This window comes from Janthinobacterium sp. BJB426 (assembly GCF_002735705.1).
In the GTDB taxonomy this organism is placed as follows: domain Bacteria; phylum Pseudomonadota; class Gammaproteobacteria; order Burkholderiales; family Burkholderiaceae_D; genus Janthinobacterium.
Genome location: NZ_PDZL01000008.1, coordinates 1 through 56,971 on the forward strand (window position 1 = coordinate 1; position 56,971 = coordinate 56,971).

At 64.1% G+C, this 56,971-nt stretch carries 50 protein-coding genes (1 of these 50 cut by a window edge); 33 read left to right on the forward strand and 17 right to left on the reverse strand.

Features of this window, described 5'->3' with window-relative positions; all coding sequences use genetic code 11:
* Window positions 1-168 precede the first annotated feature (168 nt).
* Entirely contained in the window at window positions 169-798 is a 630-nt protein-coding gene (locus tag CSQ93_RS14475) for a LysE family translocator (RefSeq protein WP_034754929.1), read from the forward strand.
* Here CSQ93_RS14475 and CSQ93_RS14480 read toward each other — a convergent pair.
* Both CSQ93_RS14480 and CSQ93_RS14485 read right to left on the reverse strand, forming a co-directional pair.
* Window positions 761-1,483, reverse strand: a complete 723-nt coding sequence (locus tag CSQ93_RS14480) for a YceI family protein (RefSeq protein WP_233516186.1) — start codon at window positions 1,481-1,483, stop codon at window positions 761-763. The two genes, CSQ93_RS14475 and CSQ93_RS14480, sit on opposite strands and share 38 nt — an antisense overlap.
* Window positions 1,484-2,033: 550 nt before the next feature.
* A complete protein-coding gene (locus CSQ93_RS14485; protein WP_099378645.1) occupies window positions 2,034-4,727 on the reverse strand; it encodes a M1 family metallopeptidase in 2,694 nt (897 codons plus the stop codon).
* 261 nt (window positions 4,728-4,988) lie between these two features.
* On the opposite strand from CSQ93_RS14485, the gene CSQ93_RS14490 reads away from it, so the two are divergent.
* Window positions 4,989-5,612, forward strand: a complete 624-nt coding sequence (locus CSQ93_RS14490) for a glutathione S-transferase family protein (RefSeq protein ID WP_099378646.1) — start codon at window positions 4,989-4,991, stop codon at window positions 5,610-5,612.
* Window positions 5,613-5,674: 62 nt separating this feature from the next.
* Here CSQ93_RS14490 and CSQ93_RS14495 read toward each other — a convergent pair whose 3' ends face one another.
* The 4 genes from CSQ93_RS14495 to CSQ93_RS14510 form a co-directional block, all read right to left on the reverse strand.
* On the reverse strand, window positions 5,675-7,780 hold the full coding sequence (locus CSQ93_RS14495) for a prolyl oligopeptidase family serine peptidase (protein WP_099378647.1): 2,106 nt from the start codon (window positions 7,778-7,780) through the stop codon (window positions 5,675-5,677).
* Window positions 7,781-7,959: 179 nt separating this feature from the next.
* Window positions 7,960-8,610 carry a hypothetical protein gene (locus tag CSQ93_RS14500; RefSeq protein ID WP_099378648.1) on the reverse strand — a complete coding sequence of 217 codons (651 nt, stop codon included), beginning with the start codon at window positions 8,608-8,610 and terminating at the stop codon, window positions 7,960-7,962.
* A gap of 3 nt (window positions 8,611-8,613) precedes the next feature.
* On the reverse strand, window positions 8,614-9,258 hold the full coding sequence (locus CSQ93_RS14505) for a DUF4304 domain-containing protein (protein WP_099378649.1): 645 nt from the start codon (window positions 9,256-9,258) through the stop codon (window positions 8,614-8,616).
* A gap of 142 nt (window positions 9,259-9,400) precedes the next feature.
* Window positions 9,401-11,104, reverse strand: coding sequence for a CehA/McbA family metallohydrolase (locus CSQ93_RS14510; RefSeq protein ID WP_099378822.1), 1,704 nt, complete (start codon window positions 11,102-11,104; stop codon window positions 9,401-9,403).
* 324 nt (window positions 11,105-11,428) lie between these two features.
* On the opposite strand from CSQ93_RS14510, the gene CSQ93_RS14515 reads away from it, so the two are divergent.
* From CSQ93_RS14515 to CSQ93_RS14545, 7 genes are all read left to right on the forward strand, one after another.
* On the forward strand, window positions 11,429-12,724 hold the full coding sequence (locus CSQ93_RS14515; RefSeq protein ID WP_099378650.1) for an MFS transporter: 1,296 nt from the start codon (window positions 11,429-11,431) through the stop codon (window positions 12,722-12,724).
* A 10-nt stretch (window positions 12,725-12,734) separates the two neighbouring features.
* A complete protein-coding gene (gene nirB, locus CSQ93_RS14520) occupies window positions 12,735-15,287 on the forward strand; it encodes a nitrite reductase large subunit NirB (protein ID WP_099378651.1) in 2,553 nt (850 codons plus the stop codon).
* Between the two features lie 12 nt (window positions 15,288-15,299).
* Window positions 15,300-15,653: a nitrite reductase small subunit NirD gene (nirD, locus tag CSQ93_RS14525; protein ID WP_099378652.1), complete on the forward strand. Its 354-nt coding sequence runs from the start codon at window positions 15,300-15,302 to the stop codon at window positions 15,651-15,653.
* Entirely contained in the window at window positions 15,650-16,876 is a 1,227-nt protein-coding gene (locus tag CSQ93_RS14530) for an NAD(P)/FAD-dependent oxidoreductase (RefSeq protein WP_099378653.1), read from the forward strand. The genes nirD and CSQ93_RS14530 overlap by 4 nt, the downstream gene beginning before the upstream one ends.
* A 22-nt stretch (window positions 16,877-16,898) precedes the next feature.
* Window positions 16,899-19,568: a nitrate reductase gene (locus tag CSQ93_RS14535; protein ID WP_099378654.1), complete on the forward strand. Its 2,670-nt coding sequence runs from the start codon at window positions 16,899-16,901 to the stop codon at window positions 19,566-19,568.
* Between the two features lie 62 nt (window positions 19,569-19,630).
* Window positions 19,631-20,161 carry an adenylyl-sulfate kinase gene (gene cysC / locus CSQ93_RS14540; protein WP_099378655.1) on the forward strand — a complete coding sequence of 177 codons (531 nt, stop codon included), beginning with the start codon at window positions 19,631-19,633 and terminating at the stop codon, window positions 20,159-20,161.
* The gene (locus CSQ93_RS14545; protein WP_158301232.1) at window positions 20,158-22,161 is read left to right on the forward strand and encodes a diguanylate cyclase domain-containing protein; all 2,004 of its coding nucleotides are present in this window, start codon (window positions 20,158-20,160) and stop codon (window positions 22,159-22,161) included. The genes cysC and CSQ93_RS14545 overlap by 4 nt, the downstream gene beginning before the upstream one ends.
* Here CSQ93_RS14545 and CSQ93_RS14550 read toward each other — a convergent pair whose 3' ends face one another.
* The 4 genes from CSQ93_RS14550 to CSQ93_RS14565 all read right to left on the reverse strand — a co-directional run bounded on the left by CSQ93_RS14550 (window position 22,162) and on the right by CSQ93_RS14565 (window position 26,508).
* A complete protein-coding gene (locus CSQ93_RS14550; protein WP_099378657.1) occupies window positions 22,162-23,082 on the reverse strand; it encodes a pyridoxal-phosphate dependent enzyme in 921 nt (306 codons plus the stop codon).
* Between the two features lie 79 nt (window positions 23,083-23,161).
* Window positions 23,162-24,682: a SulP family inorganic anion transporter gene (locus CSQ93_RS14555; RefSeq protein ID WP_099378658.1), complete on the reverse strand. Its 1,521-nt coding sequence runs from the start codon at window positions 24,680-24,682 to the stop codon at window positions 23,162-23,164.
* Between the two features lie 207 nt (window positions 24,683-24,889).
* The gene (locus CSQ93_RS14560) at window positions 24,890-25,393 is read right to left on the reverse strand and encodes a MarR family winged helix-turn-helix transcriptional regulator (RefSeq protein ID WP_099378659.1); all 504 of its coding nucleotides are present in this window, start codon (window positions 25,391-25,393) and stop codon (window positions 24,890-24,892) included.
* 356 nt (window positions 25,394-25,749) lie between these two features.
* Window positions 25,750-26,508 carry a DeoR/GlpR family DNA-binding transcription regulator gene (locus CSQ93_RS14565; protein WP_185982124.1) on the reverse strand — a complete coding sequence of 253 codons (759 nt, stop codon included), beginning with the start codon at window positions 26,506-26,508 and terminating at the stop codon, window positions 25,750-25,752.
* A gap of 194 nt (window positions 26,509-26,702) precedes the next feature.
* On the opposite strand from CSQ93_RS14565, the gene glpD reads away from it, so the two are divergent.
* The 8 genes from glpD (at window position 26,703) to glpK (ending at window position 35,879) form a co-directional block, all read left to right on the forward strand.
* Window positions 26,703-28,247 (forward strand): glycerol-3-phosphate dehydrogenase, encoded by a 1,545-nt coding sequence (gene glpD, locus CSQ93_RS14570; RefSeq protein WP_233516187.1) that lies wholly within the window; start codon window positions 26,703-26,705, stop codon window positions 28,245-28,247.
* 74 nt (window positions 28,248-28,321) lie between these two features.
* A complete protein-coding gene (locus CSQ93_RS14575; protein WP_099378661.1) occupies window positions 28,322-29,416 on the forward strand; it encodes an ABC transporter ATP-binding protein in 1,095 nt (364 codons plus the stop codon).
* Between the two features lies 1 nt (window position 29,417).
* On the forward strand, window positions 29,418-30,527 hold the full coding sequence (locus CSQ93_RS14580) for an ABC transporter ATP-binding protein (RefSeq protein WP_099378662.1): 1,110 nt from the start codon (window positions 29,418-29,420) through the stop codon (window positions 30,525-30,527).
* Entirely contained in the window at window positions 30,527-31,411 is an 885-nt protein-coding gene (locus CSQ93_RS14585; RefSeq protein ID WP_034754965.1) for a carbohydrate ABC transporter permease, read from the forward strand. The genes CSQ93_RS14580 and CSQ93_RS14585 overlap by 1 nt, the downstream gene beginning before the upstream one ends.
* Window positions 31,408-32,214, forward strand: a complete 807-nt coding sequence (locus CSQ93_RS14590; RefSeq protein WP_099378663.1) for a carbohydrate ABC transporter permease — start codon at window positions 31,408-31,410, stop codon at window positions 32,212-32,214. Before CSQ93_RS14585 ends, CSQ93_RS14590 begins: the two co-directional genes overlap by 4 nt.
* Before the next feature lies 1 nt (window position 32,215).
* The gene (locus CSQ93_RS14595; RefSeq protein ID WP_369811512.1) at window positions 32,216-32,518 is read left to right on the forward strand and encodes a DUF2160 domain-containing protein; all 303 of its coding nucleotides are present in this window, start codon (window positions 32,216-32,218) and stop codon (window positions 32,516-32,518) included.
* 63 nt (window positions 32,519-32,581) lie between these two features.
* Window positions 32,582-34,309, forward strand: coding sequence for an ABC transporter substrate-binding protein (locus CSQ93_RS14600; protein ID WP_034779106.1), 1,728 nt, complete (start codon window positions 32,582-32,584; stop codon window positions 34,307-34,309).
* A gap of 76 nt (window positions 34,310-34,385) precedes the next feature.
* On the forward strand, window positions 34,386-35,879 hold the full coding sequence (gene glpK / locus CSQ93_RS14605) for a glycerol kinase GlpK (protein ID WP_099378664.1): 1,494 nt from the start codon (window positions 34,386-34,388) through the stop codon (window positions 35,877-35,879).
* A 7-nt stretch (window positions 35,880-35,886) separates the two neighbouring features.
* Here the strand turns inward: glpK and CSQ93_RS14610 are convergent, their stop codons facing one another.
* The gene (locus tag CSQ93_RS14610; RefSeq protein ID WP_099378665.1) at window positions 35,887-36,447 is read right to left on the reverse strand and encodes a YdcF family protein; all 561 of its coding nucleotides are present in this window, start codon (window positions 36,445-36,447) and stop codon (window positions 35,887-35,889) included.
* Between the two features lie 54 nt (window positions 36,448-36,501).
* Window positions 36,502-37,140, reverse strand: coding sequence for a cysteine hydrolase family protein (locus CSQ93_RS14615; protein WP_099378666.1), 639 nt, complete (start codon window positions 37,138-37,140; stop codon window positions 36,502-36,504).
* 145 nt (window positions 37,141-37,285) lie between these two features.
* Between CSQ93_RS14615 and CSQ93_RS14620 the strand changes: the two genes are divergently transcribed.
* A complete protein-coding gene (locus CSQ93_RS14620; protein WP_099378824.1) occupies window positions 37,286-38,251 on the forward strand; it encodes a GlxA family transcriptional regulator in 966 nt (321 codons plus the stop codon).
* Here the strand turns inward: CSQ93_RS14620 and CSQ93_RS14625 are convergent.
* Window positions 38,228-39,088 carry a tetratricopeptide repeat protein gene (locus tag CSQ93_RS14625; RefSeq protein WP_099378667.1) on the reverse strand — a complete coding sequence of 287 codons (861 nt, stop codon included), beginning with the start codon at window positions 39,086-39,088 and terminating at the stop codon, window positions 38,228-38,230. The genes CSQ93_RS14620 and CSQ93_RS14625 overlap by 24 nt on opposite strands.
* Window positions 39,089-39,213: 125 nt before the next feature.
* Here CSQ93_RS14625 and CSQ93_RS14630 point away from each other — a divergent pair, with 125 nt between their 5' ends.
* The gene (locus CSQ93_RS14630; protein WP_099378668.1) at window positions 39,214-39,987 is read left to right on the forward strand and encodes an AraC family transcriptional regulator; all 774 of its coding nucleotides are present in this window, start codon (window positions 39,214-39,216) and stop codon (window positions 39,985-39,987) included.
* 58 nt (window positions 39,988-40,045) lie between these two features.
* Entirely contained in the window at window positions 40,046-40,984 is a 939-nt protein-coding gene (locus CSQ93_RS14635) for a DMT family transporter (protein WP_099378669.1), read from the forward strand.
* A 19-nt stretch (window positions 40,985-41,003) separates the two neighbouring features.
* On the opposite strand, the gene CSQ93_RS14640 is transcribed toward CSQ93_RS14635, so the two are convergent.
* The 3 genes from CSQ93_RS14640 to CSQ93_RS14650 all read right to left on the reverse strand — a co-directional run bounded on the left by CSQ93_RS14640 (window position 41,004) and on the right by CSQ93_RS14650 (window position 42,635).
* On the reverse strand, window positions 41,004-41,570 hold the full coding sequence (locus tag CSQ93_RS14640; protein ID WP_099378670.1) for a carboxymuconolactone decarboxylase family protein: 567 nt from the start codon (window positions 41,568-41,570) through the stop codon (window positions 41,004-41,006).
* A 68-nt stretch (window positions 41,571-41,638) separates the two neighbouring features.
* Window positions 41,639-41,986: a hypothetical protein gene (locus CSQ93_RS14645; protein WP_099378671.1), complete on the reverse strand. Its 348-nt coding sequence runs from the start codon at window positions 41,984-41,986 to the stop codon at window positions 41,639-41,641.
* A 148-nt stretch (window positions 41,987-42,134) separates the two neighbouring features.
* A complete protein-coding gene (locus CSQ93_RS14650; protein WP_034754979.1) occupies window positions 42,135-42,635 on the reverse strand; it encodes an Lrp/AsnC ligand binding domain-containing protein in 501 nt (166 codons plus the stop codon).
* A 106-nt stretch (window positions 42,636-42,741) separates the two neighbouring features.
* Between CSQ93_RS14650 and CSQ93_RS14655 the strand changes: the two genes are divergently transcribed.
* From CSQ93_RS14655 to CSQ93_RS14715, 13 genes are all read left to right on the forward strand, one after another.
* Window positions 42,742-44,031: a D-amino acid dehydrogenase gene (locus tag CSQ93_RS14655; RefSeq protein ID WP_099378672.1), complete on the forward strand. Its 1,290-nt coding sequence runs from the start codon at window positions 42,742-42,744 to the stop codon at window positions 44,029-44,031.
* A 13-nt stretch (window positions 44,032-44,044) separates the two neighbouring features.
* On the forward strand, window positions 44,045-45,163 hold the full coding sequence (gene alr / locus CSQ93_RS14660) for an alanine racemase (RefSeq protein WP_233516188.1): 1,119 nt from the start codon (window positions 44,045-44,047) through the stop codon (window positions 45,161-45,163).
* Window positions 45,164-45,251: 88 nt separating this feature from the next.
* Entirely contained in the window at window positions 45,252-45,809 is a 558-nt protein-coding gene (locus CSQ93_RS14665) for an NADPH-dependent FMN reductase (protein ID WP_099378674.1), read from the forward strand.
* 161 nt (window positions 45,810-45,970) lie between these two features.
* Window positions 45,971-47,530: a sensor domain-containing diguanylate cyclase gene (locus CSQ93_RS14670; RefSeq protein WP_233516189.1), complete on the forward strand. Its 1,560-nt coding sequence runs from the start codon at window positions 45,971-45,973 to the stop codon at window positions 47,528-47,530.
* A gap of 116 nt (window positions 47,531-47,646) precedes the next feature.
* Window positions 47,647-48,183 (forward strand): hypothetical protein, encoded by a 537-nt coding sequence (locus CSQ93_RS14675; RefSeq protein ID WP_099378676.1) that lies wholly within the window; start codon window positions 47,647-47,649, stop codon window positions 48,181-48,183.
* Window positions 48,184-48,224: 41 nt separating this feature from the next.
* Entirely contained in the window at window positions 48,225-48,644 is a 420-nt protein-coding gene (locus CSQ93_RS14680) for a hypothetical protein (RefSeq protein ID WP_099378677.1), read from the forward strand.
* A 113-nt stretch (window positions 48,645-48,757) separates the two neighbouring features.
* Window positions 48,758-49,099 (forward strand): hypothetical protein, encoded by a 342-nt coding sequence (locus CSQ93_RS14685; protein ID WP_099378678.1) that lies wholly within the window; start codon window positions 48,758-48,760, stop codon window positions 49,097-49,099.
* 1 nt (window position 49,100) lies between these two features.
* Entirely contained in the window at window positions 49,101-50,459 is a 1,359-nt protein-coding gene (locus CSQ93_RS14690) for a TolC family protein (protein ID WP_233516190.1), read from the forward strand.
* A 2-nt stretch (window positions 50,460-50,461) separates the two neighbouring features.
* A complete protein-coding gene (locus CSQ93_RS14695; protein WP_099378680.1) occupies window positions 50,462-51,844 on the forward strand; it encodes a multicopper oxidase family protein in 1,383 nt (460 codons plus the stop codon).
* Between the two features lie 183 nt (window positions 51,845-52,027).
* Window positions 52,028-53,683 carry a methyl-accepting chemotaxis protein gene (locus CSQ93_RS29760; protein WP_099378825.1) on the forward strand — a complete coding sequence of 552 codons (1,656 nt, stop codon included), beginning with the start codon at window positions 52,028-52,030 and terminating at the stop codon, window positions 53,681-53,683.
* Window positions 53,684-53,761: 78 nt separating this feature from the next.
* The gene (locus CSQ93_RS14705) at window positions 53,762-54,526 is read left to right on the forward strand and encodes a hypothetical protein (protein ID WP_099378681.1); all 765 of its coding nucleotides are present in this window, start codon (window positions 53,762-53,764) and stop codon (window positions 54,524-54,526) included.
* A gap of 93 nt (window positions 54,527-54,619) precedes the next feature.
* Window positions 54,620-55,111: a hypothetical protein gene (locus CSQ93_RS14710; protein WP_070280290.1), complete on the forward strand. Its 492-nt coding sequence runs from the start codon at window positions 54,620-54,622 to the stop codon at window positions 55,109-55,111.
* A 20-nt stretch (window positions 55,112-55,131) separates the two neighbouring features.
* Complete coding sequence (locus CSQ93_RS14715) at window positions 55,132-56,430, forward strand: NAD(P)/FAD-dependent oxidoreductase (RefSeq protein WP_035820065.1); 1,299 nt, start codon at window positions 55,132-55,134, stop codon at window positions 56,428-56,430.
* A gap of 41 nt (window positions 56,431-56,471) precedes the next feature.
* On the opposite strand, the gene CSQ93_RS14720 is transcribed toward CSQ93_RS14715, so the two are convergent.
* Window positions 56,472-56,971, reverse strand: partial view of a DUF6265 family protein gene (locus CSQ93_RS14720; protein ID WP_099378682.1) — the 3' portion only. Its footprint extends 16 nt past the window's final position; only the last 500 of its 516 coding nucleotides appear in the window; its start codon lies off the right edge, out of view; the stop codon is at window positions 56,472-56,474.

Sequence of the window (56,971 nt, forward strand, 5' to 3'; positions counted from 1 at the left end):
AGAGACAGGGCATCGATGGGTTGGGTGATGGTCGCGCGGGAACCGGCGGCAACGCCGTTTGCTGTGGAGTGCCCATTTTAATCGACTCTCGGTGACATACGGCAATTTCATGTCCTGCAGGCATGGCGCCCGCTCCGGTATCATGGCGCCTTTGCCCGCGAGATCTTCATGCTCAGTCCCGACCAGTTCCTGGCCTTCCTGGCCGCCGCCGTCCTCATTACCGCCAGTCCCGGCCCCGACAACCTGATGGTGCTGGGCGTGGGCATGTCGCGCGGGCGCCGCCAGGGCATGGCGTTCGGCCTTGGCTGCGCCCTTGGCTGCCTCACGCACACCGTGCTGGCGACCATCGGCGTGTCCGCCCTGCTGGCCGCCTCGCCCACCGCATTTACCGCGCTGAAAGTGGCTGGCGGGCTATATCTGGTGTGGCTGGGCATCGGCGCCTTGCGCAGCCGTGGCGGCGCCAGAGTCGATGGCGCGGCCGCTTTGCCGGACGAGTCCTTGCTGCGCCTGTTCGGCAAGGGCTTGTTTGCCAACAGTATCAATCCGAAAGTCGTGCTGTTTTTTCTCTCGTTCCTGCCGCAGTTCATCGTCGCGGGCCAGGGCAATGCCAGCTGGCAGACGGCGCAACTGGGCCTGGTCTTCACGGCGCAGGCTTGCGTGCTGTTCGGCCTGCTCGGCTATTTTTCCGGCGCCGTCGGCCTGTGGCTCAACCGCCGCCCGCGCGCCGGCCTGTGGCTGGACCGGGTGGCCGGCACCATTTTCATCGGCCTGGGCTTGCGTCTGATCCTGGCGCGCTGACCTCCTGCCGGGCGGTGATGCGAAATGCCAGTTCCATCTGATCCTGCACGGCCATGGCGCCGCCCAAGACGGCAAACGGCACGATGCCGAAGTCGCTCTGTTTCAGCAGCAGGCTGCCGCTGGCCTGCAGGCGGCGTCCATCGGCCGCTTGCTCGATCCGCACCGGCAGCTGCACCGTGCGCGTCACGCCATGCAGGGTGATGTCGGCGTCAAACACCTCCTTGTCGCCCGTGCGGCGCGCGTCGATGCTCACCCACGGATAGCGTTCCGCCTCGAGCACGCGCACCAGCATGTTGTGGCGCGTGCCAGCGATGGCGTCGGCCGACGGCGTCGTCGTCAGGCCGGCGGCCTGGCGCAGGCTTGCTTCATCCACACGCAGCTCGTCGAGCCGGAAGCGGAACTGCGCACGTCCCAGCGCGGGCGCCACCACGCCTTGCAGGCTGCGGCTGGCCACCACGTGGTCATGCCCGAGCCGCGCCAGCGCGCCGCCGCGGCGCACGGTGATGGTCAGCAGGGATTCTTCGGGCGCGATGTGCAGCAGGTGCACGCCTTGCCGCTGCCACGCTGGCGCGGGGATGGTGGCAGGAGCGGCCGGTGCAGGAGTTGGTGTGTGCGGCAAGGGCGTGCAAGCGGCCAGCACGGCGCAGGCAAGCAGAAAAACGGTGCGAAGGTTCTGGCTGAACATGGGGCAGACGGGGCAAGGGCGATGGGGGAATAGTACGCGATCCGCACGGCGGCGCGCGTGCAATGTTAGAGCTGCGTCATAAGGCGGTCATATGGCGCTGTTATGATGCTTTTGTTGGCACACAGCATGCGGTGCGCAAATCACTACGTTCCGGGAGCGATAGGATGCAGGCATGACTCAACAGCTTAGCCGGTGAGCTCAACCATCGGCACCAGACAGGCTGGCGCGGCAGGAAATATTGCCACGCGGGCAAGCAAAGCGGGGAAAAACAGGAAACGGCCAGCGATTTAATGAAGTCCTAAGCCTGCCCGAGGGAAGGACTGGCATAGTGGATACATGGCGCACGGAAACCCCGGGCGCAAGGTTGCCGGACACCTCAATGACCGGCACGATTTCCACTTTTTCATGTGTTTTCCGTTTTATCCCTGCGCTCTGAAACAGCGTTTCAACCGGCTACCGCACTTTGCGAAGCCGGTTTTTTTTGCCCGGATTTTCGTACTGGGCTGGAAAATGCCCGGCGGCGCCGTCCTGCGGCGCCGGGCGCGGGCGCTTAGCCCGTTTGCTTGGCCAGCCACGCATCGACGGCCGGCAGGCGCTCGGCGCGCACCTTGATGCGGTACTTGATGCCGGCCACGGAACTGTCGGCGTCGCCGCGCGCGCTGGCCGGCAGGTTGGCCTGCGCATATGCTTCCAGCTTGGCGATCATGTCCGGCTGCGCCGAACCGGCCGCCAGGCGCGGGAAGTAGCGGCTGCGCGAACTGGCGTCGACGCGCGCATTGACTTGCTCCAGGTGCGCCAGCGCGAAGTCGAAGGCCAGTTCCGGATGCCTGCGCGACACGCGCGAGATCATGGCCGGGCTGTTGGTCACGCCTGGTTCATCCGTCAGCGCCAGCGCCAGCGCGCGCTGCGCCAGGGCGGCATCGTCGGTCGACGCCAGCAGGTCGTACAGCTGGTTCTTGACCAGCGGCGTCTTTTCCTGCTGCGCCTTGGCGTGCAGCTGCTCCCAGGTGGCGGCATCCGCATGCTGGGCCACGACGCCCAGGATGGTGCGGCGCAGCGGTGCGGGCATGGCGGAGGGATCCTGTTCGCTGGCCGCGTAGCGGCGGCGCGCTTCCGCGATCACGCCCGGTTCGCCCATGTCGCCAAGGATGGCAATCAGGCGCCCGCGCAGGGTCGCCACGCTGGACGCTTCGCCGGCACGCGCTTCCCAGCCCGTCTGCGCCATCATCGGTGCCAGGCGGGCCATGGCGAAGCGGCCAAAAGCCTGCTGGCGCGCAGGGTCGCCCGCGTACTGCTCATACAGGCCGTTCAGCGATGCGGCCACCCGGCCCAGCACTTGCGGGTCGGCCGACAGCGGCGTGGCCTTCACCAGTTCCAGGAAGCCGGCCGGGTCCTGCAAGCCCGCCATGCCCAGCGACTGGCTGTCCGCCAGCAAGCCCAGTTGGTCGATCGGCGCCAGGCGCGCGAAGCTGCCCGCCAGCGCGCGCGTGCCGGTGGGCGCATACAGGGTGCGGTAGTAGCCGCTCTGGCCCGCGTTCACCAGCAAGGCGCCGCAACCGGGCACGTTCAGGGTCGCCTTGCCATTCTTGAGCACCACCTTGGCCAGCTTGCCGTTGCCGACCGTCGAAGCGATGACGGGCACGCGCCACGACAGTGGTTTCTTGTCCGGCTGGTCCTTGGAAAATTCTGTCTGCGTCAGGGTCACGCGCGTATTGCCCTTCCTGCACACGGCCTCGCCCACGGTGATCATCGGCACGCCCGGCTGGAGGGTGAAATCATGGGCGATGGCGCTGACGGGCTTGCCCGCGGCCGCATCGACTTCGCGCCACAGGTCGTCCGATACCGTATTGCCATACGCATGCTTGCGCATGTAGCTGCGCACGGCCGTGCGCCACGTGTCGGCGCCCACGTACGCTTCGAGCATGCGGATCACCGCTTCGCCCTTCTGATAGGTGATGCCGTCGAAGGCCTGGCTGGCCTGTTCCACGGTGGCGATGCGCTGCACCACCGGGTGCGTGGTGCGCAGCGCATCCTGGCTCATGGCCGATTCGCGCCCGCCCACGTTGGACAGGGCCGTATTCCACTCGGGGTGCAGACGCTCCGTCGTGCGGCTTTCCATCCACGACGCAAAGCCTTCGTTGAGCCACAGGTCGTCCCACCAGCGCATGGTGACCAGGTCGCCGAACCACTGGTGCGCCATTTCATGCGACAGGGTGGTGTAGATGTTTTCCTTGTCGGTCTGCGTCGAGATGGTCGGGTCGAGCAGCAGGCCGTATTCGAAGGTGAACACGGCGCCCCAGTTTTCCATGGCACCGAAGAACTGGCTGCGGCCCGGTGCGGCGATGTTGTCAAGCTTGGGCAGCGGATAGCGCACGCCGAAGTAATCGTTGTACTCGCGCAGCAGGGCTGCCGATTCGTCGAGCGCGAAGCGGCTTTGCGCCAGCGCACCCTTCTTCGTGATGACGCCCACTTCCGTGCCGTCGCTCATGGCCGTGGCGCGCTCGAAGTCGCCCAGGCCGAAGAACAGCAGATACGTCGACATGCGCGGCGTGGTGGCGAAGTACACGTGCTTCATGCCATTGCCCAGCTCTTCGCTGCTGGCGATCGGCATGTTACCGACGGCCATCTGGTTGCTCGGGACGATCACGTCCAGCGCGAAGGTCGCCTTGTAGTCCGGCTCATCCCACGACGGCAGCATGCTGCGCGCGTCCGAATTCTCGAACTGCGTGTACAGCGCGCGCTGGCGCCCTTGCGGCGTGTCATAGTCGAGCGAAAACAGGCCCGTGGCCTGCGTGCCGATCTTGCCGGTGTAGTCGATGCGCAACAGGTATTCGCCCTTGGCCAGGGGCTCGGCAAAATGCACGGTGGCCGTCTGCTTGTCCGCATCGATATCGATCTTGCGCGTCACCTGCTTGCTGCCGCCTGCGCCTTCGATGGCGGCGGCGGCAAACGCCAGGTTCAAGGCATTGAAAGTGATGCTGCTGGTCGGTGTGTCGACGGCCACCTTGATGGCGGCTGCGCCCTTGAAGGTCGAGGCGGCAGCGTCCGGCGTGATCGACAGGATATAGTGCAAGGGCGTGACGCCGCGCGGCAACTGCGTGGTGGTGGCAAGGGCGTGGCTGGCCGACGCGTATTTGGCGGCGGGGGCGGCGTGGCCCGGGATGACGGCGGTGATGGCGGTCAGTGCCAGGACGGCGGCGGCCAGTTGGCTGCGGCGGAAACGCGGAGTCGGTGTGCGATGCATGGTATGCCCTTCGTTCATGGGTAAAACGCCCGCCAGCCGGATAGGCTGCGGGCGTTGATGGCGGTAGCGGGACATCGCTGGAACTGAAAGCCAGCGTTCCCGTACAGCAATCTAAGTGGAAACGGGGGCAAAGTCAACGCGCCAGGAGGGCGTAGCATGACGGTGCGCTGGTATGATGGGCGCCTGACCGCCTTGCCACGGGCCGGTGCCGTACCTGACTGTCGACCACCATCCACCACTACAACGAGACGAGACCTGCACATGAAACTGACTATCAGCCCCCGCACGCCCAATCCGCGCCGCGTTACCATGTTCATTGCCGAAAAAGGCATCACCGGCATCGAGGAAGTGGCGCTCGACCTGATGGCGGGCCAGCACCGCGATCCCGCCTTCCTGGCGAAAAACCCGCTGGGTCGCGTGCCCGTGCTGGAATTGGCGGACGGTCGCGTGCTGACCGAAACGCGCGCCATCTGTACTTACCTGGAAGGCTTGCAGCCGCAGCCGAACCTGATGGGCGAAGGATTCGAGGAACGCGCGTTCATTGAAATGGCAGACCGCCGCGTGGAACTGCATTTGTTCAGCGCCGCCGCCAACTGGGTGCGCCACGGCCATCCGGCCCTGGTGGCGCTGGAAAACCCGCAGTTTCCCGATTTCGCCACGGCGCAGGCGGGCAAGCTGCGCGAGACGGCGCAGTGGCTGGACCAGGTGCTGGCCCAGCAGCCGTACATCGCCGGCGAGCGTTTCACGATTGCCGACATCACGGCCTTCTGTGCGCTGGAATTCGCGCGTGGCCTGATGAAGTACCGTCCCGGCGCGGAAGGCTTGCTCAACCTGCAGGCTTACCGCGACCGCATTGCCGAACGCCCCAGCGCGCAGGCGAAGTAACCGGGTAGGTCGGATTAGCGGGGCCGCCGAGGCGCGCGAGCACGTAATCCGACACCACCCCATTACTTCAGCTGCTCCAGCAGGAAGGTGTAGGTCAGCGCCCACATCAGCGCCTGCTGGTCGTTGTTGGCCGCGCCCGCGTGGCCGCCTTCCGTGTTTTCCCAGTACAGCACGTCGTGGCCTTGCTCTTCCATCTTGGCTACCATCTTGCGCGCATGGCCAGGGTGGACCCGGTCGTCGCGCGTCGAAGTGGTAAACAGCACGCGCGGATATTTCTTGTCCCTGAAGACGTTCTGGTACGGCGAGTACTTGCTGATGTACGCCCATTGTTCCGGCACGTCCGGGTCGCCGTATTCTCCCATCCACGAGGCGCCCGCCAGCATCTTGTTATAGCGGCGCATGTCGAGCAGCGGCACCTGGCTGACGACGGCGTTGAACAGGTCGGGACGCTGCACCAGCACGGCGCCCGTCAGCAGGCCGCCATTGCTGCCGCCCATGATGCCCAGGTGGCGCGGACTGGTGACCTTGCGCTTGATCAAATCCTGTGCCACGGAGATGAAATCGTCATACGCACGCTGGCGGTTTTCCTTCAATGCCGCCTGGTGCCAGCGGGGGCCGAATTCGCCGCCGCCGCGGATATTTGCCAGCACGTACACGCCGCCCTTTTCCAGCCACGCCACGCCCGTGGTGCCGCTGTAGCTCGGTTTCAGCGACACTTCGAAGCCGCCGTAGCCATACAGCACGGTGGGATTGCTGCCGTCGAACTTGGTCTTCTTGCCCATGATGGCGAAATACGGCACCTTGGTGCCATCCTTCGACGTCGATTCGAACTGCTCCACCTTGTATGGCGCCGCGTCATAGTAGGCCGGCAGCGACTTGATTTTCGTGCGCTTGTCGCTCTGCGTCGTGGCCAGGTACAGGGCGGTCGGGTTGAGGAAGTCGGTCACCTTCAGAAAGTACTGGTCCGAGTCGACGGGATCGAGCGCGCTGACGACCAGGGTGCCCAGCTTCGGCGCATCGACGGCGCGGCGCTGCCACTTGCCGTTCACGTGGCGCAGCTCCGTCAGGCGGTTCTTGACCTTGTCCAGGGTCGTCACGAGGATGGCCGATTTCGTCGCCGTGACATTGTCCAGCGAAGACGTGGCCGTGGGTGCGTACAGCACTTCCAGTTCCTGCTTGCCCTGCATGAAGGCCTTGAAATCCGTGGCCAGCAAGGAGCCTTGCGCATAGGTCTTGCCGTTGACTTTCCAGTCCGAGCGCAGGGTGATGACCAGCTGGTCGCGCACGGTGAAGGCCGTGGAGTCGTCCGGTTTCGGCACTTTTTTCAACTCGGCGCCGTCGCGCAGGAACATTTCGCCGCTGTAGAAATCGATTTGCCGCTCGATGAACTGGTGTTCCTGGCCGGGCGTGAAGTCCTTGTAGGCGCCGGCGCTCAGGTCGTCGGGTTTGGCTTCGTACAAGGTTTGCGCCTGTGCCAGCGGCGTGCCGCGCTGCCACTGCTTGATGATGCGCGGGTAGCCGGAGCTGGTCATCGAGCCAGGGCCGAAATCGGTGGAAACGAACAGGGTATCCTGGTCGATCCAGCTGGCGCTGCCCTTCGCTTCGGGCAGGGTGAAGCCGCCTTCGACAAAGGCGCGCTTGGCCACGTCGTATTCGCGCACCACCTTGGCGTCGCCGCCGCCGCGCGACAGGGAAATGAGGCAGCGTTCGCCCTTCGGATACAGGCAGGAGGCGCCGCCCCAGACCCAGTTTTCACTCTCGCCGGCGGCCAGTTGGTCGAGGTCGATCACGGTTTCCCAAGTTGGCTCGGCCAGCTGGTATTGCGCCAGCGTGGTGCGTCGCCAGATGCCGCGCACGTGCTGGGCATCGCGCCAGAAGTTGTAGTAATACTCGCCTTCCTTGCTGACGTCGGGAATGCGTTCCTTGGAATTGAGGATGGTTTTCAGGCGCGCCTGCAGGGCGGGGAAGCCGGGCTGGCCTTCCAGTTCCTTGGTGGCGACAGCATTATGCTGCTTGACCCAGGCCAGCGGCTTGTCGCCGAGGACGTCTTCCAGCCACAGGTGGGGATCGGTGTTGGCGGCGGCGGGCGCGGGTGCTTGTGCATGGGCGATGCCCGCTGCGGCCAGGCCGAGCAGCATGCTGCCGGCGAGAGTGCGATATGACGACATAGTGGGTTCCTGGTTGGTCCGAGGGAGGCCGCGTTGCAGGCAAAACGGCGCAGCCATGGTGCCATGGATTGCTGTGAGGAACCAGTGTCTACGGATGACTATTTAAAAAATAACATGTTTTTCCAATATTGTTTGCTGGAAAAGAGCGAGACCGCAGAATCTGCGGCGTGTGGCGCGCTTCAGGATGCGTCAGGTCCGCTCAGGGCGCTCAAGGTAAGCCGCGTTTTTTCGACATCGCCGCCGTCGCAGTGATAAATCCACAATGCCTCGTTGTCGCGGCTGTCGATGAACAGGATGCGCGTATTTTCCTCGCCGATGGACAGGCAATCCGCCAGCTCGGCAAGACTGAACGGTGCTGCCTGCTTCGAACCTGTTCCCGCCGCTTGCGCCAGGGTCTGCGCAAAGCCTGCCAGTTGCCGGACTGCCAGATACCGTGTGCCATCGACCTCGACGTCATGACACAGCGCGTCCAGGCTGTACAGCGTGAAGGGGTCTTCATCCATGAAAATCGCCACGTCGGGACGCGACTTTCCGCTGCGGAGGTGAGCGAGATAGGCCTGGGGCAGGGCTACTTCTTTACTTGCCAGCAATTTCTCCAGCTGCTTGCCGCTTTTCTTCGCGACCTTGGGGGTGACGGCTTCGCAAGCCTGCGCTGTCCAGGCGACTGGATTGAACTGGAATATCCTTGAGCATGCGGGGCAGTGCAGGAACATGAAGGTAATGTTCTTGCCGATGGCCGATTTCAGAAAATCGCCATCGGCCGCATCGAGTGCGCTGCTGTCAAAATGATGGCCGCAGGCGTCGTGGTAGGGGCAAGTGATCTCTGTCATGGTTCAGATTGGTGTGGCATTGAAGTAGCGTTCCATACGCAAAGCGATCTCCTCTTTTTCTTGCGGATAAGATGCCTTGGGGTTTCTTTCCCAGTAGGCAATGCCTTCGTTCAAGGCCCACAAGGCTTTTTCCTGCTTGCCGGCCATCAGATAAAAATCGCAGGCCCTGGCATGCGAGTCGTGCGCTTCAACCATGGCCAGGGCCGCATTTTCCCAGTTGGACAGGTGGTCGAGCCAGGGAATGGCCAACTCCAGCAGATTGTCCCGCAGGCAGACCATGACTGTTGCCCGATGGAGCGGATCGACCAGCTGGTGTTCTTTGTCCTCCTTGACATCGATGACAGGGAATTGCCAATTCGGGATATTCCAGTCCGCCACGCCGCCAACGATATTGTTGACAGGTTCACGGCCGTAGCGTGCCTTGTGCCATGTTGTATAGGATCTGGACGAGACCTGATAGTGGCTCCAGAATGCCACGCAGACATCCTCTTCATTATGGCGGTTGGCCTGGAAATGGATGGCCTGGACGAATTCGTCCTTTGCTCGCTTGAAGGTCAGCTGGCTTGGCGAGAACTTGAAGCCCGCTGCGGTCAGCGGCTGCAGCAAGAACGCTTCAATATTGGTGATGATCAGCTCTTTTGGTTTCATGCTATTCCCTGGCATGGGTCGGTTGCGCCGCCTTGCTGTCAAAACGGCGCTGCCATGTTGCCATAGATCAGTGCGAACGCATCTTGCGGCGGGCAATCGTGCGAGGGAAAGCCGGCTTTTTTGCTATTGGCGGGGTGGCCGATCACGGCAACTGATTGACCCACACGGGTGCCGACCAGACGATGTTGCCATCGTCCTGCGTCAGCCGCGCGTAATAGAAATGGGGGCCGGGCGCGGGCGTGACGGTGAACTCGGCCTGGTCCGACACTGGCGTAACGGAACCATTGCTGCCCGGCACGCCGTGGAAAATGGCGACGGCGGCCGCTTGCCGCCCCGCGCTGTTGCTGAAATGGGTGGCCAGGTGCAAGGGGCCGTGGTTGTCGAAACGCTCGCCCATCAGCTTGCCATTGGCCGTAAACAGCAGTTGCGCGTGCTTGTCCATGGTGGCAAACACGCGGCGCGCGCGCAGCGCTTCGAGGAAGCCGTCGCGTGAAACGGGCGTGCCGGCGGCAGGGCTGGTTACCAGCACGGCCGTGCGGTTGCCATACGACGCCCCCCAGTTGGCGCAGTGATTGTCCTGGTTGCTGCTGAACGCGACGTGGTAGCCGGCCGCCAGCGCCCGGTTGCAAGCCGCTTCGTAATTGCTGCGCCGCGTCTCCGTTTCCTGGTCGTTGATGGAAAACGCGGACGTGTTCATGACTTCGCACAGCACCATGGCCGCGTCGCCGTCCGGCGTGTAGCCGAGCGCCTGGTCGCCGACGAGGAACTGGCCCGTTTGGGCCGGGTGGTTGAACTGGCCGACCCAGCCCCGCTCGCGCATCAGCGTGTACAGGCCCGCGTAATCGCCCTTCGGCGTTTCCACGTCGGCCAGCAACTCGCCCAGGGCATTCCTTTCCCAGCCCAGCAACTGTTCGCTATTGAAAATGTTCAGGTGGCCGCCCTTGTTGATGACGCCCCATTCCATGCCGTACAGGGCCAGGAAACCGGGGTGGGCGGCGGTATACGCGGCCGCTTCGGCCAGGCCCGTCTGGTACAGGGTTGTCGCTTCGGCAGCGGTGGCAGCTGAGTTGGTGCCGTCGGAACCGTCATACATATGGTTGTGCTCGGACGTCAGCAGGGCGTCGAGGCCGTGTTCTTGCGCATATTTATAGGCATCGATGGGGCCGAAGGGCGCCGTTTGCGGGTCTTGCGCGCCATGGCAGGCATCGAGTGCCGCGCCGCCGTCGCTGTGGCGCGTCTGGCTGTGCAGGTTGGCGTAGACGAGGTGATAGGCGGGCTGGCCTTCCAGGCTGGGCAGTTGTTGCAGGCCGGTCTGGAAGGCGGGCACCCTGGGCGCCATGCTTGCGCCCCGTTGCACCTGGACGTGCCATTGCTGTTCCACCTGCATCTCTTGAGGCGTGCCAGGATCGGCCTCGGCAAGCAGGCGCAACTGGTACAAGCCTTCCGGCGCCAGCACCCTCCGTTCGCGCGCATCGGCGTCGGCGCGGCCATCCCAGGGCAAGTTCACGCTCTTGCCGCCAGCCCCCACCTGCTCCGTGCCCGACCAGCGCCGCAGTACAGCGCCTTGCGGGCCGGGTCCGGACAAGGTCAAGCTCCAGCGCACCGCATGGGTGCGGCCTGCGTCGGGATAGGCGAGGCGAACAATAAATGTGCGTGACTGCGAGGTACGCGCCTGCGTCGTCCGTGCACCGGCCGTGGCGCGGAAGGGAGCGACGACGGTGGCATCGAGTTCGCTGTGTTCCTTCGGCTCTTGGGTGGCGGCAGTGTTGCTCCATGTAATGAGCAGCAGCCCGGCGCACGCGCAAGCCAGCCACGGCGGCCGCCAGCGGCGCAATGTCTTGACCATCGTGGTCTCCCGCGTCTGCTTCGAATGGTATTTAGACAAGGGTTGCCACTTGCTGGTTCCCGCATGCACCAGCAAGTGGCGTGTTTGCACCGTCATTGGCCATGATCTGGCGCAAAGCGAGTGCGAATGCTGCTGCGTGCCCGTCAGGCAAGCTGGCACGGCGCTTGCTAGACAAGAGATACGGATCAACGGCGATCCCCTGAATAAACGCACAACGGTCCAACGACGGACCACATGGACAACGGCGTCCGCCCAGGCTGATTTTTTCATCGGCGGGGGCGGGCGCCGTTTTGTTTTATCAACGGGATACTTCCGGGAACCTATATGGCCAGCCAAAAAGCAACGCGCATCGCGCTCTTCTCCCTCGCCACGCCGCCCATGCGCGCATTCCATCTGACGTGGATGGCATTTTTCGTGTGTTTCTTCGCCTGGTTCGCCTGCGCTCCCCTGATGCCTGTCATCAAGGGCGAGTTCGGCCTTTCCTTGGCGCAAGTGGCGAACATCAATATTGCGGCCGTCGCCATCACCATCCTCGTGCGCCTGATCGTGGGACCCTTGTGCGACCGCTACGGCCCGCGCAAGACGTACACGGGCTTGCTCTTGCTGGGCGCCATCCCCGTGCTGGGCGTGGCCGCTTCGCAAAGCTATGAAAGCTTTCTGTTCTTCCGCCTGGGTATCGGCGCCGTCGGCGCCAGCTTTGTCATCACGCAATATCACACCTCCGTGATGTTCGCCCCGCGTGTTGTCGGCACGGCCAACGCGGCGGCCGCCGGCTGGGGCAATGCGGGCGGCGGCGCGGCACAGGCGCTGATGCCGCTGCTGCTCGGTGCCGTAGTGATGCTGGGCGTGTCCGAATCGCTGGGCTGGCGCGTGGCCTTGCTGGTGCCGGGCGTGCTGATGCTGGTGATGGCGGCCCTGTACTGGCGCTATACGCAGGATTGCCCTGAAGGTAATTACTCGGACTTGCGCGCCGCCGGTACGGCCATCGAAGGAGGAAAAAAGGGCGGCTGGGACAGCTTCAAGGCGGCCAGCGCCAACTACCGCGTCTGGCTGCTGTTCGTTACCTACGGCGCCTGCTTCGGCATCGAAATCTTCATCCACAACATCGCCGCCGTGTATTACGTCGACCATTTCGGCCTGTCCTTGAAATCGGCCGGCCTGGCCGCCGGCAGCTTCGGCTTGCTGGCCCTGTTTGCCCGCGCCTTGGGCGGCTGGATGTCGGACAAGCTGGCCCTGCGCGGCAACCTGAACAGCCGCGTCACCCTGCTGTTCATGCTGATGATCGGCGAAGGCGTGGGCCTGCTGTGGTTTGCCAAGGTCGACAGCGTCACCTATGCCGTCATCGCCATGCTGGTCTTCGGCCTGTTCACCCATATGGCGTGCGGCGCGACCTATGCACTGGTGCCCTTCATCGACAGCAAGGCGCTGGGCGGCGTGGCCGGCATCATCGGCGCCGGCGGCAACGTGGGCGCCGTGGCGGCCGGTTTCCTGATGAAGGGCACGGGCGACATCCGCCAGACCCTGATCATCCTCAGCGCGCTGGTGGTGATCTCGGCCCTGTGCGCCATCGCCGTGCGCTTTACCCGCGAAGCGGCAGAACCAAACATGGCCGCGGCCTGAGGAGATAGCGATGAACCACCCCCTGAACATCGTCGTCCTTGGCCATGGCATGGTCGGACACAAATTCCTCGAACGCCTGGCGCTGGAGAACAACACGCGCCTGTCCGTGACGGTCTTGTGCGAAGAGCCGCGCCCCGCCTATGACAGGGTGCACCTGTCCGAATTTTTCAGCGGCAAATCGGCCGAGGACCTGTCCCTGGTGGCGCCCGGCTTTTTCGACAAGGACAACGTCGTGTTGAAACTCAATGCGCGCGCCGTGTCCATCGACCGCGTGGCGAAAACCGTCACCGTCAGCACGGGCGAAGTCTTGAGCTACGACAAACTGGTGTTCGCCACAGGCTCGACGCCGTTCGTGCCGCCGCTGCCGGGCAAGGAGAGGGATGGCTGCTTCGTCTACCGCACCATCGAAGACCTGGAAGCCATGCTGGCCTGGGGCGGAAAGTCAACAACGGGCGTGGTGATCGGCGGGGGATTGCTGGGCCTTGAATGCGCGAAAGCCTTGCGCGATTTGAAGCTGGACACTCACGTGGTGGAATTCGCGCCGCGCCTGATGGCCGTGCAGGTGGACGAGGGCGGCGCGCGCGTCCTGCGCCGCAAGATCGAGGAACTGGGCGTGACCGTGCACACGCAAAAGAACACGCTGGCCATCGTCGATGGCGAGGCGGCCACGCACCGCATGCAGTTTGCCGATGGCAGCCACCTGGAAGCGGACATGATCGTCTTTTCGGCCGGCATCCGTCCGCGCGACGAACTGGCGCGCGCCTGTGGCCTGGAGGTGGGGCCACGGGGCGGCATCGCCATCGACGACAGCTGCGTCACGTCCGATCCCGATATCTATGCGATCGGCGAATGCGCGCTGTGGGGCGGCCTGGTCTTCGGCCTGGTGGCGCCCGGCTACGAAATGGCCCGCATCGCGGCGCGCCATGTGTTGCAGGAAGAGGGCGAAGCCTCGTTCAAGGGCGCCGACATGAGTACCAAGCTCAAACTGATGGGCGTGGACGTGGCCAGCCTGGGCGACCCGCACGGCAATGCGCCCGGCAGCCGCTCCTACCAGTTCATGGACGAGCGCAAGCAGATCTACAAGAAGATCGTCGTTTCCGATTGCGGCAAATACCTGCTGGGCGGCGTGATGGTGGGCGACGCCAGCGAATACGGCACCTTGCTGCAAATGATGCTCAATAAAATCGAGCTGCCGGAATTCCCCGAATTCCTGATCCTGCCGCAGGCGGATGGCCAGCAAAAGGTGGGACTGGGCGTGGACGCCTTGCCCGAGTCGGCGCAAATCTGTTCGTGCAACGACGTGTCGAAAGGCGCGCTGTGCGCGGCCGTCGCCGAGGGCGCCACGACCATCGGCTCCCTGAAAAGCTGTACGAAGGCGGGCACCGCGTGCGGCGGCTGCGTGCCGCTGGTGACGCAGATCATGAAGGCGGAAATGCAGAAGCAGGGCCTGGCCGTCAACAACCACGTCTGCGAACACTTTGCGTACTCGCGCCAGGAATTGCACCACCTGGTCCGCGTGGGCAAAATCCGCAGCTTCGGCGAACTCCTGGGCGCGCACGGCCAGGGTCTCGGTTGCGACGTGTGCAAGCCCGTGGCGGCGAATATCCTCGCCTCGTGCTGGAACGATTTCGTGCTGTCGCCCGTACACGCCAGCCTGCAGGACAGTAACGATTACTTCCTCGGCAATATCCAGAAGGATGGCACGTATTCCGTCGTGCCCCGCATGCCGGGCGGCGAAGTGACGGCCGACGGCTTGATCGCCGTGGGCATGGTGGCGAAAAAATACGGTCTGTACACAAAAATCACGGGCGGCCAGCGGGTCGACCTGTTCGGCGCAAGAGTCGACCAGTTGCCGGCCATCTGGGAAGAACTGATCGCGGCCGGTTTCGAGTCGGGCCACGCTTACGGCAAGTCGCTGCGCACGGTGAAATCGTGCGTCGGCTCCACCTGGTGCCGCTATGGCGTGGCCGACAGCGTGGGCTTTGCGATCCAGCTGGAAAACCGCTACAAGGGCTTGCGCACGCCGCACAAGATCAAGTTCGGCGTCTCCGGCTGCACGCGCGAATGCGCCGAGGCGCAGGGCAAGGACATCGGCCTGATCGCCACGGAAAAGGGCTGGAACTTGTACGTGTGCGGCAATGGCGGCATGAAGCCGCGCCATGCGGAGCTGCTGGCGTCGGACCTCGATGAAGCCACCCTGGTGCGCTATGTCGACCGCTTCCTGATGTTTTACGTGCGCACGGCCGACCGCCTGCAGCGCACCAGCGTGTGGCGCGACAACCTGGAAGGAGGCCTCGATTACCTCAAGCGCGTCATCATCGACGACAGCCTGGGCATGGCGGCGGAACTGGAAGCGGACATGCAGCACGTGGTCGACACCTACGCCTGCGAGTGGAAGGAAGCCGTGTCCAACCCCGCCGTGCGCCAGCGCTTCCGCCACTTCGTCAACAGCGAGAAGAACGATGAAAATGTGGTGTTCGTCGAAGAGCGGGGCCAGATCCGGCCCGCCACCGAGATGGAACGCCGCAGCACCGTGATCCCCATCCTTGCCGTGGAGGCTTGAGCCATGAATGCGATGAATGAACTTTCCGGCGCCACTGCCGACAACTGGGTCGCCATCTGCCCCTTGGCCGACATCGTGCCCGACACGGGCGTGTGTGCGCTGCTGAATGGCCGCCACGTGGCCGTCTTCCGCGTCGGTGATGCCGCGCCGCGCGTGTACGCCATCGATAATGTCGACCCGAACGCGGGCGCTTCCGTGCTCTCGCGCGGCCTCGTGGGCAGCATCGGCGAGCGCGTCGTGGTGGCGTCGCCCATCTACAAGCAGCACTTCGACCTGGCCAGCGGCGAGTGCATCGAAGCGCCTGAACACTCGGTTGCCGCCTGGCCCGCGCGCGTGTTTGCCGACATGGTGTGGGTGGCCATATGAACACCGCCGCGCGGCCGTCTTTAGTCGTGGTTGGCAACGGCATGGCCGGCATGCGCACGGTCGAGGAACTGTTGAAACTCGCGCCGGACCTGTACGACATCACCGTATTCGGCGCCGAACCGCACGGCAATTACAACCGCATCCTGCTGTCGCCCGTGCTGGCCGGCGAAAAGTCGGTGGACGACATCATGCTGCACACGCGCGACTGGTATGCGCACAACGGCATCACCCTGCACGCGGGCGACCCCGTGGTGCGCATCGACCGCCAGGCGCGCACGGTACAAGCGCTGTCGGGCATCGAGGTGCGCTACGACCGTCTGCTGCTGGCCACCGGTTCCACGCCCTTCATCGTGCCCGTGCCGGGCCACGAACTGCCCGGCGTGATCGGTTTTCGCGACATCAGCGACGTCGACACCATGCTGCAGGCGGCGCGCACGCACCGCCACGCGGTGGTCATCGGCGGCGGCTTGCTGGGACTGGAAGCGGCCAACGGCTTGCAGCGCCAGGGCATGGACGTCACCGTCGTGCACATGAGCGGCGCACTGATGAACCAGCAACTGGACGCACCCGCTTCGATGCTGCTGAAAACGGCGCTGGAAGCGCGCGGCCTGCGATTTTTGATGCAGGCGCAAACGGCGGAAATCCTCGGTACCGACCGCGTACAAGGAGTTCGCTTTGCCGATGCTACGTCGATCCCCGCCGACCTGGTGGTGATGACGGCAGGCGTGCGCCCCAACATCGCGCTGGCGCAAGCGGCCGGCCTGCACTGCGAACGCGCCATCGTCGTTGACGACTGCCTGCAAAGCTATGACCCGCGCGTGTACGCCGTGGGCGAATGCGTGCAGCACCGGCGCGCCACTTTCGGTCTGGTGGCACCCATCTGGGAGCAGGCGCGCGTGTGCGGCGCGCACCTGGCCGGCGCGGGGCACCGCCGCTACGTGCAGCAAGCCAGCGCCACCAAATTGAAAGTGACGGGCATCGACCTGTATTCGGCCGGCGACATCATCGGCGGCGAGGGCAGCGAAGACCTGGTGCTGCGCGATCCACGCCGCGGCGTCTACAAGCGCCTGGTGGTGCAGGGCAACCGCCTGGCCGGCGCCGTGTTGTATGGCGACGTGCAGGACGGTCCCTGGTATTTCGACCTGATCCAGCAGCGCCGCGACATCAGCAAGCTGCGCGCCCATTTATTGTTTGGCCAGGCGCTGTGCGCCCAGGCCGCCTGACAGCGACCAACAGGATACTTTCATGACTAGCTGCACGCCCGTGAAAACCACTTGCCCGTATTGCGGCGTCGGCTGCGGCGTGGAAGCAACGCGCCTGCCCGACGGCGCCATCCGCATCGCCGGCGACGCCGCGCACCCGGCCAACCAGGGCCGCCTGTGCGTGAAAGGCTCGGCCCTGGGTGACACCCTGGACTTGGACAAGCGCCTGCTGCAGCCGCAGGTGCGCGTCGATGGCGTCCTGCGGCGCGCTTCCTGGGATGTCGCGCTGGACCAGGTGGCCGGCGGCTTGCGCGCCATCATCGCCGAACACGGCCCCGACGCCGTGGCCCTGTATGTCTCGGGCCAGTTGCTGACGGAAGATTATTACGTCGCCAACAAATTCATGAAGGGCTATGTGGGCAGCGCGAATATCGACACCAATTCGCGCCTGTGCATGTCGTCGGCCGTGGCGGGCCACAAGCGCGCGTTTGGCGAGGATATCGTGCCGGGCTGCTATGACGACCTGGAACTGGCCGACATGGTGGTGCTGGTGGGCTCGAACACGGCCTGGTGCCACCCGATCCTGTTCCAGCGCATCACGCGTATCAAGGAAAGCCGGCCGCACATGAAACTGGTGGTGATCGACCCGCGCCGCACGGCCACCTGCGAGCTGGCCGACCTGCACCTGCCCGTGAAACCGGGCACCGACGTGTGGCTGTTCAACGGTTTGCTGTGCTATCTGGCGAAGGAGGGCGTGATCGCCGACGATTTCGTCACGCAGCACAGTTCGGGTCTCGACGAGACATTGGCAGCCGCCCACGTGGACTGCGGCGATCCCTTGCAGGTGGCGGCCATCTGCAAGGTCGACCCGCTTGCCTTGCTGGCGTTTTACCAGGCATTTGCTGCCACGCGCAAGGTGGTCACGGCCTTTTCGCAGGGTGTCAACCAGTCGTCCTCCGGCACGGACAAGGTCAACAGCATCATCAACTGCCATCTGGCGACGGGACGCATCGGCCAGCCCGGCATGGGGCCGTTTTCCCTCACGGGCCAGCCGAACGCCATGGGCGGGCGCGAAGTGGGCGGCCTGGCCAATATGCTGGCGGCGCACCTCGATCTCGACAAGCCGGCGCATCGCGAGGCCGTGCAAACCTTCTGGGACTCTCCGCGCATCGCCGACAAGCCTGGCCTGAAGGCGGTGGACCTGTTCCAGGCCATCGAGGCGGGTAAAGTCAAGGCCGTGTGGATCATTGCCACCAATCCGCTGGTCAGCATGCCGGACGCCGACCAGGTGCGCCGCGCGCTCGATAAATGCGAGCTGGTGGTGGTGTCGGACATCAGCGCCGGGTCGGACACGAACGCGCATGCCGATGTGCTGCTGCCGGCCCTGGGCTGGGGCGAAAAGGATGGCACGGTGACCAATTCCGAGCGGCGCATCTCGCGCCAGCGGGCGTTTCTGCCGGCACCCGGCGCAGCGCGCGCCGACTGGGACGTGCTGTGCGATGTGGCGCGGCGCATGGGCTTTGGCGGTTTTGACTTCACGTCGCCGCAGGCCATCTTCGATGAACATGCGCGCCTGTCCGCTTTCCGCAACGAGGCGGAAACGGCGCGCCTGTTCAACCTGTCGCACCTGGCGGCGCTGAGCGCTGCGCAATACGACGCCTTGCAACCGCAGCAGTGGCCGCAGGGCCAGGCGCGCCTGTTTGGCGATGGCCGCTTCGCGCATGCGGACGGCCGTGCGCGTTTCGTGCCGACGGCGCCGCGCGCGCCGCGCAACATGCCCGACGAAGACTATCCACTCATCCTGAATACGGGCCGGGTGCGCGACCAGTGGCATACGATGACGCGCACGGGCAAGGCGGCCAGGCTGTCGGGCCATATCGCCGAAGCCTTCATCGATCTCCACCCGCAGGATGCGCTGCTGTACAGCGTGCGCGAAGGCGAGCTGGCGCGCATTTCCAGCGCCTGGGGCGCGATGGTGGCGCGCGTCGTGCATGGCGGCGGCATCGCGCGCGGCCAGGTCTTCGTGCCGATCCACTGGAGCGACGCGAATGCGTCCGATGCGCGCGTGGGCGCCGTCGTCAACCCGGTCGTCGACCCTGTCTCGGGCGAACCGGAATTCAAGCATACCCCCGTGCGCATCGAGCAGTTCCGCGTGCACTGGCATGCGTTTGTCCTGAGCCGCACGCCCTTGGACCTGGACGGCGTGGCGCACTGGACGCGCATTCAGGGCGAGCAATTCCTGCGCTACGAACTGGCCGGCCGCCAGCGCATCGAAGACCTGGGCGCCTGGGCGCGCGCGCTGCTCGGCGTCACGGACGACAACGCCGACTGGCTCGATTATGCGGACGCCAGCGCCGGCGTGTACCGCGCCGTGCACCTGGACGAGGGGCGCATCGCGCAATGCGTGTATGTTTCGCCCCGTCCCGACCTGCCGTCGCGCAGCTGGCTGGCGGGCCTGTTCGCGCACGAGCAGCTCGATGCTGCCGACCGCGCAGGCGTGCTGCTGGGCCAGCCCATCGGCAAGGGCATGGATGCCGGCCCCACCGTGTGTTCGTGCTTTGGCGTGGGGCGCAACACCATTTGCGCGGCCATCGTGGAACAAAAGCTGACGACGACGGCGCAGGTGACGGCCTGCGTCAAGGCCGGCGGCAATTGCGGCTCCTGCGTGCCCGAGATACGACAATTGCTGCTGGAGGCGCGCAGCGCAGCCTGATAATCTGTCCTTTCCCGCGCGGCTTTGTTATATTGCCAGCTCTACAAGAGAGAGGCAGTGTAATGACAGCAGGACAACACGACACGGTCTGGCTGACGGGCTTGAGCGGCGCCGGCAAGACCAGTATCGCCCTGTCGCTGGCGCAGGCGCTCAAGGCGCAGGGCCGCGCCGTGACGGTGCTCGACGGCGACCAGCTGCGCCATGGCTTGAACCGCGACCTGGGTTTTACGCCCGAAGACCGGCATGAAAATATCCGCCGCACAGCCGAAGTGGCGCGCCTGATGAACGGGGCAGGCCTGACCGTCATCGCCGCCTTCATCTCCCCCTCCCGCGCTGACCGGGCCATGGCCGCCGCCATCATCGGTACGGCGCATTTCATCGAAGTCCACGTCAGCACGCCGCTGGCCGTGTGCGAGGAACGCGATGTCAAGGGCCTGTACGCGAAGGCGCGCGCGGGGCAGATCGCCGAATTCACGGGCGTGTCGGCCCCCTACGAAGCGCCGCTGGCGGCCGCGCTGACCCTGGATACGGGCACCCTGGCGCTGGAAGAGTCGGTCGAGCGTCTGTGCCGCCATTTGCAGCTGCGGCCGTGACGACCTGGCGCAAATGGCTGCGCCGGCACTTGCCCGCCAGTCTGAAGGCGCGCATGAGCGTCGTCGTCTTCCTGCTCGTGCTGGGCGCGGTCGCGTCGCTGGCGCTGGCCACCCTGGCCGTGGCCGAGCGCGGCATGCGCGACGTGACGGGGCGCCAGCAGTACGTCTCGCTGTCCAGCGCCGCCGTCTTCATCGATGAAGAACTTGACGCGAAGCGCAATGTGCTGCGCGCGATGGCAGACAGCCTGGCGGCCGGCGGCGCGCACGACGGCGCCAGCCTGCAGCGTTTCCTGGCCGCGCAAACGGTGCTGGGCAAGGAGTTTTATTCGGCCGGCGTGGTGGGCATCGACGGCGTTGTCCTGGCCAGCGTGAGTCCCTTCAAGCCGCAGGCGGGGCTGAACGTGAAGGGTCGTCCTTACTTTGAACAGACGCTGGCGACGCGGCGCTCGGTGATTTCCGCGCCGCTCAACGGCAGCATTTCCGGCATGCCCATCGTCGTGGTGACGCAGCCCGTGTTCGACGCGCAGGGCGGCGTGCGCTATGTGCTGGCGGCCAGCGTGAACCTGCGCCAGCCCGATTTCCTGGGCCGTCTCGGCGCGCTCAAGCCGGGTCCGGGCGGCTATCTGTACATCATGACCAGCACAGGCGTGATCGTCGAGCATCCCGACAAGTCGCGCATCATGCAGCATATCGAAGCGCATGGCCCCATCAGCGTACCCACGCGGCGCGCCATGCAGGGCTTCGAGGGCTGGCTGACGGGCACCACCACGCAAGGCGTCGATGCGCTGTTTGCCTACCACCGCATCGCCTCGACGGGCTGGATACTGGCGTCCGTCTATCCCATGAGCGACGCGTTCGCGCCGCTGCATGCCATCCGCAGCAAGATCCTGCTGGCCGCCGTGCTGCTGGCGGCGCTGGCGGGCCTGGCCGGCTGGCGCGTGGTGCTGCGCCTGTTGCAGCCTTTGGCGCGCTTGCGCCACCAGGTGCATGAGATTCGCCGTCATCGCCTGGGTATCGATGTGCTGCAAATCGAGCGGCGCGACGAGATCGGCGACTTGAGCCGCGACTTTTATTCGCTGGTGGCCGAGCGCGAAATCGCCGAGGCGCAGACGCGCGACAGCGAGCGGCGTTTGAAACTGCTGACGGACCATGTGCCCGTGGTGATCGTCTATATCGACCGCGAGCACCGCTACCAGTTCATCAACGCCACGTTCGAGAAATGGTTCGGCCGGTCGCAGCAGGAAAGCCTGATGCAGTCGATCCGCGAGGTGCTGGGCGAGGAAGCGTATCAAATGCGCGAAGCCTACCTGCGGCGCGCCTTTGCGGGCGAGGAGGTCGAATATGAATTCACCCTCGGCGGCGAGGGAGACACTGGCATGCGCGCCTTCCAGACCAGCTACGTGCCCGACGTGGGCGAGAGCGGCGCGGTGGAAGGCGTGTATGGCCTGATCCACGAAATCACCAAGACCAGGGCGGTGCACACGGCGCTGCAGTTTGCCGCCGCCACCGATACCCTGACGGGCATCGCCAACCGGCGCCGCTTCGACGAGCAGCTGGCGCAAAGCATGCAGCGCACGCGGATCGCGCGCGCGCCGATGGCGCTGGCCTATCTCGATATCGACCGTTTCAAGGCCATCAACGACAGCCTGGGACACAAGGCGGGCGACGAGGTGCTGAAGGAATTCGCCGCACGCCTGGTGCGCAGCGTGCGCGCCAGCGATCTGGTGGCGCGCCTGGCCGGCGATGAATTCGTGATTATTCTGGAAGGCGTGAACAGCGCGGCCGAAGTGCGCCAGATCGGCGCCAAGATCATCGACGCCATCCGCCAGCCCTTCGACCTGGCCAGCGGCCCGCTGCCGGTGACGACCAGCATCGGCATCGCCATCTTCCGTGAAGGCGCGCTGACGCCGGCGCAGTTGCTGGACCTGGCCGACCAGGCCCTGTATGCCGCCAAGGGGCAGGGCCGCGACGGCGTGGCGCTGCTCGAGGCGGCGCCTTAGCTACGACAGGGTGGTGCTCCAGTGGTCGAGCTGCTGCGTGGTGGCGGTCACGCCGCCGCAGACGATGACGAGCACCTTGCGGTAGGGCGCCAGGTCCGGCACCTTGCCGTAGACGGCCGCCAGCGCCGCGCCGCAGGCCGGCTCCACCACCAGGCGCTGGTCGGTGATAAAGCGCTGGCAGGCGTCGACGGCGGCACGGTCCGACACTACCACGCTGTGCAGCAGGCGCGTCTGGCTGATGGCAAACGCCTGCGCGCAGACCTGGCGCGCGGCCAGCGAGGTGGCGATGCTGCTCACGGCCGGCAGGGCCACGTGCTCGCGCGCGGCCACTGCGGCCGCCAGCGAGGCCGCGCCTTGCGTTTCCACGGCCACCAGCGCCACGTCATCCCAGCCATTGCGTTGCAAGCCTTCGGCCACGCCGGCCAGCAGGCCGCCGCCACCCACCGACAGCACCACGGCGTCCGGTTTCAGGCCCGCGCGCGCCACTTCATCGATCATGCCGGCGTGGCCCTGCCACAGCAGCGGGTCGTCGAACGGGTGCAAAAAGGCGTCTTGCGGCGTGAGCATGGACTGCGCCAGCGCGTTCGCTTCCTGCCACGCTGCGCCGTGCACGATGACTTCGGCGCCTTCCTGCGCGATCAGGGCCTTGGCCCGTTCGCTGGTGGTTTCCGGCACGACGACGATGACGGGAATGCCCAGCTGGCGGCCCGCATAGGCGACGGCGATGCCGGCATTGCCGCCGGAAGACGAGATGAAGCGGCTGGCGCCGCGCCGCGCGTATTCTTCGCAGGCGAGGCCGATGCCGCGGATCTTGAAGGAGCCGGGCGGCTGCAAGGCTTCGAGCTTGAGCCAGATGGCGCGTTCGCTGTGCAGGCTCAGGGCGCGCGAGTTGAGCAAGGGAGTTTCGATGTGCAGTGCCATGCATGTTCCTGGTAAACAGTCAGGCCAACATCATAGCCGAAGCGCCCGTGGCTAGGCCCCACGCTTGCCGGCGTGGCGCTTAATCGAGGCGGTTGTCGGCTACGCGGTAGTGTGGGTCTTCCCGGTCGTTGACTTCCACCATGGGGCGTGCCTTGCCCAGGATCGCCAGGCAGTCGGGGCTCAGGTGGCGCAGGTGCAGCGTCTTGCCCGCCTGCTGGTAGCGCTGCGCCAGCGCGTCGATCGCCTCGATGGCGGAATGGTCGACCACGCGCGCTCCCGCGAAATCGATCACCACGTGCTGCGGATCTTCTCTTGGCGTGAACAGGGCCGTGAAACTGGCCGTCGAGGCGAAGAACAGCGAGCCTTCCAGCAGATACACCTTCCAGCCACGTTCATCGGTGCCGGTGCGCACGGCGATCTGCCTGGCATGCTGCCACGCGAAGACGAGGGCGGCAAACACCACGCCGGCCAGCACTGCCACCGCCAGGTCCGTCAGCACGGTGATGACGGTCACGCCGACCACGGTGATGGCGTCGGCGCGGGGGATCTTGCGCAGGGTTTGCAGGCTGCCCCAGGCGAAGGTCTTGGCGCAGACGACAAACATCAGGCCCACCAGCGCGGCCAGCGGAATTTTCTCTATCCATGGCGACAGGAACAGGATAAAGCCCAGCAGCAGTACGCCGGCCACGATGCCCGACAGGCGCGAACGGGCGCCGTTGCCGATGTTGATCATGCTCTGGCCTATCATGGCGCAGCCGCCCATCGAGGCGAAGAAGCCGCTGACGATGTTGGCGAGTCCTTGCGCCAGGCTTTCGCGGTTCGGCTTGCCGCGCGTGTCGGTGATGCTGTCGATCAGGTTGAGGGTCAGCAGTGTCTCCAGCAAACCGATGGTGGCGAGGATCAGCGCATACGGGCCGATGATGGTCAGCGTCTCCAGCGTCAGCGGCACTTGTGGGAGGTGAAAGCGCGGCAGGCCGCCCGCGATCGATCCCATGTCGCCCACTGTCTTCGTTTCCAATCCACAGGCCCAGACCAGGCCGGCCACCAGCAGGATGGCTGCCAGCGAGGACGGGATGACGGTGGTCAGGCGCGGCAGCAGATAGATGACCAGCATGGTCACGGCCACCAGGCCCAGCATCAGGTAGAGGGGGGCGCCGCTGAGCCAGCTGAGCGCGCCGCTGGCGTCCAGCGTCTTGAAGTGGCCGAACTGTGCCATGAAGACGACGATGGCCAGGCCGTTGACGAAGCCCAGCATGACGGGGTGGGGCACCATGCGTATCAGCTTGCCAAGGCGGCAGGCCGCAAACAGTATTTGTAGCAGCCCCATCAGCACGACGGTGGCAAAAAGGTATTCGGCGCCATGGCTGACGACGAGACTGACCATCACCACGGCCAGCGCGCCGGTGGCGCCGGAAATCATGCCGGGTCTGCCGCCCAGCGCGGCCGTGATCAGGCACATGAAAAAGGCCGCATACAGGCCGGTGAGGGCACTGACATGGGCCAGCAGGGCGAAAGCGATCGCTTCCGGTACGAGGGCGAGGGCGACAGTGGCGCCGCTCAGGACATTGACCTTGATGTCGGCCGGGCTGAGTGTGGACATGGACTTCCAATGACAAATGCGGCGCAGCGCGTGCGCGCAGGAATACGGGCGCTGGCCGAAGGCGGCGCCGGGAACGGAGTGTGACAGGCTGGACGAAGGAAACTACATCGGTATGGGCTGTGCGAGTGAGCGGCAAGCCCTATTATTGCACAGGCAAGCGGGGCCGGTCACGGGGCCCGGGCTCGCCTGTGGCGCACGGTGGCGCAGTTAATTCAGGGGCGCGCTCTTGAGCTGATGCGTGCGCGCCACTTCCTTCATCGCTTCGAGCAGGTCGTCGCGCAGCTGGCGCGGCAGCTTGCCGAAGAATTCCTCGTCGTTCTGGTCGGCCATCCCGGCCAGCACGGGCACCAGCGCTTCGCCTTCCGTGGTCAGCTCGATCGAATGCTGGCGGCGGTCGGCCAGCAGGATCGACTTGCTGACCATGCCCTTGCTTTCCAGGCGGTCGATCAATTTCGAGACGGCGCCCTTGCTCATGCCGGACACTTGCGCCAGCACCGTGGGCGAGGTGCAGCCCAGGCGGAACATTTCGCGCAGCACCACCCATTCGGACACCGTCACGCCATTGGCTTCGGCTTTTTTCTGGAAGCTGTGGGAAACGTGGTTGGAAACGAATCGCAGCCAGTAACCGAGATGGGCTTCCAGCTCGCTGACGGGGAGGCTGTTGGGGTGGGCGGCTTGCGGCATGGCGGCCGTTTCAAAATTATGGCTCATTTCTTTTCCTTCACTGGGCGGCGTTGCCGGCATGGTTAAGGCCTTCACGCTTGCTGTCGAGTGGTTTGTTTGGGAACAATCATCGTGCTTGAGGTAGTTTTAACACTGTTTTCACAGGAAATCACTTGCCGGCAAAGAGTTTTTCCTTTTTTCTTGCTCTGAATAGATAAAAAGCAATAACAAGCCAATAATCGTATTGCCGGAGAGGAAGATTAAAAAAATAACTCTTGTTGCATCAATGGTAACATCATTTTTGCCGAATTGATAAATATTTCATATCATTTCTGTGTGCTTGCCCACACATGACGTATTGCCCGCGCGACAGTGCGAGGTTTTCTTGCAGAAATGTGGCCCGCTCAGCCCAGCACCACCTTCACGCCCGCTTCGCGCAATACTTCGGCAAAGCGGGGCGGCGGCGGCGCATCCGTAAACAAGATGTCGACTTGCGCCAGGTCGGCCAGCCGCACCAGCGCCTTGCGGCCGAATTTATGCTGGTCGGCCACCAGCCACACTTCGCGCGACTGCTCGATGATGGCTTGCGCCACCTTCACTTCGCGCGCATCGAAGTCGCGCAGGCTGCCGTCTTCGTCGATGCTGGAAATGCCGATGATGCCGATGTCGACCTTGAACTGGCGGATGAAGTCGATGGTGGCTTCGCCGACGATGCCGCGGTCGCGCCCGCGCACCACGCCGCCGGCCACGATGACTTCGCAGGCGGCGTTGTCGGCCAGGATGGCGGCCACGTTCAGGTTGTTCGTCACCACGTGCAAGCCCGTGTGCCGGCCCAGCGCGCGCGCCACTTCCTCGGTCGTCGTGCCGATATTGATCAGCAGTGAACAGCCGTGCGGCACTTGCGCGGCGACGGCGGCGGCGATGCGCCGCTTGGCGTCGCTGTTGAACACTTGCCGCTGGCTGTAATCGATGTTTTCCACGGACGAAGGCAAGCCGACGCCGCCGTGGTAGCGGGCCAGCAGGCGCGCTTCTTCCATCTGCTTGACATCGCGGCGCACGGTTTGCGGCGTCACGTCCAGCTGCTGGGCCAGCTCTTCGACGGACATGGTGACCTTCTGGCGCACCACTTCGAGCAGGCGGCGCTGGCGGGGATTCAAAATCATGGGCTTGTCTCTTTAAAAATCACAAACGAACAAAAACGAACAAATAGTGATAAAAATATGTTGCTATCGATTCGCAATCTGGCGTATCTTATCCATATTACATTCGAATTACATCTGTATTGATCTTAACGACAGTCGCCGGCGATGCCTAGTCTTTCCTCGCCAGCCTTTCCCCCGACAGACACGGAGTCCCGATGGCCGCAGCACAGCAAGGTGTGGAGACAGCGATGGCATGCGATGTGCTGGTGGTCGGTGGCGGCATCAATGGCGCCGGCATCGCGCGCGACGCGGCGGGCCGGGGCCTGTCCGTGTTGCTGTGCGAAAAGGATGACCTGGCAGCGCATACCTCGTCGGCCTCCACCAAGCTGATACACGGCGGCCTGCGCTACCTCGAATACTATGAATTCGGCCTCGTGCGCAAGGCGCTGATCGAGCGCGAAGTGCTGCTGCGCTCGGCGCCGCACATCATGTGGCCGCTGCGCTTCGTCATGCCGCACGCCAAGGGCCAGCGCCCGGCCTGGCTGATACGCGCCGGCCTGTTCCTTTACGACATGCTGGCGAAGCGGGAAATCCTGCCGGCCTCCAGCGGCATCGACCTGACCCGCCACGCGGCCGGACAACCGTTAAAACCCGAGTTCAAGCGCGGCTTCGTGTATTCCGACGGCTGGGTCGACGATGCGCGCCTGGTGGTGCTCAACGCCATCGACGCGGCGGACAAGGGCGCGCACGTGCTGACGCAGACGCGCTGCACTATGCTGGCGCGCGAAGGTGACGCTTGGCTGGCGACCTTGCAGCACGCCAACGGCAGGCAGACGACCGTGCGGGCGCGCAGCGTCGTCAATGCGGCCGGGCCGTGGACGGCCGAGTTTCTGCAGCAGGCGGCGCCCGGTGGACAGGGCCGCCATTTGCGCCTGATCAAGGGCAGCCATATCGTCGTCAAGCGCCTGTTCGCGCATGATCACGCCTACATCTTCCAGCATCCGGACGGGCGCATCGTGTTTGCCATTCCGTATGAGCATGATTTCACCCTGATCGGCACCACCGACCTCGACTACCAAGGCGACCGTGGCAAGGTGGAAATCGACGACGAGGAAATTCGTTACTTGTGCGAGCTTTCCAGTTACTATTTCAGCAAGCCAATCTTGCCGGCCGATGTGGTGTGGACGTATGCGGGCGTGCGTCCGCTGGTGGAAGACGCGGCGGCCGACGCCAAGGCCGTCACGCGCGATTACCGCTTCGAGCTGGACCGGGAAGGTGCGCCGCTGCTGAGTGTTTTCGGCGGCAAGATCACCACGTTTCGCAAGCTGGCCGAGGAAGCGATGGACATGCTGGCGCCCTTGCTGGGCAATACGCTGCCGGCCTGGACAGCCAGCGCCTGCCTGCCTGGCGGCGACGTGTATGGCGCCGTGCCGCAGAACCGGTCCGTGCGCGAGTTCGGCCAGTTCGTGCAAGGCTTGCAGCGTGAGTATGCGTGGCTGCCGGCGGGGCTGGTGGCGCGCTATGCACGCGCCTACGGCACGCGCATCCACGTGCTGCTCGCCGGGCGGGCGGACGTGGCGGCCATGGGTGAGGAAATCGCCGCCGGCCTGTACGCGGCGGAAGTTGACTATGTGCGGCGCCATGAATGGGCCGTCAGCGCGGCCGACATCCTGTGGCGGCGCTCGAAGCTGGGCCTGCACCTGCCGCGCGAGACGGCGGACAGGCTCGATGCCTGGCTGTTGCAACACCCTTTGCCGTAAGCATAAAACGTAGGCGACCGCGCCCCGCAGAGGGTGCGGCGAAAAATAAGAAACCATCACTGGAGGAGAAGCGCGTGCAACTGGTACTGGACAAGATCAGCAGGAAGCAGGGGGCTGACGACTTTTTATATCCGATGTCGCTGGCCTTGGTGCCGGGCGCCATCAACGTCTTGCTGGGCACCACGCGTGCCGGCAAGACGACCCTGATGCGCGTGATGGCGGGCCTGGACAAGCCCAGCGGGGGCACCGTGACGGCCGATGGCGTCGATGTGACGGGCGTGCCCGTCAGCAAACGCAACCTGGCCATGGTGTACCAGCAATTCATCAACTATCCGGCCTTCACCGTCTACGACAATATCGCTTCGCCCTTGCGCTTGCGCAAGGAACCCGAGGAACAGATACGCACCAAGGTGCTGGCGCTGGCCGAGCGCCTGCACATCACGCCCTACCTGCAGCGCACGCCCGGAGAATTGTCCGGCGGACAGCAGCAGCGCACGGCGCTGGGGCGCGCGCTGATCAAGGATGCGTCCCTGCTGCTGCTTGACGAACCTTTGGTGAATCTCGACTACAAACTGCGCGAGGAATTGCGCCGCGAATTGACGGAACTGTTTTCCAGCGGCAGCACGACGGTCGTGTATGCGACCACGGAACCGCTGGAAGCGCTGCAGCTGGGCGGCCACGTGGCCGTGCTGCACGAGGGACGCTTGCTGCAGCAGGGGCCGACCCTGGACGTCTTCAACGCCCCCAACTCCATCGACGTGGCGCGCACCTTCAGCGACCCGCCCATCAACCTGATCCCCGCGCGCGTGGATGCGCACGGCGTGGCGCAGGCGGCCGACGGCCTGTCGATACACCTGAGCGGCGCACAGCGCGCCCGCCTGGGCGACAGCACGGAGGTGATCCTCGGCGTGCGCGCACACAGCCTGCATCTGTCGCCGCAGTCCGATGGCGACGTGCCCATCGCGGCACAGGTGGACCTGGCGGAAATCAGCGGTTCGGAAACCTATGTGCATGCGCGCCGTGGCGACCTGGCGCTGGTGGCGCAGCTCGGTGGCGTGCACAACCTGGAAATCGGCAGCGCCTGCACCGTGTATTGCCAGCCGCACGCCTTGCTGATCTTCGCGCAAGACGGCGGGCTGCTGTTTGCTCCTGTGCAAGGAGGGGTGTGACATGGCGCGCATCGAACTGGTCGACCTGGCCCACGCCTACAAACCCAATCCTTCCGCACCGGCCGACTATGCGCTGCGGCCCATGAGCATGGAATGGCATGACGGCGGCGCCTACGCCTTGCTGGGGCCGTCCGGCTGCGGCAAGACGACCTTGCTCAACATTATCTCCGGCCTGGTGAAACCGTCGCATGGCAAGGTGCTGTTCGACGGCAAGGATGTGACGCAGCTGCCCACGGAAGCACGCAATATCGCGCAAGTGTTCCAGTTTCCCGTCATTTACGACACCATGACCGTGCATGACAATCTGGCGTTTCCGCTGCGCAATCGCGGCTGGAAAGAGATCGAGGTGAAAAAGCGCGTGCAGCAAGTGGCGCAGATGCTGGAATTGACGGGCGACCTGAAACTGCGCGCCAGCGGTTTGTCCGTGGACGCCAAGCAAAAGATTTCGCTGGGCCGCGGCCTCGTGCGCCCGGACGTGGCGGCCGTGCTGTTCGACGAACCGCTGACGGTGATCGACCCGCATTTGAAATGGTTGCTACGCAGAAAATTGAAGGAAATCCACCACGAACTAAAATTGTCCTTGATCTACGTCACGCACGACCAGGTGGAAGCGCTGACCTTCGCCGACCAGGTGGTCGTCATGACCCAAGGCGAAGTGGTGCAGACGGGCAGTGCGCAAGCGCTGTTCGAGGAACCGGAACACACCTTTGTCGGCTATTTCATCGGCAATCCGGGCATGAACTTGCTCGATTGCACCCTGGACGATGGCGGCGTGCGCCTGGCGGGGCAGCTGCTCGCCGTGTCCGCTGCCGCCCGCGCGGCGCTGTCTGGCGCGCAAGGGAAAATCACGGTGGGCGTGCGGCCGGAATTCGTCGAATGCGTGCAGGCGGGCGAGGGTGGCGACCATGGCGACCATGGCGACCATTGCCTGGACGCCACGGTCACGGCCGTGCGCAACATGGGCACGCATTACCTGGCGGAATTCCAGCTGGGTAGCGCGACGGTGGCGGCCAAGCTGCGTGCCATCGATGCCGTCGCAGGAGATGCTGTGCGGCTGCGCTTTCCGCCGCAACGCACCTTGTTCTATGTCAACGATAAGCGGGTGGCCTGATGATACATAACGGTAAAACCGATAACAACCGCCGCGCCTGGCTACTGATCCTGCCCGTGCTGCTGTGCGTGGCCTTTTCCGCCATCCTGCCCCTGATGACGGTGGTGAACTATTCCGTGCAGGATATCCTGAGCCCCACGCAAAAGGTGTTCGTGGGTACCGAGTGGTTCCGCATGGTCATGCTGGACGGCGACTTGCACAGCGCCTTGCTGCGCCAATTGCTGTTTTCCGGTTCCGTGCTGGCGATCCAGATTCCGCTGGGCATTTTGATCGCCCTGTGCATGCCGGCCGATGGCTGGAAGGCGTCCCTCGCCTTGGTGCTGATCGCGCTGCCCCTCTTGATTCCCTGGAACGTCGTGGGCACCATCTGGCAAATCTTTGGCCGCGGCGACATCGGCCTGATGGGCTACACCTTGAACCAGCTGGGCTTTGACTACAATTACAACGGCAATTCGCTCGATGCGTGGCTGACGGTGATGGTGATGGATATCTGGCACTGGACGCCCCTGGTTGTGCTGCTGTGCTATGCGGGCTTGCGCGCCATTCCCGACGCGTATTACCAGGCGGCCCGCATCGACGGCGCCTCGCGCCTGGCCGTGTTCCGCTACATCCAGCTGCCAAAACTGCGCAATGTGCTGATGATCGCGGTGTTGCTGCGCTTCATGGACAGTTTCATGATCTATACGGAACCATTCGTGCTGACGGGGGGCGGGCCGGGCAATGCCACCACGTTCCTGTCGCAATACCTGACGCAAAAGGCCGTGGGTCAGTTCGACCTGGGGCCGGCGTCCGCGTTTTCCCTGATCTATTTCCTCATCATCCTGCTGTTCTGCTTTGTGCTGTACACGTGGATGCAGCGCGTCGGCACGGGAGACCAGAAATGATGCACAAGAAAATGAGCAGCGCCATCCTCGTCGTCTTCCTGCTGGGCTCGCTGTTGCCCATCTACTGGATGCTCAACATGTCGCTCAAGACCAACGAGGAAATCGTGGGCGTGCTGAGCCTGTGGCCCCAGCAATTGACGTTCGCCAACTATCACACGATTTTTACCGACCGGTCCTGGTACAGCGGCTACATCAATTCCATGATTTACGTGGCCTTGAACATGGTCATGTCGGTCACGGTCGCCTTGCCGGCCGCGTATGCTTTCTCGCGCTACAACTTTGTCGGCGATAAACACCTGTTCTTCTGGCTCTTGACCAACCGCATGACGCCACCCGCCGTTTTCCTCGTGCCCTTCTTCCAGCTGTACTCGACGGTGGGCCTGATGGATACGCATTTGGCCGTGGCGCTGGCGCACATGGTCTTCAACGTGCCGCTGGCCGTGTGGATACTGGAAGGCTTCATGTCCGGCGTGCCGAAGGAAATCGACGAGACGGCGTATATCGACGGCTACAGTTTCCCCCGCTTCTTCATCCGCATTTTCTTGCCGATGATCAAGTCGGGCGTGGGCGTGACGGCCTTCTTCTGCTTCATGTTCAGCTGGGTGGAACTGTTATTGGCGCGCACCTTGACTTCCGTCAATGCCAAGCCGATTGCCGCCACCATGACGCGCACGGTGTCGGCGGCCGGCATGGACTGGGGCGTGCTGGCGGCGGCCGGGGTGCTGACCATTGTGCCCGGCGCGCTGGTGATCTGGTTCGTGCGGCATTACATTGCCAAAGGTTTCGCGATGGGGAGGGTGTGACATGGAAAATACCGATAGCACAGCCAGCCTGTTCGGCTGGATGGCCTGGACGCCGGAAGTGGCCATCTTCTTCATTTGCATCGGCTTGATGCTGGCCGGCATGACGGTGTGGCAAATCCGTTCGCCCAGCATTGAGCGCAAGGGCTTCTTGCCCATGCCGACCACGCGCGGCGACCGCCTGTTCATCGGCTTGCTGACGGCGGCGTATGTGAATCTGGCGTGGGCGGGTTTTACGGAAATGCAGCAGGCGATTGGTGCCGGCATCAGTTTTGTAGTGTTGTTAGTGGTAATGCGTTGGGGATAAGTCGTAGATGAGAACACTGGCCCGCTATCGCAGGCCAGATGACAACTAAAAAGGAGATTCACGATGAAATTGAAGTTCACGGTCTTCGCGGCTGCGGCCATGCTCGTGTCGAATGCGGCCCTGGCCGACGCCAAGCAGGCGCAAACCTGGATCGACAAGGAATTCCAGCCATCCAGCCTGAGCAAGCAGCAACAGCTTGCTGAAATGAAGTGGTTCATCGATGCGGCGGCCAAGCTGAAAGCCAAGGGCATCAAGGAAATTTCCGTGGTCTCGGAAACCATCGACACCCACGTCTACGAATCGAAGACGCTGGCCAAGGCCTTCGAGGAAATCACGGGCATCAAGGTGCGCCACGATATCATCCAGGAAGGCGACGTGGTGGAAAAGCTGCAGACCTCGATGCAGTCCGGCAAGAGCATCTATGACGGCTGGATTTCCGATTCCGATTTGATCGGCACGCATTACCGCTATGGCGCCGTCGAGCCGCTGTCCGATTACATGGCCGCCAAGGGCAAGGAATTCACCAATCCCGGCCTGGACCTGAAGGATTTCATCGGCATCAGCTTTACCACGGCGCCCGATGGCAAGGTGTACCAGCTGCCCGACCAGCAATTCGCCAACCTGTACTGGTTCCGCGCCGACTGGTTCGCGCGCAAGGATTTGCAAGCCAAGTTCAAGGCCAAGTATGGCTACGAGCTGGGCGTGCCGCAGAACTGGTCCGCCTATGAAGACATCGCCGATTTCTTCACGAATGACGTGAAGGAACTGGACGGCAAGAAAGTCTATGGCCACATGGATTACGGCAAGAAAGATCCGTCCCTGGGCTGGCGCTTCACGGATGCGTGGCTGTCGATGGCTGGCGCAGCCGACAAGGGCATTCCGAACGGCATGCCCGTGGACGAGTGGGGCATCAAGGTGGCGGCCGACAAGTGCACGCCCGTGGGCGCCTCGATGTCGCGCGGCGGCGCCACCAATTCGCCGGCGGCCGTGTTTGCGCTGACGAAATACATCGACTGGATGAAGAAATACGCGCCGCCGCAAGCGAACGGCATGAATTTCTCGGAATCGGGCCCCGTGCCGGCGCAGGGCGAAATCGCCCAGCAAATTTTCTGGTACACGGCGTTTACGGCCGGCATGACGAAACCGGGTTTGCCAGTGGTCAACAAGGATGGCACGCCGAAATGGCGCATGGCGCCGTCGCCGCACGGTCCGTACTGGAAAGAGGGCATGCAGAACGGCTACCAGGACGTCGGTTCCTGGTTCCTGTTCAAGTCCACGCCGGACGACCGCAAGGCGGCGGCCTGGCTGTACGCGCAATTCGTCACGTCGAAAACCGTGTCGCTGAAGAAATCGATCGTCGGCCTGACCTTCATCCGCGATTCCGACATCCGCCACGATTATTTTACGAAGCACGCGAACGAGTACGGCGGCTTGATCGAGTTCTACCGCAGCCCCGCCAGAGTGGCGTGGACGCCGACGGGCAACAACGTGCCCGACTATCCGAAGCTGGCGCAGCTGTGGTGGAAGAACGTGGCCACGGCCATCACGGCGGAAAAAACGCCGCAGGCCGCCATGGATAACCTGGCCGAGGAAATGGACCAGGTCATGGCGCGCCTGCAGCGGGCCGGCATGAAGGCGTGCGCGCCCAAGCTTAATCCGAAAGTTGATCCGAACCAGTATCTGTCGGACCAGCACGCCCCATGGAAAAAGCTGGCGAATGAAAAACCGAAGGGTGAAACGATTGCCTACGATAAATTATTGCAGGCTTGGAAAGAAGGCAAGGTAAGGTAAACTGCCGCCGCTGTCCCGAGGCACGGAGCTTGATGGTTCCGTGCCTGTTTTTACCCGATGCTTGCATTACCAGACCATGACCAAATACATACTTGCTTTAGATCAGGGCACCACCAGTTCGCGCGCCATCCTGTTCGACCATGCGGGGCGGCCGCACGCCAGCGCGCAGCGCGAATTTCGCCAGATTTTCCCGCAGCCGGGCTGGGTCGAGCATGACGCGAACGAAATCTGGGCCTCGCAAGAGGGCGTGCTGCAGCAGGTGCTGCGCGACAGCGGCGTGGCCGCATCCGACGTGGCCGCTATCGGCGTGACCAACCAGCGCGAAACGACGGTCCTGTGGGACCGTGCCACGGGCAAACCCGTCGCCAACGCCATCGTCTGGCAAGACCGCAGAAACGCGGCTTATTGCGAGCAACTGGTCGAGCAGGGCAAGGCGGACTTGATCCAGAAAAAGACGGGCCTCGTGCTGGACGCCTATTTTTCCGCCACCAAATTGAAATGGCTGCTTGACAACGTGGCCGGCGCCCGCGCGCGCGCCGAGCGGGGCGAGCTGGCCTTCGGCACCGTCGACAGCTGGCTGATCTACAAGATGAGCGGCGCCCACTTGACGGACACGAGCAACGCGGCGCGCACCATGCTGTTCAATATCCACACCCTGCAATGGGACACGGATCTGCTGGCGCTGCTCGACATTCCCGCCTCCCTGCTGCCCGACGTCGTGCCATCGAGCGGCGTGGCCACACACACGCACACTGACCTGCTGGGCGTCTCCGTGCCGATCGCCGGCATCGCGGGCGACCAGCAGGCGGCCACGTTCGGCCAGGCATGCCTGAAGCCGGGCATGGCCAAGAATACCTACGGCACTGGCTGCTTCATGCTGATGAACGTGGGCAAGCGCCCTTTGCCCTCGAAAAACCGGCTGTTGACGACGGTGGGCTGGAGCCTGGGTCCTGATGCAAATCAAACCGACTATTTGCTCGAAGGCAGCGCCTTTATCGCGGGCGCGGCCGTGCAATGGATGCGCGACGGCATCGGCATCATCCGCGACTCGTCCGAAGTGGAAGCGCTGGCCACCAGCGTGCCCGATTCGGGCGGCCTGGTCTTCGTGCCCGCGTTCGCGGGTCTGGGCGCGCCGTACTGGGACCCGTATGCACGGGGCACCCTGATCGGCATCACGCGCGGCACGGGCAAGGCGCATATCGCGCGCGCGGCACTGGAAGGCGTGGCGTATCAGAACGTCGATGTGTTGTCCGCCATGCAGGACGACGCGGGCATCGCGTTATCCGAATTACGCGTCGACGGCGGCGCGGCCCGCAACGACATGCTGATGCAGTTCCAGGCAGACATCTTGAATGTGCCCGTGGTGCGCCCCGTGGTGACGGAAACGACAGCCCTGGGCGCCGCCTACCTGGCGGGTCTGGCCGTGGGATTCTGGAAGTCGCAGGAAGAAATCGCCGCCCAGTGGCAAGTGGGACGCCGTTTCGAACCTGCCATGGCGGCCGACGAACGCCTGACGCGGCTGCACAAATGGCAGCGGGCCGTGGAACGCTCGCGCGACTGGAGCGAGTGAACTGGTATCAATGGCGCATGAAATACACGGCGTAACCTACCGTTTCGCGCGGTACCGAGTACAGGTCGCGCAGCTCGAAGTAGGGCGCGTGCACCTGGCCGCTGACGGTGATGCCGGCCCGCTCCAAAGCCAGCCGGAAGCGCGGTACATGAAAATATTGCGTGGCGACCATGGCTGTCTTCCAGCCGTGCTGGTGCATGAGAAGTGCCGCGTTGCGGGCCGTGGCGTCCGTGGTCCAGCCTTGATGATCCTCAAGGATGGCGCTGGCAGGCACGCCGCGCGACTGCAGGTAGCGGGCCATGGACGCGGCCTCGTCAAAACCTTCCTTGCCCGTCGCCCCGCTGACGAGGATGCGCGGCGCCCTGCGCTCCTGAAACTGTTTCAGCGCCGCGTCGAGCCGCGCCTGCAGGCGGGGGCTGGGCGTGCCGTCAGGCAAGATCGTATTGCCCGGCACGACGATCACGTCGGCGGGGGCCGGCTTGTCGTTGAGTCCATCGAGCACCAGGGCGGCCGTGGCCAGCAGGAACAAGCCAACAGCGCTTGAACCGAGCACAGTTATTTTTCGCATCGTTCATCATCAAATAGGGAATGGACGCATGATACCCGTCCATTCCCGTCCGCGTCAGTTCGCCTGCGCCTTGCGCGCGCGCTGGTTCGACAGATAAATATTGTCTATTTCCAGCGGCTTGCCCTCGCGCACGGCATTGAGCCAGTCTTGCGTGCTGGCGACGGCGGCGAAGTTCGAATGGAAGACGGCGCTGAAGACGCGGTGGATTTCCTCGGCGCTGGCCGTGCCGCCCGCGTTGGCGTAGGGCAGGGTGCCGGTGGCGTCCTGCAGGAACTCGACTTGCAAGCCGTCGTGCGCGGCATGGTAGATGGTGGCCGCGTCGCAGTTGTGCGTCATGTAGCCGATCACCGTCAGGGTGTCGATGCCGTGGCCGTCCAGCCAGGCGCGCAGATCCGTGTCCGCAAAGGCGCTGCCCATGCTCTTGTTGATGCGGTGGTCGGCGGCAAACGCTGCCACTTGCGGATGCAGTTGCCAGCCGTCGCTGCCCTTGGCGAAGATGGGCGAGGCTTCCGGCGCGTCGTGCTGGACGACGATGACGGGCACGCCGGCGGCGCGGGCGGCAGCCATGGCGGTGACGATATTCGGCAGCGAGATGTCGACGGACGGATATTCGATGGGCATGTCGCCCGTAAAGTATTCATTTTGTACATCGATGACGAGCAGGGCGCGGCGTGGTGCGGTAGTGTTGGACATGCGTGACTCCTGAATGGTTGAAAGAGGAAGGACTTCCCCGATACAGCCATTGTCAAGCCGCGCGTTGCAAATAAAAAGTGGCCCGAAGGCCTGTATGCGATAAAATCGGGCCATGCCTGCCATGCCTGCTATTCCTGCCACCACCCTGACAATTGCCGTGATCGCCTTCGACGGCATGACGCCATTTCACCTGTCCGTGCCTTGCCTCGTGTTTGGCGCCCAGACGGACGAGGCCGATCTGCCGCCTTTCCACGTGCGCGTCTGCGCCGCCGACCCCGCGCCCTTGCGTACGGCGGCCGGCTTCGGCATCACGCCCGAGTTCGGCCTGGAAGGATTGGACGGGGCCGATATCGTCATCATGCCGGCCTGGCACGACGATTGCCGCGCCGCGGCGGCTGCCCTGGTCGAGGCCCTGCAGTCAGCGAGCCGGCGCGGCGCACGCATGGTGGGCCTGTGCCTGGGCGCATTTCCTTTGGCGCAGGCGGGCTTGTTGGATGGCAAGAGCGCAGCCACGCACTGGGGCATGGCGGAGAGGCTGGCGGCCCGCTATCCCAAGGTCAGGGTGGACCGCGAAGTGCTGTACGTGGACGATGGCGGAGTACTCACGTCGGCCGGCGTGGCAGCCGGCCTCGATTGCTGCCTGTACCTGCTGCGCCAACTGGCGGGCGCCGAAGTGGCGAACCGGGTGGCGCGCCGCCTGCTGGTGGCGCCGCACCGCCAGGGCGGGCAGGCGCAATTCATCGCGCGTCCGCTGCCCGTGTCCGGCAGCGAAGGGCGCTTTGCCGACGTGCTGGCCAGCGTGACAGCCAGCCTGGGCAAGGCGCACAGCATCGACGCGCTGGCCGAACAGGCCGCCATGAGCCGGCGCAATTTTACGCGCCACTTTCGCCAGGCGACGGGTACGTCGTTCAAGCAATGGCTGCTGAACCAGCGCCTTGCGCATGCGCAAGGCATGCTGGAAAAAAGCGCGGCCTCGATCGATGTCGTGGCGCAAGAGGCCGGCTTCGGCACGGCATTGTCGCTGCGTCAGCATTTCCGGGCGAATCTGCAGACGTCGCCCTCGGCGTATCGCAAGCTGTTCCGGCAGCTAGGCCAGGTCGTTGGACCATAGCGTGGCAGGGTCGCGGCTGCCCTGGGGCAGCATCGCGCTGACGGCGATTTGCCGCCCGACGAAAGCAGTGGCATCGAAGCCGTAGCGTTCCTGGAAGGACACGGTTTCTGCGCTCATCAATTCGGCATACGTTTGCATCAGGGTCGAGGCGCCAACATGGTTGTCTTGCGCCAGGTAGGTGGCGATGGCGGCCATTAGCACGGGGTAATCGGCATTGTCCTTGCTGCCGCCAAAGTGGAACGACAATTGCCCGCAGGTGCGCCAGATGGGGTCAATTTCCTCGTCCGGCACCGGCTGCGCGCGCAGCCATTGCAAGGCTTTCAGGGGCGGGCCGCCAAAGGACGGCGGCGAGATGATGGCCTGGATGGCCACCTTGACGGCGGCATCGATTCTTCCCGCGCGCACATACTGGCCATGCAGCAGCACCAGCGCGTCCGTATACTCGGGCACGATGGCCAGCGCCGCTTCCAGCAGGGCGATGGCCGCGTCCGGGTTGCGCTGGGCAATCTGTTCCTTGGCTGCCAGAAACGCGGCGCGCGGCGAGGCGGGGTCGTCGGCCAGCGATGGCGTGCCCACATACTCATCTTCCGCTGCCGCGTAGGCTTTCAGGAACGCCGCCAGACTGGAAAAGTGCGGCTGGATACGCCACTCGTCGTGCCACGTCTCGACGACGATCGGCTCGGACGCTTCGCGGCCGATGGGCCAGTACAGGCCGAAAGTGTCACCATTACCCAGCGCGCCTTCGGAAAACGGGGTGAAGCCTAGCGGTGGATATGCTGTCGCGTGTTGCCAGTCTTGTTCCGCGGAAATATGGATGAGGTTTGCAGGTCGTTGCATGGAGGTAAGGGAGGATAAAACGCCAGTGTAGGGCAAGCGGGCGGCGCCGGGCGCACGTATCGCGCGGCCTGCAAGCAATGAGCGAACTGATAAAATAGGGGATTCTTCGCCCAGGCGGCCTCGCCATGTCCAGCACCCCCCACTCTGCCATCGACCTCAGCTTTCGCAGCTATGCGGAAATCGGCGCGCCGAACCGGCATGATTTCGTGCAACTCGTGCTGCCCGTGCACGGCCAGCTGTTGCTGGAAATCGACGGCAGGGAGGGGAAAGTCGATACGCAGCTGGGCGTGGTGATCCCGGCGCACACTTGGCATGCCCAGCATAGCCGGGTGGCCAACCATTCCATCATCGTCGATGTGGACGCGGCCGCCTTGGCCACGGGCAGCTGGCAGCGCCTGCTGGAGCGTCCCTATACGGCGATCGGGCTGGGCGCCCGCAAGCTGATTGACTACCTGGGCGTCATGGCGCAGCAGCAGGCGCTGACGCCGGCCATCGTCACGGGCTGGACGCCGCTGCTGCTCGATACCTTGCTGCTGGGCGAGCCGCAAGCGCGTTCGCGCCTGGGTGCGTTGATTGCCCGTGTGCAAGCCGAACCGGGATTGCCGTGGTCGACGGCGTCGATGGCGCGCTTTGCCAGCCTCAGCGTCAGCCGCCTGCACGCGCTGTTCCGCGAGGAAATGGATATCAGTCCGCATGCCTGGCTGTTGCAGCAGCGCCTCGGACGCGCCTGCGACTTGCTTGCCGCCAGCGATGCCGGCCTTGCCGAAATCGCGCTGGCGGCCGGCTTTTCCGAGCAGAGCGCATTGACGCGCGCCATGCGCGACAGCATGGATGTCACGCCAGCGGCCTACCGGCGCGCATGTCGCGATAAATGGGAGAAATGGTCAACAAGGCAGTAGCTGGCGCCAAGATCGGACGCGGCAGACTTGCCACAATCTCCTTTTCAGGAGATTGACCATGCATCAAGAAAACAAGAGCCGGCTGGGCATGCTGGCGGGCATCGCCGCAGGCGCACTGTGGGGGCTGGTGTTCCTGGCGCCGGCGCTGATCCCCGCCTTCCAGCCGCTGGAACTGTCCGTGGGGCGCTACCTGGCGTACGGCCTGATCGCGGCCGTGCTGGTCGCACCGTCGTGGCGGCGTCTGCTGCGCACCCTTACGTGGCGCGAATGGCGCGGGCTGATCTGGCTCAGCCTGACAGGCAATATCGTGTATTACGTGCTGCTGGCCAGCGCCGTGCAGACGGGCGGCGTGGCCATGACGTCGATGGTGATCGGCTTGCTGCCGCTGGTCGTCACACTCGTGGGCAGCCGCGACCGGCATGCCGTGCCGCTGCGCAAACTGATCCCTTCACTGCTGCTGAGCGCGGGCGGGCTGGCCTGCATCAGCTGGCAGTCGCTGGCGCATCCGGGACACGCTTCCCTGCTGGGGCTGTTGTGCGCGCTGGCGGCGCTGCTGTCGTGGACGGTGTATGCGGTGGGCAACAGCCGCTGGCTGGGGCGGTTGCGCTCGGTCTCGGCGCAGGAGTGGAATTTGCTGACGGGCGTGGTCACGGGCGCTGCCGCGCTGCTGCTGGCCATTCCTGTCGCGCTTGCCGCACCTGGTACGCATGGCGGCACGGCCTGGCTGCAGTTTGCCGGCGTCGCCACGGGTGTCGCGCTGCTGTGTTCCGTCGTCGGCAATGGGCTGTGGAACCATGCCAGCCGCGTCTTGCCGCTGACCCTGATGGGGCAGATGATCGTCTTTGAATTCCTGTTTGCCTTGCTGTACGGCTACTTGTGGGAGCAGCGCTGGCCCACGCTGGCCGAGGCGGCTGCCACCCTGCTGTTGTTGGCAGGCGTGGCGGCATGCGCCGCGGCGCACCGGCCGCAGCGTGCAGCCAATGCGGCGACGGCTTGATCGGCAGGGGCAGGGGTTTTCAGTCGCGTTCCGGCACCGGCACGTTGAAGCCGTTCAAGGTGGTCGAGACCAGCGCGTACAGGCCCACCAGGTAGATCAGCTCGTTGGTGCCGTGCTGGCCAAAGGTGGTCAGTGCCAGCCGGTACAGCGGCTCCGGCAAGGTGCCGCCGCCGCTAAGCGCGTAGGCCAGGTCGTAGGCGATGCTTTCGTGCTTGTCCAGGTCGGCCGGCTTGACGTGGGCCACCAGGGTGGCCAGGCGCTCGGCCGGCATGCCTTCGCGCTCCGCGACGGCGATGTGGGCGTAGAGTTCATAGGCGGCGTTGTAGCGCGCGCCGACCACCAGGATGGCAATCTGGCGCACGTTGTCGGGCAAGGTGGCGTTGGCTGTCATGGCCAGGGTGAGGTTCCAGATGGCCTTGCCGATGGCCGGTTCGTGCAGCCATGGATTCCACGGCCCCATCAGGGCGCCGTCTTCGCGCACGGCGATGAAATCGTTGAAATTGCTGCTGATGCCTTTGCGCATATCGTCATACAGCGGCTTCTGTTCTTGTGTCAGGTCTTGCGGAGCGATCAGGGGCAGGCGCATGCAAACTCCTTGCTGGGTGGCGGGCGGCGGGACGCCGCAGCCAGCAGCCAGTATAGCCAGCATGGGCGCTACTTGCGCGGCTCGTGTATCCGGAATTTCCGGACGATGCCTGCCTGGTCGAACATGACGGCCACCTCGCGCGTGCCTTTTTCTCCCAGCAGGGGGATCAGGCGCGTCATCTTGGGTGCTTGCAACTGGTTCTTGTAGACCCAGACCTCATAGCCGGGATCGAAGCTGACGACGGTGGCGTTGCCCAGGGCCGCGTCGAGGTCGAGGCGGGTGGTCTTGCCCACCTTGATGTTTTGATAGATGGCGCCATTGTCCGGCGCGCGGTTGACCTTGTATTCACTGGCGGTGCACATGGCCACGGCCAGGCCCGCGAGGCAGGAAGCTGCCAGTTTTATCAATGTGTTCATACGGACTCCCAGTGTGCATCACTGCTTCCAATCTCAGAGGGGACGGGCGTGATGTCAGGACAGGAGTGTGCTTGCGTGGCCCCGAATGTGCTACAAGATTATACAAAGGCGCACAAGACGATGCCTTTGGTGCCGGCAGGCGGTACTTTTATCGGCTCTGCAATACGTCGGTCGACAGCGCCAGGGTTTCCTTGATTTCTTCCATCACCACATAGCTTTTCGATTGCGCGGCGCCGGGCAGCTGCAGCAGCATGTCGCCCAGCAGCTTGCGGTACTCGGCCATCTCATGGATGCGCGCCTTGATCAGGTAATCGAAGTCGCCCGATACCAGGTGGCATTCCTGCACTTCGGGAATTTGCAGCACTTCGCGGCGGAATTGCTCGAAGGCGGACGCGGATTTTTGATTCAGCGTAATCTCCACAAAGACCAGCAGTTTGGCGCCCAGCGCGGCCGGGTTCACCTTGGCGTGGTAGCCCGTGATGACGCCGTCGCGCTCCATGCGCTTGACCCGCTCGATGCAGGGCGTGATGGACAGTCCCACCTGTTCGCCCAGGTCTTTCATCGAGATGCGGCCATCCTGTTGCAGGATGCGCAGGATGTGGCGATCCAGCTTGTCGAGGCCACGTGCCGATTCTTTAAGGATTCTCATGATTTATTGCTGAATATCTCGATTTATACGTGAACAAATACTGGCTCTTTCCCAATATGATAGCGGTTAATCTGGCGTCAGCCTAAAAAAATATAATGAGGAAACTATGCGTATTGTGATTCTGGGTAGCGGCGTCATCGGCGTCACCAGTGCTTACTATCTGGCCAAGGCAGGACATGAGGTGACCGTCATCGACCGCCAGCCGGGCCCGGCACTGGAAACCAGCTTCGCGAATGCGGGGCAAATCTCGCCCGGCTACGCTTCGCCATGGGCTGCGCCCGGCATTCCCCTGAAAGCCGTGAAGTGGATGATGCAGCGCCACGCGCCCCTGGCCATCTCGCTCGACGGCAGCGCCGCCCAGCTCAAATGGATGTGGCAGATGTTGCGTAATTGCACACCGGAAGCGTATGCCGTGAACAAGGAACGCATGGTGCGCCTGGCCGAATACAGCCGCGACTGCTTCAAGGTGCTGCGCGCCGAGGCGGGCATCACGTATGAAGGCCGCCAGCAAGGCACGATGCAATTGTTCCGCACGGAAAAGCAATACAACGATGCCGCCAAGGATATCGAAGTATTGAAAGACGCGGGCGTACCGTATGAAGTGTTGCAGCGCGACGAGCTGTCGCGCGCCGAGCCGGCCCTCGAAGCGGTCAAGGATAAGCTGTTCGGCGGCTTGCGCCTGCCCAACGATGAAACGGGCGATTGCCAGCTGTTTACCACGCGCCTGTCCGAGATGGCCGAGGCGCTGGGCGTGAAGTTCCGCTACGGCGTGTCCATCGATGCCTTGCTGACCCAGGGCGACGAAATTGCTGGCGTGCAATGCGGCGCGGAAATCGTCAAGGCTGATTCCTATGTCGTGGCGCTCGGTTCCTACTCGACGGGCTTCATGAAGCCGCTGCTCGACATTCCCGTGTATCCGCTGAAGGGTTACTCGATCACCGTGCCTATCGTCAACGCGGCCAAGGCGCCCGTGTCGACCATCCTCGATGAAACCTATAAAATTGCCGTGACGCGTTTTGATGACCGCATCCGCGTGGGCGGCATGGCGGAAATCGCCGGCTACAACCTGAACTTGAACCCGCGCCGCCGCGAAACCCTGGAAATGGTCGTCAACGACCTGTTCCCCGGCGGCGGCAACACGGCCGAAGCGACTTTCTGGACGGGTTTGCGCCCGATGACGCCGGACGGCACGCCGATCGTCGGCCGCACGCCGCTGCGCAACCTGTTCCTCAACACGGGCCACGGCACCCTGGGCTGGACCATGTCCTGCGGCTCGGCGCAATTGCTGGCCGACCTGATGTCGTCGAAACAGCCGGCGATTCTGGCCGACGACCTGTCCGTCAGCCGCTACAGCGGCGCGCAGGGCCAGGGCAAACTGCAACACGCGGTGGCTTGAGATGGGGGCCAGCATGCCTCCCAAGGAACGTAGCGGCGCCATCCTGACGGTGGACCTGGACGCAGTGCGCGCCAACTACCGCTTGCTGCGTGACAAGGCGCATCCGGCTGCCTGTTCGGCCGTCGTCAAATCCGACGCATATGGCCTGGGCGCCGCGCAAGTGGGCGCTGCCCTGTATGAAGAGGGGTGCCGCCATTTCTTCGTCGCCCACCTGGAAGAGGGCATCAGCCTGCGCCCGCACGTGGCGCCCGACGCGGCCATCTTCGTGCTGCACGGCCCGCCCGTCGGCACGGAAGGCGAGTTCACGGCCCACGACCTGATACCCGTGCTCAACAGCGAGCCGCAGGTGGCGGGCTGGCGCCTGCACGCCAAGGCGCTGGGCACCACCCTGGACGCCATCGTGCAGGTCGACACGGGCATGTCGCGCATGGGCTTGTCGCCGCAGGAAATCGACGCCTGGCTGCTGGACCCGCACTTTCTCGACGGCATCAAGGTGCGCTACCTGATGAGCCACCTGGCCTGCGCCGACGAGCGCAGCAACCCCATGAATGGCGAGCAACTGGCCCGTTTCATCGCCATCCGCGCCCGCCTGCCGCAATACCGCGCCAGCCTGGCCAATTCCTCGGGCACTTTCCTGTCTCCCGACTACCACTTCGACCTGGTGCGCCCGGGCGCTGCCCTGTACGGCATCGGGCCGCAGGGCGGCGAGCCGAATCCCCTGCGCTCCGTGGTGCGCCTGCAAGGCAAGGTCATGCAGACGCGCACGATTGCTGCCGGTGACCATGTGGGCTACAGCCGCCGCTACACGGCCAGCGAGCAGCGCCAGGTGGCGACGGTGTCCGTCGGCTACGCCGATGGCTGGCTGCGCAGCATGAGCAACCAGGGCCTGGCCATCGTCGACGGCGTGAAAGTGCCGCAGATCGGCGCCATCTCGATGGATTCCATCACCCTCGACGTGAGCGCCATCGCCGGCGACCGCGTCGTGCCAGGCAGTCTGGTCGACCTGATCTGCGCCGACCACCCGGTCGACGCCGTGGCGGCCATGGCCAATACCATCGGCTATGAGGTGCTGACGAACCTGGGCGGACGCTATTACCGCGAGTATCAGGGTCTTGCCCAAGCCGCACGCTAAACAGCGCAAATCCGATGATTGTGTGGCAAGATAGCCCTGGTGTGAGCTTCACTCCAGGGCTTTCTTTTAACCGTTATCGGGGATTTATATGAGCCAATATCAAGTCGCAATCATCGTCGGCAGCCTGCGCAAGGATTCCTTCAACCGCAAGCTGGCCGACGCCATCATCAAGCTGGCGCCGCCCGAGTTTTCCTTCAAGCATATCGAGATTGGCGATTTGCCGCTGTACAACCAGGATGACGATGGCGCGCAGTCCGAGCAGGTGCTGCGTCTCAAATCCGACATTTCTGCATCGCAAGCCTTGCTGTTTCTCACCCCCGAATACAACCGCTCGATTCCCGGCGTGCTGAAAAACGCCCTCGACCACGGCTCGCGCCCGTATGGCCAGAGCGTGTGGGGCGGCAAGCCGGGCGCCGTGCTCGGCGTTTCCGTCGGCGCCACGGGCACGGCCCTGGCGCAGCAGCATTTGCGCAATATCCTGGCTTACCTGGACGTGCCGCTGCTGGGACAGCCTGAAATGTTTATCCAGGCCAAGGAAGGCCTGTTTGACGAGCATGGCGGCATCGGCCCGGCCAGCCTCGGTTTCTTCCAGGGCTGGATGCAGCGTTACACGGACTGGGTCCGCAAGCACGCCATCCACGCTTGAGGCAAATCAAGGCGGCAGCGCTCTGCGTTGCCGCTTGTACACATTCTTTGACCATTGATGCCAAGATTTCAATATTGGCACGGGTGTCTCGGTATAATGCGCTCTTTCTTTAGCGCAATACTTTTTCTTGTCGACCCATGCGGACTAAACCTGTTCTGCGCATGAATTTGCGCCGCTTGATCGTGCTCGTGGCCTTTGCCAGCGCCCTGGTGTCCCTGGTCAATACGTTTTATGCCAGCTACAGCGTGCAGCGCCAGCTGTTGATCGACACCACGCTGGAAGCGAACCACGCGTATGCCAGCAAGCTGGCCAGCACGGCCGAGGACTTCCTGCAGTCGGCGCGCCAGCAACTGGCCTACAGCGCCGGCAGCCTGGCCTCGCGCCTGGGCGACGAGCAATGGCTGACGGATGAGGCGCAGCGCCTGCGCCTGCAGACGAACAGCTTCAATTCCGTGCTCATCGTCGATGCCCGGGGCAAGGTGCTGGGCGTGTCGCCGGAAACCCTGGCCCTGAAAAACCGCACGCTCGATTCCGTCGGTGCCATCCAGGCGCTGCGCGAGCGGCGCCCGCTGGTGACGCAGCCCTACGTGTCGTCGGCCGGCAACCTGGTGGTCTTCATTTCGCATCCCATCCTGGGCAAGGATGGCCGCTATCTGGGCTATGTGGGCGGCAGCATCTACCTGAAACAGAAAAACATCCTGTACACCATGCTGGGCCAGCATTACTACCGCGACGGCTCCTACCTGTACGTGGTCGATCAGAACCGGCGCCTGCTGTACCACCCGGACCCCGAGCGCCTGGGCGACGTGGCCGGCAGCAATCACGTCATCGACGCCATCATCGCGCAGCAGGGCGGCGGCAACCGGCGCATGCACAACAGCCTGGGCGTGGACATGCTGGCCGGCTATGCCATCATGCCATCGACGGGCTGGGGCATCGTGGCGCAGCGCCCGACGGCCATGACCCTGGCCCCGCTGAACCAGCTGATGGCCAATACAGTATGGCATTCGCTGCCGATCGCCTTGCTGAGCCTGCCATTCATCTGGTGGCTGGCCAGCCTGATTTCGCGGCCCCTGGTGCAACTGGCCGAAGGTGCGCGGCGCATGGATGCGCCAGGAACGGCCGAGCATATCGCCGCCATCCGCTCGTGGTATGTGGAGGCGGCGCAGATCAAGAGGGCCTTGCTCAAGGGCTTGGCATTGTTGCAGAACAAGATCGGCAAGCTGAAGACCGACGTGCAGACGGACCCGCTGACGGGCCTGTCGAACCGGCGCGGCATGGCGGCGGCGCTCGATGCGTGGCAGGCGCAGGCGCGGCCGTTTTCCGTCATCGCCATCGACATCGACCATTTCAAGCAGGTCAACGACCGCTGGGGCCATGCCGTGGGCGACGAAGTCATCCTGCGCCTGGCCCAGCTGATGCGCGCCTGTTCGCGCGATGCCGACGTGCTGTGCCGCAATGGCGGCGATGAATTCATCATGCTGCTGCCCGATGCCGACCTGGACGTGGCCATGCAGGTGGCCGAGCGCTTGCGCGCCAAGGTGGCCGCTGCCGTGATTCCCGGTGCGGGCTTTGTCACGGTATCGCTGGGCGTCGTGTCGTCGGAACAGGAAGCGGGCAAGGTGGGCGGTGCGGACGCCGTGCTGCGCGCCGCCGATGCGGCCCTGTACGTGGCCAAGGAAAACGGGCGCAATTGCGTGGGCATCACGGAGCCTGCCTGATAAACTGATCCGTTGTTTTCTGTCGCATCTGAGCCTGTCCGGGGTGCCCGCCAGCGCTTACCATGTGGCACTGAAACGCACAACGAGGACAACAGGCATGGCAGGATTGGATATTGATGACGTTTGAGCAATCACCGGGCATCCGCTGCGAAGTCGATGGACAGCCGCACCCGCTGGCCTATCTGGGCTGCCGCGGACTCAACTATGGCCAGCACAGTGTGCTGCCGCTGCACCCGTTTCGCCTGAGCGTGCCGGAAACGGCGCTGGCGGGCCTGCTCGACGAGCCGTTCAACAGTTTTATCCAGACCTGCCGCGAGGATGACCTGCAGGACGAGGAAAGCGACTTGCCGGAACTGATGCAGGCCGGCTATCCCGACATCACGGCCATGCTGGCGGGCCACCGGCCGTTGCTGGCCGACATGCTGTACGACTTCATGATCAGCGATTTGATGGACGCGATCGGGCGAGCCAGCGGCTACCGGAGCCAGGTTCCACGCTACTGGGGCGACGTGGAGGCGGCGGACAACCGCGCGTATTTCATCGTCAATAAAGTGGAGACAGTCTCATTTGCCGACGGCCAGCTCATATTCGAAGGGCAGGGCTACTACGGCGTCTACGTCATCTGGCTGACGCACGGCTGCCGGCGCAAATAGGGGCTTGACCTTCCTCATGTGGGAAGGTTTATAGTTGTGTCATGAACCGTGCCTTTTCCCGCTTTCTCGCCCGCTCGCTGCTCTGGCTGCTGGCCGTCACGCTGCCCATGCAGGGCTTTGCGTCGGCCATGCGCAGCTGCTGCGTGGACGAGCTGGCGGTGACGGTCACCGTGGTGGCAGCGCAGGCACCCCAGTGCCACGATATGGGCGACATGGCCGATATGCAGATGGCGGACCAGCCGATGAAAATGGCCATGGACGATGTCGGCGTCACGCATCACGGCCACGATTGCAGCAACCATGGCGCGTGTACCGTGGGCGCCACGGCGCCGCCCGGCATGCCCGCCTTGCACGCCTTGACCCTGCGCGCGCCGCCTCCGGCGCTGGCGCCCGATTCCCTGTTCGCCGGGCATATTCCGCCTGGTCCAGAACGTCCCCCGAGAAGCACGCGCTCCGCCTGACCGCCCGTTGAACCTGGTGGTGCTGCCGTCGCACGTCCCCGCACGTTGCAGCGGCCGCGCCAGCGTTCCAGTCGCGCGCCCGCCGCGCCATACCCTGATCTTCAAGGAATACCATGAAACACCTGTTCAGCCTCGCGCTGGCTGTACTGCCGCTGGCCGCCGCAGCGCAATCCCCGTCCGCCCCGCAAGAGGCGCAAGCATCCGTTCCGGCCACCACTTACCGCTCCGCCTACACCGGCTACCGTCCTGCCGCCGAGGAAGAGGCCACGCCCGACCAGACCTGGCGCGCCGTCAACGACAAGGTTGGCAAGGCCGGCGGCCACATGGGCATGATGAAGATGGACGGCCACAAGATGCCGATGCAGCATGGCATGCCCAAGCCGGATGCGCAGCCGGCCGCCCAGCCCACCCCGCAACACCAGCAACATCAGCAACATCAGCATGAAGGACATTGACATGGCCCGCTTCACAAAATCAACTTGCCTGACGCCGCTGGCGCTGGCGGCAATCTTGCTGCTGAGTGGCTGCGCCAGCTTCAGCCAGGATGGTGGCACGCAGGCGGTGTCCGCGCTGGCCGACGCCCGCACGGGCGCTCCCGCAGCGTTGGCCGACAAGGGCGGCGAGGAAAAGCTGGCTGCCTTGCTGGCCCAGCCCCTGGACGCCGACAGCGCCGTGCGCATCGCCCTGATGAACAACCACGGCATGAAAGTGGCGCTGGCCGAACTGGGCGCGTCCGAAGCGGATCTGGTACAGGCGGGGCGCTTGCGCAATCCTGGCCTGTCATTCGGCCGCTCGCATGGCAGCCATGGCAATGAAATCGACCGGGGCGTCAGTTTCGACCTGGCCGGCCTGCTGACCATGCCGATGCGCGTCAATATCGAGCGGGGCCGTTTCGAGCAAGCCAAGCTGCAAGCCGCCAGCAGCGCCGTGCAGCTGGCGTCGGACACGCGCCGCGCCTATTTCAATGCCGTGGCCGCCGTGCAGACGGAAGCTTTCATGCAGCGCGCGCTGCTGTCGGCCGAGGCGGGTGCCGAACTGGCCACGCGCTTGCAACAGGCGGGCAACTGGAGCCGTCTCGACCAGGCGCGCCAGCAAGTGTTTTACGCGGACGCCGTCGGCGACCTGGCCCGCGCGCGCCACCAGGCCACGGCCACGCGCGAGCACCTGACGCGCCTGCTTGGCCTGTGGGGCAAGCAGACCAGCTTTACTTTGCCGTCGCGCTTGCCCGATTTGCCGGCCCAGGCGGCTGAGGCAGGCAATATCGAGGCGCAAGCGATGGAACAGCGGCTCGACGTGCAGATAAGCAAACTCGACGCGCACGCCACGGCCAGCGCGCTGGGCCTGGCCAAGGTGACGGGTTTCATCAACGTGCTCGACGTGGGCTATGCCAACAAGAGCAGCAGCGAGGCGCCGCGCGAAAACGGCTACGAAGTGTCGCTGGAATTGCCCCTGTTCGACTGGGGTTCGGCGCGCAACGCCAAGGCGCAAGCGATGTACGAGCAGTCGCTGCAGCTCACGGCGGGCACGGCCGTGCGGGCCCGCTCGGAGGTGCGCGAGGCGTATTCGAGCTACCGCACAGCCTACGACCTGGCGCGCCACTACCGCGATGAAGTCGTGCCGCTGCGCAAGACGATCTCGCATGAAGTATTGCTGCGCTACAACGGCATGCTGGCCAGCGTGTTCGAACTGCTGGCCGATGCGCGCGAGCAAGTTGCCAGCGTGAACAGCGCCATCGAGACCCAGCGCGATTTCTGGATCGCCCAAACAACATTGCAGTCGGCCATCAATGGCAGCGGCCCAGCCGAGAAGGAATAATGATGATTACACGTAGAAACTTTTTCATGAATGCGGGCGCCGTCGCCCTGAGTGCGGCAGCCGTGAGTCGCGTGGGGGCGGCCTCGTTGCCGGAAGCCGTCAGCATGGCCGGTGCGGAGACGAAAGCGCCGCCACCGCCGCCGAACGGGCGTCCCTACAACCCCGTCGTCACCCTGAATGGCTGGTCCTTGCCTTGGCGCATGAACAACAACGTCAAGGAATTTCATCTGGTGGCCGAGCCCGTCGTGCGCGAACTGGCGCCCGGCATGATGGCCAATCTGTGGGGCTACAACGGCCAGTCTCCGGGCCCGACCATCGAAGTGGTGGAGGGCGACCGCGTGCGCATCTTCGTCACGAACAAATTGCCGGAACACACGAGCGTGCACTGGCATGGTCAGCGCTTGCCCAACGGCATGGATGGCGTCACGGGCCTGACCCAGCCGGGTATTCCTCCCGGCAAGACTTTCGTCTATGAATTCGTCGCCAAGCGGCCCGGCACCTTCATGTATCACCCGCATGCGGATGAAATGACGCAAATGGCCATGGGCATGATGGGTTTCTGGGTGACGCACCCGAAAGACCCGAACTTCATGAAGGTGGACCGCGATTTCGTCTTCTTGCTGAGCAACTATGACATCGATCCCGGCAGCTACACGCCGAAGATCATGACCATGACGGATTTCAATCTGTTCACCTTCAACAGCCGCGTCTTCCCCGGCATCGACCCCATGGTCGTGCGCCAGGGCGACAAGGTGCGCGTGCGCGTGGGCAATCTGACGATGACGAATCACCCGATCCACATGCATGGCCATGAATTCGAGGTGACGGGAACGGACGGCGGCTGGACGCGCCCCGAATCGCGCTGGCCCGAAGTGACGACGGACGTGGCCGTGGGCCAGATGCGCGCTGTCGAGTTCACGGCCACGGACCTCGGTGACTGGGCCTTCCACTGCCACAAGTCGCACCATACGATGAATGCCATGGGACATGACGTGCCGACCATGATCGGCGTCGACCACCAGGGCGTGGCGGCGAAGATCAACCAGCTCGTGCCCGGCTACATGGTGATGGGCGAGCGGGGCATGGCCGACATGGGCGACATGCAGATGCCGATTCCCGACAATACCTTGCCGATGATGGCGGGCGACGGCCCCTTCGGCGCCATCGGCATGGGCGGCATGTTTACCACGGTCAAGGTGCGCAAGGAGCAGAAGCCGGGCGACTACCGCGATCCGGGCTGGTACAAGCACCCGGCCGGCAGCGTGGCCTACGAATGGACGGGCGCCTTGCCGGAACCCGTGCGCGGCCAGGGTGCGGGCAAGCAAGTGGTGAAAGGTGGCGTCGAGATGACGGTGCGTAAACCTGGGGCTCACACGGGCCACTAATACACGCTGTCAAGCATGCTCCCGAACGGCTTGCCTAGCATGGCAAGCCGTTTTGCATGTTGCCATAAATCAAGGAATTGTTGTTTGGTGACAATCCGAGCATTTTTTTCCGTGATTTTTCTTTATATTCAAGCCAGTACGCTCCAGTTACATCGAGTATCGGCCAGTCTTATGGGAGAAATCATGTTGAACCGGATGAAGGTGGGAACGCGCTTGCTGGCGGCTTTTTTTTGCGTGGCGCTGATGGGGGCCATCGTGGCCGGCATCGGCATCTTCAACATGGGCAAGATCGATACCATGGCGGGGCAGATGTACAACCACGAATTGCTGGGCTTGTCATACATCAAGGAAGCCAATATCGCCCTGATCAAGGTGGGCCGCGCGCGCAGCAATTTCCTGCTGGCCACGACCGCCGAAGAGCGCGCCACGCGCCAGGCCGACATCGCCAAATTCCTCGAGTTGAATAAAAGCTACCTGGCCAAGGCGGAACCACTGTTCGTCACGTCAGCGGCCAAGGAACTGTTTGCCCGCTTCGCCGCCGTCGAAGCGGAGTACATTGCCACCATGCAGCAGGCGCTGACCCTGGCGGCGGCCGAACCGCTGGCCCAGCGCAGCGCGCAACTGGTCGAATTGCTCAACAAGACGCGCCAGCATGCCGACGAACTCGACGGCGTGCTCGACAAATTGTCGCTGCAGAAGGAAGAGCGCGCCAAGGCGGCTTCCGAGCAGGCCTCGGGCGTGTACCAGGCCAGCCGCAGTTTCATGATCGCGCTGGTGCTGGGCAGCATGGCGGCCGGCCTGGCGCTGGGGGCGCTGATCACGCGCGGACTGACGCGCCAGCTCGGTGGCGAACCGTCGTATGCCGTCAGGATCGCCGGCGCCATCGCCGAGGGCGACCTCACCGTCGATATCCGCACGGCCAGCCACGACAGCGCCAGCTTGCTGTTTGCCATGAAAAGCATGCGTGACAAACTGGTGGGCATCGTCAGCCAGGTGCGTTCGGGCACGGACACCATCAACACGGCCTCGGGCGAAATCGCCCAGGGCAACCTCGACTTGTCGTCCCGCACGGAAGAGCAGGCCAGTTCGCTGGAAGAAACGGCGTCGTCGATGGAGCAGCTGACGTCGGCCGTGCGGCAGAATGCAGACAATGCGCGCCAGGCCAATGCGCTGGCCGGCGCCGCGTCCGACGTGGCCGGCAAGGGCGGCGCCGTGGTGGGGCAGGTGGTGCAGACGATGGAATCGATCAACGCCTCGTCGCGCAAGATCGTCGACATCATCAGCGTCATCGACAGCATCGCCTTCCAGACGAATATCCTCGCCTTGAACGCGGCCGTGGAAGCGGCCAGGGCGGGCGAGGAGGGGCGCGGTTTTGCCGTCGTGGCCTCCGAAGTGCGCAACCTGGCGCAACGCTCGGCCAGTGCCGCCAAGGAAATCAAGACCCTGATCGGCGACTCCGTCGAACAGGTGGAAATCGGTTCCAAGCTCGTGCATGACGCGGGCAAGACAATGGATGAAGTGGTCGCCAGCGTGCGCCAGGTGGCCGACATCATGCAGGAAATCACGGCTGCCAGCGCCGAGCAAAGCGCCGGCATCGAGCAAGTCAACCAGGCCGTGCTGCAGATGGACCAGGTGACGCAGCAAAACGCGGCCCTGGTGGAAGAGGCGGCCGCGGCGGCCGAATCGCTGCAGGACCAGGCGCAGACCCTGACGGAACTGGTGGGCGTGTTCCGCCTGCATGCCCAGGCGCAACAGATGGCCGTGCCGGCGTCCAGCAATGTCACGCCGCTGCGCCGGCCGGTGCCGGCCGCCAGACAGGGTGTGCGGCGCCTGGCCTGAAACGGGGCAGGCTCGGGCGCAATCGGCGCGGCGGTGGTAGGCTGTCGCTATTGCGCGTTTGCCACTTCCGGGTCTTTCATGTTATTTCCCCGCTTGCTTTGCTTATCCCTGCTGCTGTCCCTCGCGCCCCTGGCGCAGGCACAGCAGGGCGATCCCGTACTGCCTTACCGTCCTTCCGTGGCAAGCCCGGCCCAGTTGCCCGTGCCGGGCCAGCTGGAATTCGAGGCGGGCGGCCTGCTGTCGAAAACGGATGACACGCGCCGCGCCAGTCTGCCGTACACGTTCAAACTGGCGTTTACGCCCGAATGGGGCGTGTTGCTTGAAGGCGAGGGTTTTGTGCGCGCACGCGACGACACGGGCCGGCGCGACACGGGCGTGGGCGATACGACGGTCGTGCTCAAGCGCGCCTTTTTGCTCGACAGCGCCACCGCGCTGGGACTGGAACTGGGCTGGAAGTTGCCCACGGCCAAGGACAGCATCGGCAGCGGCAAGAGCGACGTGTCGCTGAACGGCATTTTCAGCCGCGACCTGGGCGCCGTGCACATGGACGCCAACCTGAATGCCACGCGCCTGGGGGCATCCGACCCGGTGACGGGCCGGGTGCAAACGGGCTGGGCGACCTCCTTTTCCACGCCCGTCAGCGACCGCTGGGGCGCCACGGCGGAGGTGTCGGGCACGCGCCTGCGCGGCGCGCCGGCCACGGCGCAATTGCTGCTGGCCGCCAGCTACAGCCCCACGCCGCGGCTGACCATCGATATCGGCATGGCGCGCGGCTTGACGGCGGCGTCGCCGGACTGGTCGCTGTTCAGCGGCCTGGTCGTGCCTTTAGGCAAGCTGTGGTGAGATTGCGACGGCCATCCTTATGTGTCCTTGCGAACAAACAGTTGGTTGCACAAGGTCTACAATGACGGCATAACTGATAAAAGGAGTGTCCCCATGAAAACCCTGATTCTTGCCGCCGTCTTGCTGTCGGCCGCTACCGCTGCCGTCGCCCAGGTTGGCGTCTCTGTTACCGTCGGCCAGCCAGGCTTTTACGGACGCATCGACATAGGCGACTATCCCGCGCCGCAATTGATTTATGCCCAGCCTGTCATCGTGCAGCGCCCGCAATATTATTCGGCCCGTCCCATCTATTTGCGCGTGCCGCCCGGCCATGCGAAAAACTGGTCCAAGCACTGCCGCAAGTATAATGCCTGTAACCAAGAGGTATATTTCGTCCAGGATAGTTGGTATAACAACCAATATGTGCCCCGTTACCGCCAGCAGCATGGCGACCATGGCCGTCCCGATTACGGCGACCGCGGCCGTCATGACAACAAGCATGACAAGCACTTTGACAAGCATGATGACAAGCGCGACAAGCATGACAACAAGCCGGGCAAGGGTCATGGCAATGGCCACGGCAACGGCAACGGGCACAGGGACTAAAAATTTAAGCAGGAGGATCTTTGCACAGTAAAATCGTTATCGTAGGGGGAGGAGCAGGCGGCCTGGAGCTGGCCTGCAAACTCAGCCGCAAGCTCGGCGCCGGCCAGGTCACCCTGGTCGACAGTCGCCTGTACCATATCTGGAAGCCGTCGCTGCATGAAGTGGCGGCCGGCACCCTGGATATTCATCAAGAGGGCCTGTCGTACCAGATGCTGGCGCATGACAATGGTTTTACCTATGTCTATGGTCCCCTGATCGCACTCGACGCCGCGTCGAACAGCCTCACCGTGGGCGCCATCGCCACGGACAAGGATGAGCAACTCTTGCCGCAGCGCACCGTCAGCTACGACCAGCTGGTGCTGGCCGTGGGCAGCACCTCGAATTACTTCGGCGTGCCCGGCGCCAAGGAAAACACGATTTCCCTGAATGCCACGGAAGACGCCGAACGTTTCCGTCTGACCTTGCTGAAACTGCTGGCCATGGCCGAGCAGCGCCAGGGCGACGCGGGCCATCCCGGTGTCGACATCGTCATCATCGGCGGCGGCGCCACGGGCGTGGAACTGGCGGCCGAATTGCGCGAAGCGAGCGGCGTGTATGCCGCGTATGGTTTCCAGAATCTCAACGCTATCAAGGATGTGCGCATCACCCTGCTCGAAGGGGCGCCGCGCATCCTGGCGCCGTTGCCCGAGCGCGTGTCGATTGCCGCCTCGAAATTGCTGCACCAGCATGGCATCAGCGTGGTGACCGATACGCGCGTCACCACGATCGAAGCCGACAAGGTGACGGTGGCCAGCGGCACCAGCTATGCGGCCGACATCTGCGTGTGGGCTGCCGGCATCCGCGCGCCGGAATTCCTGGCCACTTTGGGCTTGCCGACCAACCGCGCCGGCCAGCTGGAAGTGACGGGCATGCTCAATGTGCAGGGCCATGCGAATATCTTCGCGCTCGGCGATTGCGCCGCCTGCACGGGTCCCGACGGCAAGCTGGTGCCACCGCGCGCCCAGGCCGCCCACCAGCAAGCCGATTACCTGCTGAAAACATTCCTGCTGCAAGCCAAGGGCAAGCCGCCGCAAACGAAACCGTACGAATACCTGGACTACGGTTCGCTCGTGTCGTTCGGCCGCACCACCTCGGTGGGCACCCTGATGGGGTCGCTGAAGGGCCTGAGCTGGTTCGTCGAAGGCTTTGTCGCGCGCATGATGTATGTCAGCCTGCACCTGATGCATCACAATGCCGTGCTGGGCAGCGTGCGCACGGCCGTCATGGCCATGGGCCGTTTCCTGATCAAGCGCAGCACGCCGCAGGTCAAGCTGCACTAAGCCGTTGCTATTCCATCAAAAAGGGGCCGCGAGGCCCCTTTTCATTTGCTGCGCGTGACGGGTGCCGCTTCGCAGCGGCCCCGCGTCATGGGGAAATCGATGGTGGTGAGCTTGCCCTTCAAGGTGCCCGTAATGCTGGCATGCAAGATGCGCTCGCTGTCGTGGCGGTAGATGATGCGGCTGGGGAAGTCATTGTCCAGGTTGGCGAAGATGAATTCATTCGGCTTGTCCTGGCGCAACAGGTTGAAGATTACGGGCGGCTGGCCCGACGGCTGCACGATGTAGGCCAGCTGGCCCGGCTCGGTGAGGCGGATCTGCACGAATTCAAAGGCTGTCGTCTTGCCGCCCTTGACGGTGCGGCTGGTGCCGAGGAGGGTGCCGCCGGCAGCCGTGCTCCATTGTTCGCCGGAGCCGGGCTCGGCGCCGTCGACGTTCCAGCAGCCGGCCAGCCAGGCCAGCTTGTCCACGGTTTCCGGCGGCGGCACGGTCTTGTCGGCGGCCTGGGCGCTGCCCAGGGTCAGCAGTGCAGCCAGCAGGGTGG

Excerpts from the sequence above, each read along its gene's own strand:
- CSQ93_RS14490 (WP_099378646.1), top strand. The coding sequence starts at position 4,989 with ATGAAACTGACTATCAGCCCCCGCACGCCCAATCCGCGCCGCGTTACC.
- CSQ93_RS14505 (WP_099378649.1), bottom strand. The coding sequence starts at position 9,258 with ATGAAACCAAAAGAGCTGATCATCACCAATATTGAAGCGTTCTTGCTG.
- CSQ93_RS14585 (WP_034754965.1), top strand. The coding sequence starts at position 30,527 with ATGATACATAACGGTAAAACCGATAACAACCGCCGCGCCTGGCTACTG.
- CSQ93_RS14665 (WP_099378674.1), top strand. The coding sequence starts at position 45,252 with ATGAGCCAATATCAAGTCGCAATCATCGTCGGCAGCCTGCGCAAGGAT.
- cysC (WP_099378655.1), top strand. The coding sequence starts at position 19,631 with ATGACAGCAGGACAACACGACACGGTCTGGCTGACGGGCTTGAGCGGC.
- CSQ93_RS14580 (WP_099378662.1), top strand. The coding sequence starts at position 29,418 with ATGGCGCGCATCGAACTGGTCGACCTGGCCCACGCCTACAAACCCAAT.
- alr (WP_233516188.1), top strand. The coding sequence starts at position 44,045 with ATGCCTCCCAAGGAACGTAGCGGCGCCATCCTGACGGTGGACCTGGAC.
- CSQ93_RS14690 (WP_233516190.1), top strand. The coding sequence starts at position 49,101 with ATGGCCCGCTTCACAAAATCAACTTGCCTGACGCCGCTGGCGCTGGCG.
- CSQ93_RS14635 (WP_099378669.1), top strand. The coding sequence starts at position 40,046 with ATGCATCAAGAAAACAAGAGCCGGCTGGGCATGCTGGCGGGCATCGCC.
- CSQ93_RS14615 (WP_099378666.1), bottom strand. The coding sequence starts at position 37,140 with ATGTCCAACACTACCGCACCACGCCGCGCCCTGCTCGTCATCGATGTA.
- CSQ93_RS14565 (WP_185982124.1), bottom strand. The coding sequence starts at position 26,508 with ATGATTTTGAATCCCCGCCAGCGCCGCCTGCTCGAAGTGGTGCGCCAG.
- CSQ93_RS14675 (WP_099378676.1), top strand. The coding sequence starts at position 47,647 with ATGACGTTTGAGCAATCACCGGGCATCCGCTGCGAAGTCGATGGACAG.
- CSQ93_RS14595 (WP_369811512.1), top strand. The coding sequence starts at position 32,216 with ATGGAAAATACCGATAGCACAGCCAGCCTGTTCGGCTGGATGGCCTGG.
- CSQ93_RS14560 (WP_099378659.1), bottom strand. The coding sequence starts at position 25,393 with ATGAGCCATAATTTTGAAACGGCCGCCATGCCGCAAGCCGCCCACCCC.
- CSQ93_RS14515 (WP_099378650.1), top strand. The coding sequence starts at position 11,429 with ATGGCCAGCCAAAAAGCAACGCGCATCGCGCTCTTCTCCCTCGCCACG.
- glpD (WP_233516187.1), top strand. The coding sequence starts at position 26,703 with ATGGCCGCAGCACAGCAAGGTGTGGAGACAGCGATGGCATGCGATGTG.
- CSQ93_RS14530 (WP_099378653.1), top strand. The coding sequence starts at position 15,650 with ATGAACACCGCCGCGCGGCCGTCTTTAGTCGTGGTTGGCAACGGCATG.
- CSQ93_RS14630 (WP_099378668.1), top strand. The coding sequence starts at position 39,214 with ATGTCCAGCACCCCCCACTCTGCCATCGACCTCAGCTTTCGCAGCTAT.
- CSQ93_RS14500 (WP_099378648.1), bottom strand. The coding sequence starts at position 8,610 with ATGACAGAGATCACTTGCCCCTACCACGACGCCTGCGGCCATCATTTT.
- CSQ93_RS14640 (WP_099378670.1), bottom strand. The coding sequence starts at position 41,570 with ATGCGCCTGCCCCTGATCGCTCCGCAAGACCTGACACAAGAACAGAAG.
- CSQ93_RS14670 (WP_233516189.1), top strand. The coding sequence starts at position 45,971 with ATGAATTTGCGCCGCTTGATCGTGCTCGTGGCCTTTGCCAGCGCCCTG.
- CSQ93_RS14480 (WP_233516186.1), bottom strand. The coding sequence starts at position 1,483 with ATGTTCAGCCAGAACCTTCGCACCGTTTTTCTGCTTGCCTGCGCCGTG.
- CSQ93_RS14600 (WP_034779106.1), top strand. The coding sequence starts at position 32,582 with ATGAAATTGAAGTTCACGGTCTTCGCGGCTGCGGCCATGCTCGTGTCG.
- CSQ93_RS14555 (WP_099378658.1), bottom strand. The coding sequence starts at position 24,682 with ATGTCCACACTCAGCCCGGCCGACATCAAGGTCAATGTCCTGAGCGGC.
- CSQ93_RS14650 (WP_034754979.1), bottom strand. The coding sequence starts at position 42,635 with ATGAGAATCCTTAAAGAATCGGCACGTGGCCTCGACAAGCTGGATCGC.
- glpK (WP_099378664.1), top strand. The coding sequence starts at position 34,386 with ATGACCAAATACATACTTGCTTTAGATCAGGGCACCACCAGTTCGCGC.
- CSQ93_RS14695 (WP_099378680.1), top strand. The coding sequence starts at position 50,462 with ATGATTACACGTAGAAACTTTTTCATGAATGCGGGCGCCGTCGCCCTG.
- CSQ93_RS14680 (WP_099378677.1), top strand. The coding sequence starts at position 48,225 with ATGAACCGTGCCTTTTCCCGCTTTCTCGCCCGCTCGCTGCTCTGGCTG.
- nirB (WP_099378651.1), top strand. The coding sequence starts at position 12,735 with ATGAACCACCCCCTGAACATCGTCGTCCTTGGCCATGGCATGGTCGGA.
- CSQ93_RS14550 (WP_099378657.1), bottom strand. The coding sequence starts at position 23,082 with ATGGCACTGCACATCGAAACTCCCTTGCTCAACTCGCGCGCCCTGAGC.
- CSQ93_RS14685 (WP_099378678.1), top strand. The coding sequence starts at position 48,758 with ATGAAACACCTGTTCAGCCTCGCGCTGGCTGTACTGCCGCTGGCCGCC.
- CSQ93_RS14485 (WP_099378645.1), bottom strand. The coding sequence starts at position 4,727 with ATGCATCGCACACCGACTCCGCGTTTCCGCCGCAGCCAACTGGCCGCC.
- CSQ93_RS14590 (WP_099378663.1), top strand. The coding sequence starts at position 31,408 with ATGATGCACAAGAAAATGAGCAGCGCCATCCTCGTCGTCTTCCTGCTG.
- CSQ93_RS14655 (WP_099378672.1), top strand. The coding sequence starts at position 42,742 with ATGCGTATTGTGATTCTGGGTAGCGGCGTCATCGGCGTCACCAGTGCT.
- CSQ93_RS29760 (WP_099378825.1), top strand. The coding sequence starts at position 52,028 with ATGTTGAACCGGATGAAGGTGGGAACGCGCTTGCTGGCGGCTTTTTTT.
- CSQ93_RS14645 (WP_099378671.1), bottom strand. The coding sequence starts at position 41,986 with ATGAACACATTGATAAAACTGGCAGCTTCCTGCCTCGCGGGCCTGGCC.
- CSQ93_RS14610 (WP_099378665.1), bottom strand. The coding sequence starts at position 36,447 with ATGCGAAAAATAACTGTGCTCGGTTCAAGCGCTGTTGGCTTGTTCCTG.
- CSQ93_RS14510 (WP_099378822.1), bottom strand. The coding sequence starts at position 11,104 with ATGGTCAAGACATTGCGCCGCTGGCGGCCGCCGTGGCTGGCTTGCGCG.
- CSQ93_RS14710 (WP_070280290.1), top strand. The coding sequence starts at position 54,620 with ATGAAAACCCTGATTCTTGCCGCCGTCTTGCTGTCGGCCGCTACCGCT.
- nirD (WP_099378652.1), top strand. The coding sequence starts at position 15,300 with ATGAATGAACTTTCCGGCGCCACTGCCGACAACTGGGTCGCCATCTGC.
- CSQ93_RS14625 (WP_099378667.1), bottom strand. The coding sequence starts at position 39,088 with ATGCAACGACCTGCAAACCTCATCCATATTTCCGCGGAACAAGACTGG.
- CSQ93_RS14475 (WP_034754929.1), top strand. The coding sequence starts at position 169 with ATGCTCAGTCCCGACCAGTTCCTGGCCTTCCTGGCCGCCGCCGTCCTC.
- CSQ93_RS14705 (WP_099378681.1), top strand. The coding sequence starts at position 53,762 with ATGTTATTTCCCCGCTTGCTTTGCTTATCCCTGCTGCTGTCCCTCGCG.
- CSQ93_RS14535 (WP_099378654.1), top strand. The coding sequence starts at position 16,899 with ATGACTAGCTGCACGCCCGTGAAAACCACTTGCCCGTATTGCGGCGTC.
- CSQ93_RS14495 (WP_099378647.1), bottom strand. The coding sequence starts at position 7,780 with ATGTCGTCATATCGCACTCTCGCCGGCAGCATGCTGCTCGGCCTGGCC.